Raw genomic sequence first — 57,671 nt, 5'->3', positions numbered from 1 at the left:
AGGGTGAGCGCGACGGTGAGCAGCGAGACGAACAGCGAATTGCCGAGATACACCCAGATCCCCGCCTGGTACTCGCCGAGGGCGGCGTAGTTGCCGAACCCCCAGCCGTCGGTCTGGCTGGTGCCGGCCAGCGGGCTCACGCTCGAGACGCCGGTCCAGATCAGCGGATAGAGGAAGATCACGGCGAGCGCGGTGGTGAACACCCAGTACGGGATGCCGTAGACGAGGCGCTTCGCCGTGGAGCGGTAGCGGGGAGCCGACGGAACGTGGTTCGGCGCGACGATCGTGCGCGTGAGGGTCTGTGACATGGTTCTCAGCTCTCATCCGTGCGGCGGAACGCGCGCAGCTGGAAGACGTTGATGACGATCAGGGCGAGCAGCACGATCACCGAGAGGGCCCCCGCGATGCCGAGGCTGTTCTGCCCCTGGAAGGCCACGTTGTAGATGAGTTGCACGACCGTCATCGTGCTGTTGTCGGGACCGCCCTTGGTGAGGATGTAGAACTGCTCGAACGCGAGCAGCGATCCGGTCACGCACATCACGGTGGTCAGGGCGAAGGTCGGCTTCAGCAGCGGCACGGTGATGTCGCGGAACGTCTGCCAGCGACTCGCCCCGTCGATGCGCGCGGCCTCGTAGACGTCGTCGGGGATGCCCTGCAGCCCCACGAGCATGAGCAGCATATAGAAGCCGGCGTAGCGCCAGACGATCAGGAAGATCGTCGACCAGAGCGCCCCTTCGGGGGTGCCGAGGAATGTCACGCCCCACGCCTTCATGAGGTCGGCGAACGGTCCGGCGATGGGGGAGTACAGCACGTAGAACAGCAGCGAGGCGGATGCCAGGCCGAGGGCGCTCGGGATGAGGAAGGCGGTCCGGAGGACGCCCTTCCACCGTGTGGACTCCTGAACGAGGAGCGCCAGGCCCAGACCGAGTCCGATCAGGATGACCGTGGTGATGACCGTGTAGAGCAGCGTGAATCGGATCGAGTCCCAGAAGAGACGGTGGCTGACCGCGTCGACGTAGTTCTCGGGAAGGTTGAGGCCGCGGTTTCCGCTGAGCAGCGGCCAGTCGGATGCCGACATCTGCAGCACGAGCACGAGGGGTACGACGAAGAGGAGTGCGACGAAGATCGCGGTCGGGGCGGCATACAGCCAGCCCTGCACGGGGCCGCCGAACCCGGTACGCGCCCGTCGGCGCGGTGCCGTTGCGGTGGAGGTCATCTCGTTCCCTTCCTGGGGTTTCGGTGAGGTGGGGCGGCGCCGGGCGCCGCCCCACCTCGAATGTGCGGTCGGGTCACTGCGAGAGGATCGTGGTGATCTCCTCGTTGTCGGCCGGCACGGAGTCCTCGCCGTTCAGGACCGCGTTGCGGACGAGAGCGAGCCACGGGCTGCCCGGAGCGTTGAACGCCTGTTGGAAGTTGAGCGCCACCGGGGTGTCGCCCTGTGCCGCCACCTCGTTGATCGTGACCAGGCGCGGGTCTTCGGCGGCGTACTCGTTGTCGGCGAAGTCGCTGCGGGACACCGCGTTGCCGTCCTTGGCGAGCACTTCCACCTGCGCCTCCTCCGACATCATCCAGTTGAGGAAGTTCCAGGCCTGAGCGGCCTTCTTCGAGTCCTTCGAGATGCCGATGCCGTCGCCGCCCACGAAGGTGGAGACGCCGCCGTTGACTCCCGGGATGCCGGCCACGCCGGCGTCGAACTCGAGAGACGGCAGGAGCGTCGCGGGGAACGGCATCACGCCGACCTTGCCATCACTGAAGGCCGCGGTCCAGGTCGGGCCGGCCTCATCGGTCGAGCTGGGGAGTACGGCTCCGGCCTCCTCCAGATCGGCCCAGGTGTCGTACACGGCCTGGGCCGAGTCGCCATCGAGCAGTGACTCGGCGCCGTCGTCGGTCATGACCTGGTCACCGGATGCCCAGATCGACGGGAACCACGTGAAGACCAGGCATCCGCCGCAGTTGAGGCCGGTCGCCGTGCCGTAGGTGTCTGGCTTGTTGAGCGCCTGCACGGCTTTCGCCGCATCTGCGAACTCCTCGAGCGTCGCCGGCGCCTTCTCGGGGTCGAGGCCCGCTTCGGCGAACAGCGCCTTGTTCCAGAAAAGCATCGAGAGGTCGAGGGCGAACGGCAGCACGTACTCGGCACCGTCGACCGTGCCGGCTGCGAGGTGGCCCTGGTTGATCTCGTCCTTGAAGTCGAGGCCGTCGATCTGCTCGGACAGGTCCCGGAAGAGACCCTGCTGAGCCCAGTTGGGCACGTAGACGATGTCAGCGGCGAACAGATCGGGGAGTCCGTCTGATCCGGCGGCGGCGCCGACCTTGGCGACGTAGTCGTCGTTGGGGACGACCGTGAGCTCGACCTGGTTCTCGTGGCTGGCGTTGTACGCGTCGACGAGCAGCTTGGCCTGACGCTCGATGGGCGCGCGGGTCCACAGCGTCAGGGTCGTGCCGTCGTCGGTGCCCTCGGCAGTGATGGGTGCGTCGGAGCCGGCGTCGTCGGATGCGGGTGCGCAGGCGGTGAGGCCTCCGGCCAGCAGCCCGGCGGTGAGAGCGGCGGCCGATGCGCGGAGCATGGCGCGATTTCGTGTGGTGTGCATGAGGTCTCCTCTGGGCTCGTCCTCGAGCGGTGCGGGTGGGGCGCTTCGACAGTGCAGCGCGGTTTCAAGATCGGTTCTTCGAAATCTACGAAAACCCTTTCGAAAGGTATAGCGTGGTTTCGGCGGGGGCGTCAACCCTCAGTCCGATAACCTTTCGGAAACAGGGAGTGGGATGAGCGACACATCGGGAGCACGGGCGGTGACGCTCAGCGACGTCGCCGCGCGCGCCGGCGTCTCGATCTCGACCGCATCGAAGGCGCTGAACGACCGGGGTGATGTCTCAGCGGCGACGCGGGCCAAGGTTCGGGCGATCGCAGAGGAGCTCGCCTTCACCCCGAACGCCATGGCGCGGGGTCTCCTCGCCGGGCGCACCGGCACCGTCGGTCTGCTCACGAGCGACCTCGAGGGCCGCTTCATGATCCCGATCCTGATGGGGGCCGAGGATGCCTTCGGTGCCGGCCGCATCAACGTGTTCCTGTGCGACGCGCGGGGCGACGCGATCCGCGAGCAGCATCATCTGAGAGAACTGCTGAGTCGTCGGGTCGACGGCATCATCGTCGTCGGCCGGCAGACCGATCCCCGCCCCTCACTCGGGCAGGAGATCCCGGTACCGGTCGTGTACGCCTATGCGCCGTCCGATGACCCACGCGACCTCTCGCTGACGCCGGACAACTACGCGGGAGGGCGCCTGGCGATCGAGCATCTCCTCGCGTGCGGTCGCCGGCGCATCGCCCACATCTCCGGCGAGCCCTCATACGCTGCGGCGCAGGACCGCCTCGCCGGTGCCAGGGCGGCGCTCGCCGCGGCAGGCCTCGAGCTGGTCGGCGAACCGATGCTGTCGGAGTGGACCGAGCACTGGGGGAGGGATGCCGCAGCGCTGCTGCTGCAGCGACACCCCGACATCGATGCGGTCTTCTGCGGCTCTGACCAGATCGCGCGCGGCGTGCTCGATTCGGCGCGCGACCTCGGACGCGTCGTGCCGGATGACCTCGCGGTGATCGGCTACGACAACTGGGAGGTCCTCGCGACCAACGCCAGGCCGGAGCTCACGAGCATCGACGCGAATCTCCAGCAGCTCGGCCGGCAGGCGGCCCTGCGGGTCTTCGATGCGATCGACGGCGTCGATACCGGCGAAGGGACGCACCACTTGCCGGTGCGGCTGGTGATCCGGGGATCCACGATCGCCAGACGGTAGGGCAGGTCAGGCCTGGTCGCGCCAGGAATGCCGCGGCTCGAAACCGAGCACGCTCCTCGCCTTCTCGATCGAGAGCAGCGTCTCGTGCGGTCCGACCTCGCGGGTCACCGGCACGCCGGGGAACACTTCGGCGATCAGCTCGGCGTTCGGCCGCGACATCACAGTGTCCGCTGCGGCGATGATGAACCGGTCGAAGCCGGGTGCAGCCACCTCGAGCGCGCACTGCACGGCCTGCGCGCCGTCACGCCCGTCGATGTAGCCCCAGAGGTTCCACTTGCGGCGCAGGGCATCGGCGTCGAAGTCGGGGAACTCCGCATAGTCCTCCTGGTCCATCACGTTCGAGAATCGCAGGGCCGTGATCGAGAGATCGGGGTGCCAGCGGACCAGCTCCGATGCGAGCTGCTCCTCGAGTGTCTTCACGAGCGAGTACACCGACTCGGGGCGGGCCGGATACTCCTCGTCGACGGGGATGTACGGGGGCGGCACGTCGAACGGCAGCCCGAGCACGGTCTCGCTCGAGGCGTACACGATCCGACGGATGCCGAGGCGCACCGCTGCCCAGAACACGTTGAACGTCGTCGGCATGTTGTTGTGGAACGTCGCGACATCGCTGCGGATGCCCGGGGCGGGGATCGCGCCGAGATGCACGACGGCGTCGATGCCGTCGTGACGATCGCCGACGGCGGTGAAAGCGTCGATGACCTGGCCGTAATCCGTCAGATCGACCTGCACGAAGCCGGCTCCTCGCGGGCCGGAGAGGTCCATGCCGATGACCTCGTAGCCGTTCGATCGCAGTTCGCGTGCGACGACGCGACCGAGCTTGCCGGATGAGCCAGTGAGAGCGATGCGCATGTCACCAGAGTGGCACGAAGGCGCGCGGCCGGGGCGCGGGGTCATACACTCAACGGCGTGAGTGAGTCCCGCAGCACCCCCGGCCGCACCGTCGGCGTACGCGATGTCGCGGCGCTCGCCGGCGTCTCCCGGCAGACGGTCTCGCGGGTACTGAACGACCATCCCGAGGTCGCTGCCGACACCAAGGAGCGCGTGCTCGCCGCCATGGCCGAGCTCGGCTACCGGATGAACAACGCCGCCAGAGCATTGGGCACCCGACGCTCGCGCACGCTCGGCGTGCTGGCATCGGATGCGCTGCAGTACGGGCCGTCGCGCAGCATCGCCGCCATCGAGGCTTCCGCTCGCGGGGCCGGGTACTGGGTGAGCGCCGCGTTCGCCGACGCCGGGGATGCCGGGGCGGTGGTCGCCGCCGTCGACCATCTGATCGCCCAGGGAGTCGAGGGCATCGTCGTGGTCGCCCCGCACGCTCGGACCCTCGAGGTGCTCGACGCGCTGCGCACCGGCGTGCCGGTGGTCACCCTGCACTCGGCGGGGCGCGGTGCACGCGGTCTCTCCGTCGACCAGGCGGCCGGAGCGCGACTCGCGGTCGCCGCGCTGGCGGATGCCGGACATACCCGCATCGCGCATCTCGCCGGTCCAGCGGACTGGCTCGAGGCGGAGTCGCGCGCTGACGGCTATGCCGCCGAGCTGGCCGCGCGGGGGCTGCCGATCGGACCGGTCATCGCGGGGGACTGGTCTGCGGGATCCGGCTATGCCGCCGTACCGGCGCTGCGGGATTCCGGCGTCACCGCGGTCTTCGCCGCGAACGACCAGATGGCGCTGGGGCTGCTCGGCGGCCTTCAGGAGATCGGTCTCGCCGTGCCGCGCGATCTCAGTGTGGTGGGGTTCGATGACGTGCCGGATGCCGCGTACTACTGGCCCCGGCTCACCACCGTCCGCCAGGACTTCGACGAGCTCGCGCGTCGTGCGGTCGCCGCCGTCGTCGGAGGGGCAGATGCTCCGGCATCCGACCTCGCCCCCGTCGCCCCCGAGCTGATCGTGCGCGACTCGGTGGCTCCGCCGCGCGCCTGAACCGCGTCCGTCGTCTTGACGGTCGCCGGGCTCCGTGACACACTACTGTGACCGGTCACAGTGATCGCCGACGAACCAGAGGTACCCGTGAGCAACGAAGCCCCCGTCTTCTCCACCGAGATCGACGCATCGATCCAGGCCGTGCGGGCCGATGTCGCACGTCTGCACAGCGAACTGGTCCGCTACGGCCTCGTCGTCTGGACGGGCGGCAACGTCTCCGGCCGCGTTCCCGGCGCCGACCTGTTCGTGATCAAGCCGTCCGGCGTCTCCTACGACGACCTGACGCCGGCGAACATGATCCTCTGCGACCTCGACGGCAACGTCATCCCCGGCACGCCTGGCAGCGACCGTTCACCGTCCAGCGACACCGCGGCGCACGCCTACGTGTATCGGAACATGCCGGAGGTCGGCGGCGTCGTGCACACGCACTCGACCTATGCGGTCGCCTGGGCAGCGCGCGGCGAGGAGATCCCGTGCGTGATCACGGCCATGGCCGACGAGTTCGGCGGCCCCATTCCGGTCGGCCCCTTCGCGATCATCGGCGACGATTCGATCGGCCGCGGGATCGTACAGACCCTGCATGGGCACCGCAGCCGCGCGGTGCTCATGCAGAACCACGGACCGTTCACGATCGGCGTGAACGCGAAGGATGCGGTGAAGGCGGCCGTCATGGTCGAAGACGTCGCCCGCACCGTGCACCACGCGCGCGAGGCCGGTCCCCTCATCCCGATCCCGCAGGAGGCGATCGACAGCCTCTACAACCGGTACCAGAACGTGTACGGCCAGAACTCGGACACCCGCCGATGAGCGGCCGCGACGACCTCCTCACCGGTCGCACCAGCCTCGGCATCGAACTCGGCTCGACCCGCATCAAGGCATGCCTGATCGGCGCCGACGCCACCGAGGTGCTCGCCACGGGTTCCTTCGCATGGGAGAACAGGCTCGAGGACGGCCTCTGGACCTACGCACTCGACGAGGTGTGGCAGGGGTTGCAGGCGGCGCTCGCCGACCTCGTCGCCGACGCGCACGACCGCTTCGGCGTCCGCCCCGACTCCTTCGGCGCCATCGGCATCTCGGCGATGATGCACGGCTACCTCGCCTTCGACGATGCGGGTGAGCAGCTGGTGCCGTTCCGCACCTGGCGCAACACGAACACCGGGGTCGCGGCCACCGAGCTCACCGAGCTGCTGGGCGTCAACATCCCCCTGCGCTGGTCGATCGCGCACCTGCATCAGGCCGTGGTCGACGGCGAGGCGCACGTGCCGCAGCTCGACTTCGTCACCACCCTCGCTGGTTACGTGCATTGGAAGCTCACCGGCGAGCGCGTACTCGGCGTGGGCGACGCGTCCGGCATGTTCCCGATCGATTCCGCGACGGGCGACTATGACGAGCGGATGCTCACCGCATACGACGCCCTCGTCGGCGATCGCCTGCCCGCCCCGGCCGCGCGTCTGCTCCCGGCCGTGCTCCCCGCCGGTGCCGCGGCCGGAACGCTCACACCCGATGGTGCGAGACTCCTCGATCCGACCGGCGCCCTGAAGCCCGGCATCCCGCTCTGCCCGCCCGAGGGCGATGCCGGCACCGGCATGGTCGCGACCAACTCCGTCGCTCCTCGCACGGGCAACGTCTCCGCCGGCACCAGCATCTTCGCGATGGTCGTGCTGGAGCATCCGCTCGCGAATGTCCACCACGAGCTCGACCTCGTGACGACGCCGGCCGGCGACCCGGTCGCGATGGTGCACTGCAACAACGGCGCGAGTGAGCTCGCCGCCTGGGCCGGTCTCTTCACCCGTTTCTCCGCAGCGGCCGGTCAGCCGCTCACCGACGACGCCGTGTTCGAGGCGCTGTTCCGTGAGGCGCTTCAGGGCGAGGCGGATGCCGGCGGGCTGCTCGCCTACAACCACCTGGCGGGCGAACCCATCGCCGGCCTCAGCGAGGGGCGTCCGCTGTTCGTGCGCACCCCCGACAGCGCTTTCACACTGGCGAACTTCATGCGGGCGCAGCTCTACGGCGTCTTCGGCACACTTGCTCTGGGCATGCAGGTGCTCGCGGCCGAGGGCGTGGGGCTCGACCGGATGTTCGCGCACGGAGGCATGTTCCGCACCGCCGGCGTCGCGCAGCGGTTCCTGGCGGGAGCACTCGATGCTCCCGTCGCTGTGGGTGAACTCGCCGCCGAGGGCGGAGCGTGGGGCATCGCCGTGCTGGCGTCGTACCTCGCCCACGCGGAGTCCGCTGGCCTCGGGACCTACCTCGACCAGCAGGTCTTCGCCGGCGCACCTCTCGCCGTCGTCGATCCCGACCCGTCCGACGTCGCCGGATTCGCCTCATATCTCGACCGTTACCGTGGAGGCCTCGCCATCGAGGCCGCCGCAGTCGCATCGCTCTGATCTCCACCCAGAACACTGAAGGACCATTCATGACCCGTACTCCGCTCACCACCTCCCTCGACGGCTACGAGGTCTGGTTCCTCACCGGAAGCCAGCACCTGTACGGCCCGGAGACGCTCGCCCAGGTCGCCGCGCAGTCGCAGGAGATCGCCGGCATCCTCGACGCGGCCGGCGAGGTCCCGGTGAAGATCGTCTGGAAGCCGGTGCTGACGGATTCCGCCGCCATCAAGCGGATCGCCCTCGAGGCGAACGCCGACGATTCGGTGATCGGTCTCGTGGCCTGGATGCACACCTTCAGCCCGGCGAAGATGTGGATCGCCGGCCTGGACGCGCTGCAGAAGCCGCTCACGCACCTGCACACGCAGGCCAACGTCGAGCTCCCATGGGCTGACATCGACTTCGACTTCATGAACCTGAATCAGGCGGCGCACGGCGACCGCGAGTTCGGGTACATCCAGACGCGTCTCGGCGTGCCGCGCAAGACGATCGTCGGTCACGCCAGCGACCCGCGTGTGCGACAGGAACTCGCCACCTGGCAGCGCGCCGCAGCCGGTCTCGCGGCCTCCCGCTCCTTGAAGCTCGCCCGTTTCGGCGACAACATGCGTTTCGTCGCCGTCACCGAGGGCGATAAGACCGAAGCCGAGCTGCGCTTCGGTGTCCAGGTGAACACGTGGGGCGTCAACGATCTGGCCGATGCCGTCGCGGCGGCATCCGAATCCGACATCGACGCCCTCGTTGCCGAGTACGACGAGCTGTATGAGGTCGTCCCTGAGCTGCGCAAGGGCGGCGATCGTCACCAGTCGCTGCGCGACGGCGCGGCGATCGAGCTCGGGCTGCGCTCGTTCCTCGAGGAGGGCGGTTTCGGCGCCTTCACCACATCGTTCGAAGACCTCGGCGCCCTGAAGCAACTGCCGGGACTGGCCGTGCAGCGCCTGATGGCGGAGGGCTATGGCTTCGGAGCGGAGGGCGACTGGAAGACGGCCGTGCTCGTGCGCATCGCGAACGTGATGGGAGCGGGCCTGCCCGGCGGTGCGAGCCTCATGGAGGACTACACCTACGACATGACGCCGGGGGATGAGCTCATCCTCGGCGCGCACATGCTCGAGGTCTCTCCGTCGCTCACGACGGCGAAGCCGACGCTCGAGATCCACCCGCTCGGCATCGGCGGCAAGGATGACCCGGTGCGCCTGGTCTTCACGGCCGACCCCGGCCCTGCCGTCGTCGTCGCCCTCAGCGATATGCGCGATCGGTTCCGCCTCACCGCGAACATCGTCGAGAACGTGCCGCCGCGCGCGTCGCTGCCGAAGCTGCCGGTCGGTCGCGCGGTATGGAAGCCCGCACCCGACTTCAACACCAGCGCTGCGGCCTGGCTGACGGCCGGCGCCGCCCACCACACGGTCATGTCGACCGCGGTCGGCATCGAGGCGTTCCGCGACTTCGCCGAGATGGCCGAAGTCGAGCTGCTCGTGATCGATGACGCGACGACCCTGCCGGAGTTCCAGAAGCAGGTGCGCTGGAACCAGGCTTACTACCGTCTGGCGCAGGGCTTCTGATGGTGTCGCGGTCGGGGCGTCAGCTGCGCATCGCGGCTCACGGGTACGAGGCCGTGATCGCGAGTGTCGGTGCCTCGCTGCGCACGCTCACGCTCGACGGCCGCGACCTCGTCGTGCCGTTCGAGGCAGACGAGGTGCGCCCAGGGTATCGAGGCACGACGCTTGCGCCGTGGCCGAACCGCATCGTCAACGGCCGCTACACGTTCGGCGGCGTCGAGCACCAGCTGCCGCTGACCGAACCGGCTCGGGGGCAGGCCCTGCACGGGCTGCTGTCGTGGGCGGAGTTCTCCGACCGCGTCGTCGAGGACGACCGCGTCGTGCTCGCCGCGGTCATCGAACCGCAGAGCGGATACCCGTTCCGTGTCGAGGTCGAGACCGAGTACCGCCTCGACTCCGGCGGCCTCACGCAGACGGTCACCGCGCGCAACCTCGGGGCGGATGCCGCGCCCTGGGGCACCGGACCGCATCCCTATCTCGTCGCCGGCCCCGGCCGGGTGGATGACTGGACGTTCACGCTGCCGGCATCCGAGGTGCTGACGGTGACCCCCGACCGTCTGAGTCCGGTCTCCGTGGAATCGGTGGCGGAGCATCCGGAGTGGGACTTCCGGGCACCCCGCGCGATCGGCGATGTGTTCATCGACCACGCGTTCACGGGGCTGTCGCGTTTCGACGGCGTCGCCGAGGTCCGCCTGGCGGCAACCGACGGCACCGGCGTCGCGATGACCTGGGATGACCGCTGCCCGTGGGTGCAGGTGCACACGGCCGACAACCCGGGGCAGGACGCCATCCACCGGATCGGCCTCGCCGTCGAGCCGATGACCTGCCCGCCCGATGCGTTCAACTCCGCCGTCGACCTGGTCGTGCTGGAGCCCGGAGAGACGCACTCCGCTTCCTGGACCATCCGGGCGCTATGAGCACGGCGACCCCGCCGATGGGGTGGAACAGCTGGGACTGCTACGGCACCACGGTGACCGAGGCCGAGGTGCTCGCGAACGCCGAGTTCATGGCCGCGCATCTGCTGGCTCACGGCTGGGACACGGTCGTGGTCGACATCGACTGGTCCGATCCCGCCGCGCGCTCGCACGGCTACAACGCGGATGCGCCGCTGGAGATCGACGAGTGGGGACGGCTGATCCCCGACCCCGTGCGATTCCCGAGTTCAGCGGGCGGGGCGGGCTTCGGCCCGCTTGCAGCCCGCATCCACGCGCTGGGACTCCGCTTCGGCATCCATACGATGCGGGGCATCCCGCGCCGGGCGGTCGCGCAGAATCTGCCGATCCTCGGAACGGATGCGCAGGCCGCCGATGTCGCCGACGTGACCAACGTCTGCGAGTGGAACCCCGACATGGTGGGTATCGATCACACGCACCCTGCGGCCCAGGCCTACTACGACTCGACCCTCGCACTGTATGCCGGGTGGGGTGTCGACTTCATCAAGTCCGACGACATGCTCTGGCCGTACCAGGCGGCCGACATCGAGGCATATGCGGAGGCCATCCGCCGGTCCGGCCGCGACATCGTGCTCAGCCTCTCGCCCGGGCGCGACCTGTCGCTCGAGCGACTCGATCACCTGCGTGCGCATGCGGACATGTGGCGCATCTGCGACGACCTGTGGGACTCGTGGGATGACGTCGCGGCGAACTTCGCCCGTTTCGCCCGATGGGCGCCGTTCGCCGGCGAGCACGGCTGGCCGGACGGTGACATGCTCCCGCTCGGACGCATCGGCATCCGTGCCGAACGCGGTGAGCCGCGCGACGACCGGCTGACACCGCACGAGCGCGTCTCGCTGATGACGCTGTGGATCATCGCGCGCTCGCCGCTGATGATCGGCGGCGATCTGCCGTCCACGGATCCCGCCACGATCGCACTGTTCCAGAACGCCGAGGCGCTCGCGGTGATCAGGCAGTCCTCGCGGAACCGCGAGGTGTTCCGCGAAGGGCGACTCGTGCTCTGGGCCGCCGACGGACCGGCCGGCGAGCGGTACGCGGCAGCGTTCAACCTGGGCGACGAGCCGTTCGAGTCCGTGCTGGATGCCGTGAACATCGGGTTCCCGGCATCGGGAACGGTCACCGAGCTCTGGAGTGGTCACGCGGTCGTGCTCGAGCCGGTCTCCGTGCAGAGCGACGCGGCGCGCGGTGTTGCTCCCGGCAGTGCCGCTCTGCGACTGACCCTCCAGCCGCACGGCGCCGCGCTGCTGCGGCACCGCGACTAACGCCTGAGGAAGCCGCATTCGGGAAAGGGCTTGCCCGCTGAGTGCCCGTACTGCTTGGATGTGTGTTGACGTCAACTGTTAACGTCAACACACGGAGCGACGACGCTTCGATCACAAGGGAGTGGTTATGAAGAGAACGAAGGCTGTCGCCATGGCGGTCTGCACCGCTGCGGTACTGACGGTTTCGGCTGTGGGTTCGGCGCAGGCCGCCGTTCCCACCGGCGACCCGACGACGTATACCTCCTATCCCGGCATCCACGATCCGGGGAGTGCATCGCCGAGCTACTTCCAGCCGTACTGGTTCGACGACAACGGCGCCCACATCCAGGCGCACGGCGGCGCGGTCGTCTCCGCCCAGGAACTCGGTGTCGAAGGAGGCGATGTGGTCACCGGTGAAGAGGACGGCCGCACCGTCTACTACTGGTACGGCGAGGACCGCAGCAACGGCTACTACGGCAGCCCCGGCGTGCACGCCTACAAGTCCTACGACACGCTCAACTGGACCGACGAGGGCGTCGTGCTGCGCTCGGTGTCCGACGCCGCCGAGCTCGAGTCCGAGTACTTCGACACGCTCTACGACACCGTCGACGACGCCGGACAGCCGCGGGCTGATCGCATCTCCACGCTGAACTACCACCTGAACACCAACGACGCCGCCGAGCTCACCACGATCTTCGAGCGGCCCAAGGTGCTCTTCAACGAGGCGACGGGCAAATGGGTGCTGTGGTGGCACTCCGACGGGCAGACCTCGGCCGGCGGCAGCATGTACGCCCGTTCGATGGCGGGAGTGGCGGTTTCCGACAGCCCGACGGGTCCCTTCCGCCTGACGGGTGTCTATCGGATGCCGAACCGCACCGACTACAAGGCCTGCATCTCGGCCGCAGTCCCGGGTCAGGCGCGCGACATGACGGTCTTCCAAGACGACGACGGCACCGCGTACATCGTCTACTCGTCCGAGGAGAACCGCTCGCTCTACGTCGCCGAACTCGACGCCTCGTACACGAACGTCACGCACACGACCGACGTCGACATGGCGAACGCCGGACAGTACTCCGACGACGGCCGCTACCCGTATCTGTTCGCAGACGGCACCCCTGACGCTCCCGTGCGCGGCGAGGACTTCCAGATCGTGAAGGAATGCGGGATGCTCGAGGCGCCCGCGCTCTTCCAGCACGGCGGCAAGTACTACGCCGTGACATCCGGCGCGACCGGGTGGGCGCCGAATCCGCAGACTTACCACACGGCCGACAGCATCCTCGGCACCTGGATCCGCGGCGTCGAGACCGGCGACGTCTACGAGAATGTGGCCTACAACGCGATTCCCGAAGGGGGCGACGGGCTGCTGTCCGTCGGCGACACCCGGCGCACGTCGTTCGGATCGCAGTCGACCAACGTGCTCGACCTCGGCGGCGGCCGCTTCGTCTACATGGGTGATCGCTGGAACTCCGGCGCTGCCGACTCCACATACGTGTGGCTGCCGATCACGATCGGCGAGAACGGTCGTGCCGAGATGCGCAACCCCGCCACCGAGGACCCGACCAGGTGGGCTGCGGGCTGGGACGCGTCGTACTGGGATGACAAGGGCACGGGCACCGAGATCTGGCGCGTCGTCGAAGACGGACTTCCCGAGACCGTCGAACCCGGCGAGGACTTCTCGGATGCCCTCCCGGCGACCGTCTCCGTCGACGTCGGCGGCGTGACCGCCGACGTCGACGTGGAGTGGAGCGCGAGCTCGTTCACCGAACGCGGCACGCAGATGATCATCGGAACGCTCCCGGCCGACGCGCAGTTCACGGCCGGGCGCGCCTTCTTCCGGACGATCGAGGTCGCCACCCCAGGGGTCGTGAATCTCGCGCCGGAGTCGGCGGTGTCCGCATCCAGCCGTCCGACGCTCGCGCCCACGGTCGTGGACGGCAACGTCAAGGGCAAGGGCTGGGATGACTGGGTCGGCGGCGGCGTCTACCCGAAGTCCGGCTGGCTCTCGTTCTCGTGGCCGTTGGCGCAGGACGTCGACGAGGTCGTCGTGCACACGTACAAGGACGGCGCCGGCGCGACCTGGCCGTCGACGATCGCGGCCGAGTACCTCGACGCGTCGGGCGCCTGGGTCTCGGCTGACGTGAGTGTCGAATTGGCGCAGGATGCTGCGGCAACCGCACCCGTCGCAGCGCTCGACGTCTCGGCGTTGCCGCGGACGAACGGCGTCCGCCTGCAGCTGAAGACGGCGACCAACACCTGGCAGTCCATCTCGGAGGTGCAGATCTGGGGCGCCGACGGCGTCGAGGACATCTGCTCGGCTGAGGGAACGACCGTGTCGGCGAGCTTCTCGCAGACCGAGTGGGAGACGATGCCCGCCCGGAACGCCTGTGACGGCAGCGCCGCGACCTCCTGGTCGACCTGGACCGGCGGCACCATGAAGGACTCGGCGACGTTCACCGTCGAGCCGGCGGCGGCCCGCATCGTCGACAGCGTCGGCTTCACGAACATCGAGGGCACGATCACCGCAGTGGGGGTCGAGTACCGCGATGCTGAGGGCAGCTGGCATGCGACGAGCGCGCAGAACGTCGTGCCGAGCGCCAATGGCGCACCGACGTCGATCTCGTTCGACGCGGTCGTCGCGTCGGCCGTCCGGATGACGTTCGCGACACCGGGGTCGTTCCTGAAGATCCCGGTCCTGGCGGTCGGGGCGCGGTCCTCGGACTTCGTTCCGGCGGTCTCCACGCGCTGCATCGCCGGCAAGGTGCAGCTCGTCTCCAGTGTGCACAATGCGGGCGCCGAACCGGTGGACGCCGTCGTCGAGACGCCATTCGGTCGCAGGATCGTCGAAGCGGTGGGCGCAGGGGAGAAGGGTTCTGCCGTGGCCGCGACGCGCAAGGCCTCGATCGCCGCCGACGAGGTCGTCGTCTCCGTCGGAGAGTCGACGGTGACGGCGGGTTACGCCGCGAAGAACTGCGGCTGATCCCTGTCGTGACGGGCGGAGTCGGTCAACCGGCGCCGCCCGTCACTTTCTTCTGTTGACTTTCATCGACGGTTAGTTTTAGTCTTGGAATTGCTTCGACGACGAAGCCATGGCATCCCGCAGAGAGGCGAAGATGGCACAGTTGCAGACCTCCCGACCGCGCGCATCAGTGTGGCGGAGCATGATCCAGAACAGGATGCTCCTGTTCATGTGCCTGCCGGCGATCGCGTTCTTCCTGCTCTTCAGCTACGCACCGCTCCCCGGTATCTGGATCGCGTTCACGAACTTCAATTACAACGACGGGATCTTCGGCAGCCCGTTCGTCGGACTCAAGAACTTCGAGTTCCTGCTCAAGTCCGGCCAGCTCTGGCTGCTGACCCGCAACACGATCCTGTACAACGTCGCGTTCATCGTGCTCGGCAACATCCTGCAGATCGCGATCGCCATCATGCTCAACGAGGTGCGGCTGAAGTACTTCAAGAAGATCAGCCAGGGCGTCATGTTCCTGCCCTACTTCATCTCGGTCGTCCTCGTCGGCGTCATCGCCTTCAACCTGCTCAACTACGACACCGGCGCGCTCAACGCCCTCATCGTGCAGACCGGCGGCGATCCGGTCAAGATCTACAGCACCGCCGGCGCCTGGCCGCTGATCATCATCCTGGTCCAGCTCTGGCAGAGCACCGGCTACGGCTCCATCGTGTACTTCGCAGCCATCATGGGCATCGACAAGGGGCTGATCGAGGCGGCATCCATCGACGGTGCCTCCGCCTGGCAGCGCATCCGCCACGTCATCCTGCCCAGCCTCAAGCCGACTTTCATCATCCTGCTGCTGTTCTCCCTGGGCGGGATCATGAACGGCAACTTCGGCCTGTTCTGGAACCTCGTCGGCAACAACGCCGCACTCTTCGCCACCACCGACATCATCGAGACCGCGGTCTACCGCATGGTCATGTCGCAGAACAACTTCACGACGTCCACCGCCGTGGGGCTGTACCAGTCGCTGTTCGGGTTCGCGATCGTCATGACGGCGAACTGGATCGTACGAAGGATGAACAAGGACTATGCGCTCTTCTGAACTCGCACCCGCCGTCATCTCCGACCCTGTGACCACCGAGGCGATCGTCCTCGCCGGGCGCAAGCCGCGCGGCAGGAAGCCGGCCGGCAGGCCCATCAAGCTCGAACGCGGCGACTACCTGCTGCGCGGCATCTCGTACGTCACGGTCTCGCTGTTCGCCCTGTTCTGCCTGCTGCCGTTCGTGCTGATCGTGTCGGCCTCGTTCTCCAGCGAGTCCGAGATCATGAAGACCGGCTTCGGACTGCTTCCCAAAGGCTTCACCTTCACGGCCTACGAGTACATCTTCAAAGCGCCGGGTCAGATCATCGGGTCCTACGTCGTCACGATCATCATGACCGTCACCGGCACCGCCGTGGGACTGCTCGTCATCTCGATGACCGGGTACGCCCTCTGGCGCCCTGACTTCCGGTTCCGCAACCAGATCTCCTTCTTCATCTACTTCACCACTCTGTTCTCCGCCGGTCTCGCGCCGACCTTCCTCTGGATCGGTCGCACTCTCGATCTCCGCGGCAACTATCTCGCCGTCTGGCTGCCGCTGCTGATGACGCCGTGGCTCATCATCCTGATGAAGAGCTTCATGCGCACGGTGCCCTTCGAGATCGTGGAGTCGGGCAAGATCGACGGCGCCGGCGACTTCCGCATCTTCTGGCAGCTGACGCTGCCGATGATGAAGCCCGCACTCGCGACCGTCGGGCTCTTCCTCGCCCTCGGCTACTGGAACGAGTGGTATCTGTCGTCGCTGTATCTCGGCAGCACGGTCGAGTTCAAGCCGCTCCAGTACCAGCTCTACAACGTGATCAACACGGCGAACGCGCTGCGCAACTCCGTCGCCGGTTCCAACGTCAGCATCACCGACCTGCCGAGCAACACCCTGAAGATGGCGAGCGCGGTCGTCGCGACCGGCCCGATCCTGCTCGTCTACCCGTTCGTCCAGAAGTACTTCGTCAGCGGCATCACCGTCGGCGCCGTCAAGGGCTGATCCCCGCCCCTACCCGCAGCAGTACCCGCAGCAACACCACCCGCACCAACAGATATGAGCCGAAGGAGTCTCACATGAAGAGAAGGATCATCACGTCCACGGCAGCGCTGATCGCGCTCGGCATCAGCGCGACCGCGCTGACCGCCTGTACCGGTGGCGACGGCGACCAAGAGGGGGGCGCGCCGACCGAGATCACCATGCTCGTACTCGGCGACAAGCCCACCAACGGTCGCCTCGAGGCCATGCTCGACAAGCTCAACGAGCGGCTCGTCGAGAAGGCGAACGCGAAGCTCGACCTGTTCTACGTCGAGTGGGCCGACTGGCAGACGCAGTACAACCTCCAGCTCCTCTCCGGCGACGACAACGTCGACCTCATCACCACCGCGACCGACTGGCTCTACGCGTGGGAGAACGCCAAGAAGGGCGCCTTCCTGCCGCTGAGCGAGGACATGCTCAAGGAGAACGCGCCGAAGACATGGGAGCAGGTGGATGCCGCAGGCGACTGGGAGCTCACCAAACTCGACGACGACCAGATCTACTTCATCCCCGAGGACGCCTACACGCAGTGGACCAACCACGGCTTCTTCTACCGCGGAGACTGGGCGGCTCAAGCCGGCTTCGCGAACGGCGAGATCACGAAGTTCGAGGACTTCACGACGTACTTCCAGTGGATCAAGACGAACAAGCCGGAGGCCTACCCCTGGGACGTCGCCGGCGCCAATGAGTTCGCCCTCACCGGATACCTCCAGGGGCACACCGACCTGCAGACCATCCAGCAGATCACCGCGGGCAACTACTTCCCGTTCCAGACGCCCGAGGGCGACGAGACCGATGTCACCTCCTGGTACATGGAGGGCGACGAGCTGCTCGCCGCGGCCGAGCTCGCCAAGGAATGGAACGACATCGGCGTGTGGCGTGAGGACGCGCTGAACTACGACGGCGTCACGCGTGAACTCCTCTACGCCGGACTGACCGGGACCGACCAGCACCACACGCAGACGTTCGTCGGGCAGATCGTCGACAACATGACGACCAAGCAGCCGGGCTCCGACCCCAAGCTGTTCTCCTTCGGGTCCGAGAACGGCAACTACTTCCGCGACATCAAGACGCATGGAGCGATGGCGGTCAGCGCCAATTCGTCTAACCCGGAGAAGGCGCTGCAGGTCTACGACCTCCTCCGCAACGATGAAGAGGCGTACAACCTGATCAACTTCGGCATCGAGGGCACCGACTACGTCGTGACCGACGACGGCAAGCTCGGCTACCCGGAGGGCTACGACTCGTCGACCGACGGTCTCGGCGCCAACTTCTGGGCTGGACGCATGGACGAGTTCGAGCTGCCGCGGACGTCCGAGGCGCCGAACAAGGACGAGATCTACGACGCGCTCGACGCCGATGCCAAGGACTACCCGTACTCGACGCTCGTGGTCGACAAGACGCCGATCGAATCGACGCTTGCGGCCATGAGCGGAGTGCTCTCCGAATACATCCCGCAGCTGCAGTACGGCAAGTTCGACGACCCGGCGGCGGCGATCGCCGAGATGCGTCAGAAGCTCAAGGACGTCGGCTACGAAGACGCCAGGGCCGATGTCGAAGCGCAGATCAAGGCCTGGGACGAAGCCCGAGAGGGCTGAGCAGGCACCACAGCCGGGCGGGCGGGGCTATCTCGCCCGCCCGGCTCCCGCAGAAGCTCTCACAGAAAGAGGGGGGACGACATGTCGAGCAGCATCCTCGCGCCGGATTCCACGCTGATGCGATTCCTCACGCGGATCGCGGATCTGATGATCCTGAACGTCCTGTTCGTTCTCACATCGCTCCCCATCGTCACGATCGGCGCGTCGCTCACGGCACTGAATTTCGTGGGCATGCGGATCGCCACCGACACGGACCGCACGATCGTCGGCGACTACCTCCGCTCGTTCCGCCGGAATCTCAAGCAGTCGACGCTGCTCGCGCTGATCCTCGCCGGCATCGGCAGTGCGCTCGCCGCCTGGTACTACGTCGTCACCACAGCCCCCCTCCCGTCGATCGCCGTGATCGTGCTGATGGCGATCTGGTACCTGCTCGCGTTCATGTTCGTGATGGGCGCGCTCTATGTGTTCCCCTACGTGGCTCGCTTCGAGGGCAGCATCGGCGAAGTGCTGCGCAACGCCCGCCGGATGTCGATCCGGCATCCGCTCGCGCCGCTCACCGTCGCCGCCCTTACCGCGCTCAGCGTCATCGTGACCATCTACTATCCGCAGGCCACCGCGTGGGGCCTGCTCTGGCTGATGATCGGCTTCGCCGGCATCGCCTTCCTGGGCGGCGCGCTCTTCGCCCGCGTGTTCCAGAGATACATATCGGCATCCGCACTCGTCAGCGACCAGGAAGAGGAATAGCACCCCGTGCACACGCAGACCATCGATCAGTGGCTCTTCTCGCGAGCGGACGACCCGGATGCCTCGGCGAAGCGGTACGACGACGCACCATGGCGGGCGGTCGCCGTGCCGCACGACTGGAGCGTCGAGGAGGAGTTCTCCGCCACTTTCTCCAGCGGCACCGGATATCTGCCAGGGGGCATCGGCTGGTACCGGGCGCATGTTCCCACGGCAGGGCTCGGGCTGCGCGAAGACAACGTGGTGCGCCTCGTCTTCCACGGCGTCTACAAGAACGCCGAGGTGTGGGTCAACGGCTACCACCTGGGTCGCCGCCCGTCCGGGCATGCGCGCTTCTCATTCGACGTCAGCGAGATCCTCGCCTACGCCACCGACGATGATCTGGTGATCAGCGTGCGCGTCGACCACACCGACATCTCCGATTCCCGCTGGTACAACGGTTCGGGGCTCACGCGTCGCGTCGACCTCGAGGTGCACGAGCCGGTGCACCTGCGCGAGCACGGCACGGTGGTGACCACACTGGCGGCGGATGCGGCTGAGGCGACGATCCGCATCGAGCAGACGCTCATCAACAGCACGGCAGAGCAGGTCGCCGTGCACGCGCGGCACGAGCTCACCTCCCTGACGACCGGTCGGATCCATGTCGCCGAGGTGTCCGCAGAGATCGCGCCCGGTGCGTCTTCGTCGACCTCGACGGACATGCGGATCGCGGAGCCGGAACTCTGGTCGGACGACGACCCGCGCCTGCAGCGGCTCACGACGACACTCTCGTGGACCGGCGGCGCGGCATCGGGAGAGGCGCAGTACAGCGAAGTGATCGGCATCCGCACCTTCCGCTTCGACCCCGACCACGGCTTCTCGATCAACGGCGACGCGCGCATTCTCACCGGCGTCTGCCTGCATGAGGACGCCGGCTGCCTCGGCACCGCGGTGCCGGTCGAGGTGTGGTTGCGGCGCCTCCTGGCCCTCAAGGAGATGGGTTGCAACGCCGTGCGGATGGCGCACAATCCGCATGCGCCGGAGCTGTACACGCTGTGCGACGCTCTCGGGTTCTACGTCATCGACGAGGCATTCGACGAGTGGGAGAACGCGAAGAACAAATGGTGGCAGGGGCACAACGTCTATCCGCCGCGGCACCAGGGCTACGCCTCGGACTTCCCCGAGTGGCACGGACGCGATCTGACCTCGATGGTCGAGGGCGGTCGCAACCATCCGTCGATCATCGCCTGGAGCATCGGCAATGAGATCGACTATCCGAACGACCCGTACGCGAGCCCGCTGTTCACCGAGATGACCGGCAACAACGACGCGAACAAGCCGGATGCCGAGCGGGTGTACGACCCCACCCGTCCCGACATCCGCCGCCTCACGACGATCGCCAGGAACCTCGCGCGGATCGTCCGCGAGAGCGATCGGACCCGGCCGGTGACGCTGGCCGCGGCGTTCCCTGAGCTCTCCAGTCACACCGGGCTCTTCGAACCGCTCGACGTCGTCGGATACAACTACAAGGAGCACCTCTACGAGGACGACCACCGTCGGTTCCCTGGCACGCCGTTCCTGGGCAGCGAGAACTCCCATCGATACGCCGACTGGCAGGCCGTCACCGGCAACGAGTTCATCGCCGGCCAGTTCCTCTGGACCGGCATCGACTATCTCGGCGAGGCCCATGGGTGGCCCATCCACGGGTCGGGTGCGGGTCTGCTCACCCTCGCCGGCTTCCCGAAGCACACGTGGCATCTGCGTCGCAGCTGGTGGTCGGATGAGCCGCTCGCCCATCTCGTGGTCCGGCCGTTCGCCGAGGGGGAGACGTCGTTCTGGAGCCACCCGGTCTCGCGGTCGGTCGACTTCGCTGCGGCTGGTCCCACCGAAGTCCTGTGCTTCGCCCGGGCCGACGAGGTGCGTTTGACGGTCGGCGGGCAGCAGGTCGATGTCGAGTGGGACGACGAGCACGGCTATTGGCGCGGGGTGGTGCCGGCGCTGACCGGGCCCGTCGAGGTGCAAACGCTGCGCGGCGGCACCGAGGTCGCCACCGATCGTCTCGAGAGCGCGGGCGAGCCGGCGATCCTCGAGGCCGTCGTGTGGCGGCCGCCGACGGACGCGGCAGCGCGGTGCGCCTCTGCGGGGCTGCCCGCCGGAGCCGTCGTGCAGATCGAATGCACCATCCGCGACGCGGGTGGTGCCGTCGCCCGCGGTGACGTGCTCGTGGAGGCGAGTGTCGAGGGCGGGGAACTGCTCGGGTTGGAGAACGGCGATCTCGCCGACGTCACCCCCTATTTGCTTCCGCAGCGCCGCACGCTGGACGGGCGTCTGATCGTCTTCGTGCGCGTCGACGGACCGGCATCCGTGCGGCTTCGCGCTGAGGGGCTGGAAGATGCCCGCGTGGTGATCGAGTGATGGGATACTGGCGAAGGTCGGCGCACAGCGCCCGACGTGCGCCGAGTGAGGGCGGGAACGCGGTGCACGAGCAGAGGGAGTGAGTATGGGTCTGGCGAGGCGGACATCGCGGGATATCCGCAGCGACTCGCGCGTCGACGTCCTCCATGCCGTCCTGTCTGCGGGCCAGACCACGAGGAACGGCGTGGCACAGTCCACGGGGCTGAGCCCGGCCACGGTGGCGACCATCGTCGGCGAGCTCATCGACGAGGGCATCATCGCTGAGACCCGCGGCATCGCAGGCGGCATCGGCCGACCGACCGCGGTGATCGGCATGAACGGCGACCGCGGGCGGGTGGTCGGCATCGATGTCGCCGAGACCTACGTGCGCACCGTGCTCTTCGACACCGCACTGACCCAGCTCGCCACGACGGTGACCGAACGCGACGAGCACATCCTCGACCCGGCATCCGTCGTCGAGGAGATCGGGGGCGCGCTCGATCGGATGCTGCTGCAGGAGAACGTCTCGCGGGATGCGCTGCTGGGCGTCGGGGTCGCCCTTCCCGCCCTCGTGCAGGAACCCTCCGGCGTCTCGGTGTTGGTGCCGAACTGGACCTGGCACTCCGTCGAGCTGGAGCACCTGCGCACCCGGGTCGGCCTGCCGCTCGTGATCGAGAACCCGCTGAAGGCCATGGTCGCCGCCGAACTCTGGCTCGGTCGAGGCCGCTCGGCGGCCAGCCTCGTCACCGTGAACCTCGGCACCGGCGTCGGCGCGGGCATCGTCCTCGAGGGGCGGATCCTGCGCGGTGCGACGAACTCTGCGGGGGAGTGGGGGCACTCCCTGCTCGTCCTCGACGGACGGCGCTGCCGCTGCGGACGAAACGGCTGCGTCGAGGCGTACATCGGGGCGCCCGGCATCCAGCAGACGCTCCGCGAGATCGCGCAGGACCATCCGCTGGCCGACGTCGCCCTGCAGGCCGACTTCATCGCCGCACTCGCGGCTGCCGCGAACGCCCCCGAGCCGGACCCGGCCGTCGCGGAGACGCTCGACCGGACCGCCTACTATCTCGGATCTGCACTCGCAGACCTCGTCGCGATCGTCAACCCCGAGGTCGTGACGCTCACCGGCTGGACCACTTGGGGGCTGGGCTCCCACCTGCTCGAACCGGCTCGCCGTCACCTGCGGGAGCAGTCGCCGGGGCATGCGGGCGGAGACGTGGAGCTGGTGGTGTCGACGGTGTCGGGGAACCCTGTCGCGACCGGCGTCGCCCTGATCGCACTCGAGCGCTCCCTCGTCGACGCGGGGTTGCTGACGACGCACATCCCCGTCGCCCTCTGAGCGCACGACAGACGGACAAGCCCCGCGACCCGATCGGGTCGCGGGGCTTCTCCATGATGGCGGTGGCTACCCGCGCGTCCACTGCTGCGTCGGCGAGGCGGGGTCGCAGGGTGCCAGCGCGAGGCCCCACTCGTTGGCCGGCGTCGCCAGGCAGAGTCCTGGATCTGCGCCGCTGCTGATGGTGAGGTCGGCGTTCACCAGCCACTGCTGTGCCGCGTCGCCCGAGCAGTCGGCGATGGCGAGGGGGCTACCCGCGACCAGGCCGTCGACGGCTTCGACGCAGAGGTCTCCGTAGACCGAGAGCTCGCCGGCATCCGTCGCGTGGAACGACTGGTTGCCGCCCCCGTTGCAGTGCCACAGACCCAGCTGCGTGCCGGGAGTCGTCGAGCCGCCGGGCACGTCGACGCACACGCCGTGCGCGACGCTCTTCAGGGGTTCGCCGGGGGGAGCCGGCGGCAGGCCGTTGAGCTGCTCCTTCTTGAGCAGGCCCCAGCCCCACTGGAGCTGGGCGAGCCCGGACTCGTTCGTCACCTCGAGCCCGCCGTCATCTGTCTGCTCCGTCAGCGTGTACGAATCGCCGGTGCGAAGGCCGGGCCAGTAGACGACGCCCATCCCCTGGTCGCGAGTGACCTCGGTGAGAGCACCGAGGTACGCAGTCGACACGTCGCCCTCGTGGTTGCCGTAGTTCAGGCCGGTGGTCATCGGGGATCCGGCCTCGGAGACCAGGGTGCGCCAGCCGTACTCGCCGATGCGGGGCAGCAGGTTCGCCTTCCACTCGTCCTCCGTGGTGTGGCTCGCCCAGAAGCCGTAGAAGTGCAGCGACAGCAGCGTGCCCTCCAGCTCTTCGGCTGCGCCGACGCCGGTCACGTCGTCGTTGTAGCCCGTGCCGGAGATGATCACGCGCTTGCGCGGCACGGCGGCATGGTCGTCGAGCCATCCGGATGTCAGCGACACCCACTCGTCGAGCGTGTAGCCGAACGGCTCATTCATCGGCTCGAAGTAGACCTTCGGGTTCTTGCCGTACTCGGCCACCACGGTGTCCCACATCGCGTCGAAGGCGGCAGCGTCGTCCGCTCGCCCGTCCTTCGCGTTGTCGGCCTCCCAGTAGCTGAGGATGACCTTGAAACCGCTGTCGACCGAAGCGTCGATGGCCGCCTGATACGACGCCCACCAGTCGGTGCCGACGCTCGAGGGATTGATCGGCAGGCGGACCGTGTTGGCCCTGACCTCCGCGCGGAACTCGCCGATGATGGCGGCCGACTTGTCGTATGTCGTGTCGTAGTCGTCGGAGGTGCTGAGGCCGGACGGCACGACCTCGTCGTCTGCGTAGTTGTCTCGGGGGTCGGCCCAGTTCACCCCGCGGAATTCGTTGGTGCTGTGCGGGCCTCCCTGAGCTGCGGTGGCGGGCAACGGGGCGATGCCCATCAGGAGGGCGGCGGCCGCGACGGCCGCTCCGATCTGTCTCTTCATCGGGATCCGTTCGGTTCGGGTGCGCGACTCTGCGCGGGCGTCGACGGGTATCGACACTCGGCCAGCGTTGCACGGGAGGCGGTAATACTCAAGGGTTAAAACAACGGTGAGAAAAAGTACTTGCGGTTCCGCCGTCAGGCTCTATAACGTTGCAGGAATGATCACCGCCGTCGTTGGATCTGCCTCGCCCGTCATCGATCGCCGCATCTACGGACAGTTCGCCGAACATCTGGGGCGCGGCATCTACGAGGGTCTCTGGGTGGGTGAATCCTCCGACATCCCGAATCGCAACGGCTTGCGGATCGACGCGATCCAGGCCCTGCGCGACATCAAGGTGCCGGTCGTGCGGTGGCCGGGCGGATGCTTCGCCGACGAATACCACTGGCTGCAGGGGATCGGGCCCGACCGGGGCGCGATGGTGAACACGCACTGGGGCGGCGTGGTCGACCCGAACGAGTTCGGCACCCACGAGTACTTCGAGCTGCTGAACCAGCTCGATGCCGAGGCATACATCAACGGCAATGTGGGCAGCGGCACCGTCGCCGAGATGCAGGACTGGATCGAGTACATGACGCTCGACAGCCACACGCCGATGGCCGAACTGCGCAAGAGCCACGGGCGCGCGCAGCCGTGGAAGGTGCAGTTCTTCGGCGTCGGGAACGAGAGCTGGGGATGCGGCGGCAACATGATGCCGTTGCACTACGCGAACCTGTACCGGCAGTACCAGACGTACGTGCGCGACTACGGAGACAACCGCATCACCAAGGTCGCCTGCGGCGCCAACGCCGACGACTACGAATGGACCGATGTCTTGATGGCGCGCGCTGCGGGTCACATGGACGCGCTGAGCCTGCACTACTACACGCTTCCGACCGGGAACTGGGATGTGAAGGGCGCTGCTCGTGGCTTCGACGACGCGGCGTGGTACGAGACCATCCGTCGCACCCTGTTCATAGACACCCTGCTCACTCGCCACGGCGAGATCATGGATCGCTACGACCCCGCGAAGCGCGTCGGGATCTATGTCGACGAGTGGGGGACCTGGTACGACGTCGAGCAGGGCACCAATCCCGGCTTCCTCTACCAGCAGAACACGATGCGCGACGCCGTGGTGGCAGCGCTGAACTTCCACGTCTTCCATCGGCACGCGGCGCGCGTGCGGATGACGAACATCGCGCAGATGGTCAACGTGCTGCAGGCGATGCTGCTCACCGACGGCCCGAGCCTGATCAAGACGCCGACGTACTTCGCCTTCGCGCTGTACACCGATCACCACGACGCGACACTGCTGCCGATCGAGGGTTCGCTGCCGCCGCACACCGACGTCACGGCTTCTCGCAAGGACGGCGCCGTCACGGTGAGCGCCGTGAACTACGCGCTGGATCGCCCTGCCCGGATCGAGATCGACCTGCCAGGGGCCATCGGCACCATCCGGCGCAGCGAGATCCTCGCCGGATCATCGACCGACCACAACACCTTCGAGGTGCCATCCGCCGTGGGGCTGACGGCGTTCGAAGGCGTTGCGGTGACCGGGTCGCGGCTGGTGCTGGACGTGCCGCCGTGCAGCGTCGTCACCGTTCGGGCAGACGTCGCGGGCGTATGAGGCTCCCACCTCGTGAAGGGATCATGACGATGCAACGACTCGACGACTTCTGGGCGCACGACCCGTTCATCCTCCCGTACGCGGCGGATTCGACCTACTACCTGTACACCGCGGCGCGGGACCAGCCGGCCGTCGTCGCGTACCGCAGTGCCGACCTCGACGCCTGGGATGATGAGCCGGTCGTCGTGTTCCGCGTGCCGGAGGGGTCATGGGCCTCCGCGACCGAAGCGCCGTGGGCGCCGGAAGTCCACGAATACCGCGGTCGCTTCTACCTGTTCACGACGTTGCATGACTCGTCACGGCAGCTGGACGTGCCCGGTGGAGCGCGGTTCCGAGCGTTCGCAGAGGACGGCGGCTCCGAGTACATTCCGACGGCGAGGGGCACGGTGATCGCCGTGGCCGATCATCCGGCCGGGCCGTTCGAGCTGTTGCGCGCAGACGCGCCCGTCGCGCCGGCCGAGTTCATGACGCTCGACGGCACCCTGTTCGTCGATGATGACGGTGCGGCGTGGATGGTCTACGCGCACGAATGGGTGCAGATCTTCGACGGGACGATCGAGGCCGTACCGCTCGCGCCCGACCTCACGGCGGCCTCCGGTGATCCGATTCTGCTGTTCCGCGGCTCGGAGGCGGCGCTGCTGAGAGCGCTGCCGCCGAGCGCCAGGACCCGGATGCCGTACGTCACCGACGGGCCGCAGCTGAGGCGGCTGCGCAGTGGCGCGCTCGTGATGCTGTGGGCGACCTATCATCCGCGCGACGACGGATCCGACTACGTCGAGACGATGGCCGTGTCGCGCAACGGACAGCTGACGGGACCGTGGGAGCAGCTCGAGACCCTGGTCGACGGCAACGCGGGCCACGGCATGCTGTTCGACACGTTCGACGGGCGCACGATGCTCGTGCTGCACCGCGGGATGGGCACCCCGCGTGTGCGTGCCGAACTGCACGAGGTCGTCGAGACCGAGGATCGCGTCCGTCTCGCGGACTGATGCGGATTCCACTCGGGCGATTCGAAACGTCTGTCAGCGGGCGAGCCAGTTCCGCAGCGAGCGCGTGACCCACGGCAGCACCCAATAGGTCATGATCGGGGTGAGCACGAGCGTGGTGATGAGTACGCGCAGCCAGATCGGCAGCACGTCGCCCCAACCGGGTATCGGGTTCATCAGATAGGTGAAGCCGACGTTCAGCGGGAAGAACCCCAGCCAGATCGCGACGGCCTGCTTCCAGCGCGGCGGTGCGGTGACGACCTCTGTCGCACCGGTGGCGGCATCCACCACCGTGATCGATCCGGTCGCCGGCTCATCGAACCAGCCCTCGATGCCGGTGCGACGTTTCGAGCGCTCGCTGCGGACGAAACCCTCGCCCATCGACAGCCACCACTCGCGCTCAGCGGATTGCTCCCAGGCCTCGAGGGTCTCGGTGCCCGCGAACCGGTAGAGCATGTGCCATACCTGGGAGTTCTCGCCGGCTCGCACCCACCCCGATCCGAGGAACCCGGGATACTTGCTCGCGAGATTCAGGCCCGTCTGCACCCAGGCGGTCGCCTCGGCGATGCGGGCGGGATCCACCTCTCGACGGATGGAGACGGTGATCGGCTCGCTGGGCAGCGTGCGGGATTCGCGGGACATCGTGGCCTCAGGAAAGCAGGCGTGCCCGGATCACGGGCACGCCCGAGTGCGGATGCGCCAGGGTATCGGCGCTGTGTCGATTCTACTCCGCAGTCGGGCTGGGGTTTCTTCGAACGGGGAGGGGGAAAGAGAAGACCCCCGCCGACCCGATTCGGCGGGGGTCTTGCGGTTTGTGAACCGCGGTGGGAGCGACGAGAGCGCTCACCGTGCGCGGAATCAAATGACTACCCGATCCGGTCTCAGCCCATCCGCGCACCTGCAGGTATACGGAACGAAGGTGTCCGGATGGTGAACCGGCGGTGAAGGTCTCCTCGTGCGCCTGAGTCATGAGTGGAAGCGCTTGCGTTTCGGTGTCGATTGCCGCGCTGGCACGTGATTATTTCGGGCTGAATGTTGTGGAAGCGCTTGCAGCTTGCGTCGAACCCCTGCTACGTTCGGCTCCACAGCATCCGGGCACTGCGTCGTGCCCTCCCCATCCCCAGGGAGATCTCCGTGTCGAAGAAGACCGCTCCGCGCCTGTCCGCGCTCTTGGCAGCGACCGCGCTCGCCGCCGCCGGCCTGACTGCTTTCGCTCCCGTCGCCGTGGCCGCCGACCGCACGGTCGCCCTCGTCGGTGACCTGCAGTCCGAGCTCGGCTGCACCGCCGATTGGGCACCCGACTGCGCCCAGACGGAGCTCGCGCCCACCGGCGCGGACGGCATCTACGCGGCCGAGTTCGAGGTGCCCGCCGGCACCTATGCGTACAAGGTCGCGCTCAACGACAGCTGGGATGAGGCGTACGGCCTCGACGGCGGCGGGGACGACATTCCGCTCACGGTCGACGGCCCGGCCACGCTCCGATTCGTCTTCGACGACGCGCTCAAGCGGGTCGGCCTCGAGGTGCTGGACGTCCGTGGTGACTACGCCGAGGCCGACGACGCGCTGGTCAAGGCCCCCGTCCGCCAGTCCGGTGACGGCGAGCAGTTCTACTTCGTGATGACCGACCGCTTCGCCAACGGCGACGCCGCGAACGACGCCGGCGGACTCGAGGGCGACAGTCTCGCCACGGGCTTCGATCCGACGAACAAGGGCTTCTACAACGGCGGCGACATCGCCGGACTCCACCAGAAGCTCGACTACATCGAAGGGCTCGGCACCACCGCGATCTGGCTCACCCCGAGCTTCGCGAACAAGCCGGTGCAGGGCGAAGGCGCCAATGCATCCGCCGGCTACCACGGCTACTGGATCACCGATTTCACGCGCATCGACCCGCACCTCGGGACCAACGCCGAGCTGGAGGCGCTCATCGCCGACGCGCACGCCCGCGGCATCAAGGTGTACTTCGACATCATCACCAACCACACCGCCGATGTCATCGACTACACCGAGGGCGAGTACGCGTACATCGACCAGGCGACGTCGCCCTATACCGACAAGGACGGCACGGCCTTCACCCCTGACGACTATGCCGCCACCGGCGACTTCCCCGAGCTCGACGCCGCCACGAGCTTTCCGTACACGCCTGACGTCTCGGAAGACGTCAAGGTTCCCGCCTGGCTGAACGACCCGACGCTGTACCACAACCGCGGCAACTCGACCTGGTCTGGCGAGTCGGTGACCTATGGCGACTTCGACGGCCTGGACGACCTGATGACCGAGCATCCGACGGTCGTGAACGGCTTCGTCGAGGTGTATCAGGACTGGATCGACCTGGGCATCGACGGTTTCCGCATCGATACCGCCAAGCACGTGAACTTCGAGTTCTGGGAGCAGTGGACGACCGACGTCCTCGACTACGCACACGCCCAGGGCAACGACGAGTTCTTCATGTTCGGCGAGGTCTACGACGCCGATCCGGTGAAGCTGTCACCGTACATCCGCGACACCGACATGAACTCGGTGCTCGACTTCACCTTCCAGTCCTCGGCGGTGAGCTTCGCGTCCGGCAACTCCGCCAAGGGACTGCAGGGTCTGTTCGCCGGCGACGACTACTACACGACCGCCGACTCGTCCTCGACGGCGTTGCCGACGTTCCTCGGCAACCACGACATGGGACGCGTCGGCTCGTTCCTGCAATCGACCGACGCTCCCCTGCAGCGCGATGAGCTCGCCCACGAGCTGCTCTTCCTGACGCGCGGTCAACCGGTCGTCTACTACGGCGACGAACAGGGCTTCGCCGGCATCGGCGGCGACAAGGATGCCAGGCAGTCGCTGTTCGCGACCCAGGTCGCCGAGTACGCGAACCAGAACCTGATCACCGGCGAGCAGGCCGGCTCCGTCGACCGCTTCGACACGGATGCTCCGCTGTACCAGCACATCAAGACGCTGGCGGCGCTGCGAGCCGAGCATCCCGCACTCGCCACCGGCGCGCAGATCGAGCGCTATGCGGCCTCCGGTGCCGGTGTCTACGCGTTCTCGCGGGTGGATGCCGATGACAAGGTCGAGTACCTGGTGGCCGTGAACAACGCGACCAGCGCGCAGACGGTCGACCTCGCGACCCTGACGGCGGATGCCGCGTTCCAGCCGCTGTACGGCGACGCGGAAGCGGTCGCCACCGATGCCGATGCGAAGACGACGATCTCCGTTCCCGCGCTGTCGGCCGTGGTGTGGAAGGCGGATGCGCAGGTCACCGCGCCCGCCGAGGCCGCATCGCTCACCGTCACCGTTCCCGCGGCGGGCGCCGGCATCGGCGGCCAGGTCGCCGTGCAGGCGGACACCGCCGACCGCTGGCTGCAGACGAGCTTCGCGTGGCGGGTCGCAGGCGGAGACGAGTGGCACGCACTCGGGACCGCCGAAGACACCGACCCGCGGGTGTTCCACGACCTGCGCGGTCTCGAGAACGGCACGCTCGTCGAATACCGTGCGGTCACGACGGATGCCGCGGGCGACCACGCGGCGGCATCCACCTACGCTTCCGTCGGCAACGCGGTCACTCTCGAACAGAGCGAGGAGCCGGAGTCGCCGATCGAGATGGTCACCGTTCCCGGCAGCCTGAACTCCGAGATGGGCTGCGCCGGCGACTGGGACCCCGCGTGCGAGAAGGCGAAGCTCACGCTCGGCGACGACGGCGTCTGGTCCAGCACGTTCGAGCTGCCGGCCGGCGATTACGAGTACAAGGCCGCGATCAACGGCAGCTGGGCCATCAACTACGGTGCGGACGGCGTGCTCGACGGCGCGAACATCACGTTCAGCCACACCGGCGGCGCGATCAGCTTCTACTTCGACCCGCGCACGAACATCGCGCAGTCATCGGCGGAGGGGCCGATCGTGACGCTCCCCGGCTCGTTGCAGAGTGAGCTCGGCTGCGCAGGAGACTGGGCGCCCGACTGCCTCGGCTCCCTGATGGCCGACGGCGATCGCGACGGCGTCTACGACTTCGCCACCGCCGCCCTGCCGACGGGTGCCTATGAGCTCAAGGTCGCGCACGGTCTGAGCTGGAACGAGAACTACGGCGCCGATGGTGTGCGCGACGGCGCGAACATCTCCTTCAGCGCCGCCGAGGGCAAGACCACCGCCTTCCGATACACGCTCGCGACGCACGTGCTCGAGATCACCAGCACCGACCCGCAGCTCCCCGGCACCGGCGAGCTGCGTGCGCACTGGATCGACGAGCAGACGCTGGCCTGGCCGGCGAATCTCGGCACGATCGACGGTGCGAGCTACCGGCTGCACTCGGCATCCGATGCCTCTCTCGCTGTCACGGACGGCGCGGTGACCGGCGGCGAGGCGATCGACCTCGAGGCCGCTGGAGCTCTCACCGACGCCCAGCTGGCGCGCTTCCCCGCGCTCGCCGGATACATCGCGCTGCGCGCGCCGGATGCCGCGGATGCCGCGGCGCTGCTGCGTACCCAGCTCGCCGTCGCGCAGAGCGACGCCGTCGGCACTCTCACTGCCTTCACCGGGGTGCAGATCCCCGGTGTCCTCGACGACCTGTACGCGGATGCCGTCGCCGACACCACGCTCGGCGTGAGCTTCCAGGGCAACAAGCCGACCTTCCGGCTGTGGGCGCCGACTGCTCAGCGGGTCACGCTGCTCACCTGGGACGCCGGCACCGACGCCGACGCGGTGCGCCACGAAGCGACGTGGGATGACGCATCCGGCGTCTGGCAGGTCAAGGGCAAGAAGGGTCTCGTCGGAGACGAGTTCGTCTGGGAGGTCGTCGTCTACGCGCCGAGCACCGGCGTGATCGAGACGAACCTCGTCACGGACCCGTACTCCGTCGCGCTCACCGTGAACTCCGAGCGCTCGGTCGCCATCGACCTCGACGACCAGCAGTGGCAGCCGAAGCAGTGGCAGAAGGCCGAAGCGCCTGAGGTCGAGCGCTCCGTCGACCGGGCGATCTACGAGCTGCACATCCGCGACTTCTCGATCGGCGATGCGTCTGTTCCCGAAGAGGAGCGGGGCACCTACCTCGCCTTCACCCGCGACAGTGCCGGCACCGATCAGTTGCGCGAGCTCGCGGACGCCGGCATCAACACGGTGCATCTGCTGCCGTCGTTCGACATCGCCTCGATCGAGGAGGACCGTGCGGCACAGGCGGTACCGGACTGCGACCTCTCCTCATTCGCGCCGGACAGCGACCAGCAGCAGGCGTGCGTGCAGGCAGTGGCGGATGCCGACGGCTTCAACTGGGGCTACGACCCGTATCACTACTCCGCGCCGGAGGGCTCGTACGCCGTGAACCCCGAGGGCGGGGCGCGGGTGTCGGAGTTCCGCTCGATGGTCGGCGCCCTGCACGACATGGGCCTGCAGGTCGTGCTCGACGAGGTGTACAACCACACCGCTGCGTCGGGTCAGGGCGCCAAGTCGGTGCTCGACCGGGTCGTCCCCGGCTACTACCACCGGCTGAACGCGGCCGGCGGGGTCGAGACCTCCACCTGCTGTCAGAATGTCGCCACCGAGCACGAGATCGCCCAGAAGCTGATGGTCGATTCGATCGTCATCTGGGCGCGCGACTACAAGGTCGACGGCTTCCGGTTCGATCTGATGGGGCACCACTCCACGGCGAACATGCATGCGATCCGTGATGCTCTGGACGCGCTCACCCTGAAGAAGGACGGCGTCGACGGCAAGGCGATCTACCTCTACGGCGAGGGCTGGAACTTCGGCGAGGTGTCGAACAACGCCCTCTTCGAGCAGGCAACGCAGGGGCAGCTCGGCGGTACCGGCATCGGCACGTTCAATGACCGTCTGCGCGATGCCGTGCACGGCGGCAGCCCGGTGGACTCGTCTTCGACGTTCCGTCAGGGTTTCGGCACGGGCCTGGGCACCGATCCGAACGGCGACCCGATCAACGGCAGCCAGGAGCAGGCGCTGGCCGACCTCGGGCACGAGACCGATCTCGTCAAGCTCGGCCTCGCCGGCAATCTCCGCGACTTCTCGTTCACCACGAGCGACGGTGGACTCACAGCGGGCGCCGACATCGACTATCGCGGTTCTGCGGCAGGCTACGCCGAGCAGCCGGACGAGGTGATCAACTACGTCGACGCGCACGACAACGAGACGCTCTTCGACCTGTCGGTGCTCAAGCTCCCCGTCGACACGTCGATGGCCGATCGGGTGCGGATGAACACGCTGTCGCTGGCGACGGTCACCCTGTCGCAGGCGCCCTCGTTCTGGCATGCGGGCACCGAGCTGCTGCGTTCGAAGTCACTCGATCGCAACAGCTACAACTCCGGGGACTGGTTCAACCGCATCGACTGGACCGGTCAGTCCTCGACGTTCGGTTCCGGCCTGCCCACCGCCGCCGACAACCAGGAGAAGTGGCCGGTCATGGCGCCGCTGCTGGCGAACCCCGCGCTGAGGCCGGGAGCCGCAGACATCGTGGCGGCCGAGGCATCCGCTCTCGACCTGCTCCGGGTGCGCGACGAGGTCGACCTGCTCCGTCTGGGGTCTGCAGAGCTCATCGAGCAGAAGGTGTCGTTCCCGAACGGCGGGGCAGATGCCGCGCCCGGCGTGATCGTGATGCTCATCGACGACCTGCTCGGCGATGACGTCGACCCGTCGTTGGAGGGGGCGCTGGTGGTGTTCAACGCATCGCCGGCCGCGGTGACGCAGACCGTGGACGGGTTGGCCGGGCGTTCGTTCGCGCTCACGGATGCCCAGGCGAACGGTGTGGATGCCGTCGTGAAGGCGACCACGTGGGACGCGGCGACCGGCACGGTCACCGTGCCGGCTCGGTCGGTGGCGGTTCTCGTCGACGCGGGTGCGGATGGGCCCGGTGTTCCGACCGGTCCGGGGGAGCCGGGCGGAGTCGGCGGCGGAGGCTCCATCGCCGCGGCCGGTTCCGGCAGCGGCGGCCTGGCGAGCACGGGTGCAGAGTTCAGCGGGTTCGCCGCGGCGGCGGCACTTCTCCTGCTCGTCGCCGGCGGGCTCCTGCTCGCGCGGCGTCGCACCGCCTGAATCCGGGCGACCGGACGTCGCCCACAAAGAAGCGCCGGCTCTGACCTGTGTCAGAACCGGCGCTTCTGTGCTCAGCCCCTCGGGATCACTCCGCGCGGGGCGGCGTGACCGTGATCAGCGCCGCGGTGTCGTTCTGCATCGACTTCTTCACGGTGACCACGGTGCCGTAACCGACTCCTGCATCCGCCGGGTTTCCGGTGCCGAGCACCGTGAATCCGAGGTCGAGGCCGTACACGTCGGTTGCGGGGGTGCCGTCCGGGTTCACCACTCGCGTGGAGTACGGCGCTTCATTCACCGACGGCACGACCACAGACGCGTCACGCAGGCGGTTCAGCAGCTGGCCGTCGCGCAGCTCGATGCCGGCGACCCAGCCCTGGTCGTCGGTGAAGGTGCTCACCGGCGCCTGCGGGGCGAAGGTCGTGCACGCCTCGTTGCTGAGCGCGGCGTCGACCAGGCAGTCCTTGAACGACGCGGTCGGCACCAGGCCGAATGCGGCGTTCGACGACTGCGCGCGAGTCGACACGTTCTTCAGCAGCGACGGGTCGAGCTCAGCCTCGGCGCCGGTGCGGCGCAGCGGGTCGAAGTGGCTGTCCACGAGCAGCAGGCCGCCCTTGGCGCCGTAGCTCGGCAGGTTGGTCAGGTTCGAGCTGACGTGGTTCACGTCACCGTAGGCGGTGTCGCGGTACCAGATCAGTGCGCCGGGCGCGTTGTACGGAACCTTCTCGACCTTCCAGCCTTCAGCCGAGTACACGGTGGTGTACCCGTACTTCAGGCCCTCATCGAAACCGTCGTAGTTGCGCCATTCGACCAGGTAGTACTGCGCCTTGACCTGGGTGCCGCTGTCGCGGTGCCATCCGGCTCCTGTCGTGTCGGTCCAGCTCTCGACGGTCGCGGTCCAGCCGTTGTCGCCGGACTCGACGTCGTCGGTCCACACCTCGGCGCCCGCGCTGGTGAGCGCGAAGTCATCCGAGAACCATCCGCGCTCTTCGAAGCCGGCATCTGTCGCCTCCCGAAGGCGGATCTGGATGTTCTGGCCGGCGAACGCCGACAGGTCCACGTAGTCGTGACGCCATCCACCGGAAGAACCCGTGAGACCGTACTTCTTGTTCCCGTAGTCCTTCATCCGCCCGTTCGGGTCGGAATAGCCGTCATCGGTCGAGACCAGTGCACCGGACTCGTCGTAGACCTTCTGCTCGGTCCAGGTGGTTCCGCCGTCGGCCGAGACCTCGACGAAGCCGTAGTCCCAGTCCTCTTCGATGATGTAGTCGTTCCACATCCAGAACCTGGCATCAGCCGGTACCGACTCGATCGTCCGGGTCAGACGCACATCGGCCCAACTCTGATCCGCGCCGGAGTACCACATCTCCGCACCGCTGTGCGGCTGGGCGAGAACGATCTCCTTGTCCGGAAGGTTGATCTTGATGCCGTCCTTCGTGCCCTTCTTCGGGCGCGAGGTCTGACCGACCTTGACGGTGGTGGTGTCATCGCCGGGGTTCACGACCTGAGGGTCGACCCAGCCGAGCACCCACTTGTCCCAGAGGCCCATGTGGGTCGGCATCGACTGGAAGATCGGACCCGAGTGCGATCCTGAGCTCATCAGATCCCAGAAGTCGATGTCGGAGTTGCCGTTGTTCGACGTGTCGTACAGGTCGGGCAGGCCCAGGTCGTGACCGTACTCGTGCGCGAACACACCGACGCCGGAGTCCTCGGGCTGCACGATGTAATTCGAGATCTGGAAGTCGGTTCCGGGGATGACGGCTCCGCCGGCTACGGCTGAGGAGTGCGCCCAGATCGCGTAGGTGCCTTCCTTTCCGCCGCCGCCCGACTTGTCCTCGCCCGCGTGCACCAGCACGACGTGGTCGATGACGCCGTCGGGTTCGTTGACGTTCCCGTCACCGTCGCGGTCGCCCTGGTCCTCGATGTCGTAATCGGCCCACGGGAAGTCGGGGTTGTCTGCGGCGACTGCTGCGACCGCGTCGATCGGCAGCTGTCCCGGGCCGAGCGGGTTGTCCGGGTGGCCCTGCTGGTCCTGCATGGGGCCGGCCTCATACTCGCCCTCGTCGTTGAGGTGGCACACCGTTGCGCCGTAGTAGCCCTCGGAGTGGGGCACCGAGACCCATGCCGTCGCCTCGCCGCTGAGCGAGTACGCGCCGCGGGACATCTCCTCGTACATGTTCTTCATCGTGTAGCCGGAGATGTCGAAGCCGGGCTGTCCGTCAGGTCCGGTCAGGTCGGTGCGCACGCGCTCCGTGATGCCGTCTTCTGAGAAGAGCATCCTGTTGTAGTGCTCGGACGAGAAGTCCGGCACCCACATGCTGTTGTTGTCCGCCTGTGCGGCATCCGCCGGATTCGGGATGTTGTTGTGCAGGGTGGGCCCCTGCTCGCTGCCGGGCATGCAGGTCGTGGCGCCGAACTCGGTGGGCACATAGACGTCGGAGAAGTCGTCGGTGCCGTCGAACTCGACGAGGATCGTGAGCAGCTTCGCCTGCTGTGTGGTCTTGGAGTGCTTCAACGCCTTCGGGCTCTTGCCCGTCTTGATGGATTGGGCCTCGGTCTTCGCCAGCTGCCTGGCCGCCACCGGATTGCCGTGCGCGTGCTTCTCGTCGTTCTTCTGCGCATGCTCCAGAGGAGAGCCGCCATAGGGCCCTCTGGCGTTGCCGCTGGTGATCACCGAATCATCGGAGGAGTCGAATGCCCCTTCCGCCCGCGGTGCCACGTAGTTCATGTAGTACTCGTCGGCGCCGATCACTGCCGGTGCCGGTGGGGCATCAGCATCCGGTGGGGCCGCGGTGGCCGAGCCGGATCCGAGTGTCACGAACCCGGTGGCCGCGAGTGCGAACGCCGTGCTCGTGGCGAAGGCACGTCGTCGTGCCTGAGCCGTCCATTGAGACATGTTTCTCCTTTTCGCGCGCGCCACGGCGAAAGGTCATCGCCACGGTGCGATCGGGTTGTGCGCCGATCAGGCGCACCGAACAAGATCTACCGTGCACCGCGCCGCAACGGAAGAGGTGGCGGGAGATTCGTGTGGCTTCGGTGCAGTCATCCAGATACAAGGATCTCCTAGTAAATAATCGGATGCCGGAGTAACATCGTCATTGTGCCAATGAAGGCACGGAGGGATGTCACACAATGACTCGTACTATCCCGCACTTCGTGGGCGGATCGCTTCTCACCCCTGACGGCGGACGCTTCGCCGACGTCTTCGACCCGAGCACCGGATCGGTGCAGGCGCGCGTGCCGCTCGCCTCGCCCGACGAAGTGCGACGCGTCATCGACAACGCCGAGGCGGCGCAGCCGGCATGGGCTGCGACCAACCCGCAGAAGCGCGCCCGCGTGCTGCTGCGCTTCCTCGATCTCGTGCAGAAGGACATGACGGCGATCGCCCGGCTCCTCTCCAGCGAGCACGGCAAGACGCTCGATGACGCGAAGGGCGACATCCAGCGCGGCCTCGAAGTCATCGAGTTCGCGGCCGGCGCGCCGCACCTGCTCAAGGGCGAGTACTCCACCGGCGCAGGGGCCGGTATCGACGTCTACTCGATGCGGCAGCCGCTCGGTGTCGTCGCGGGCATCACCCCGTTCAACTTCCCCGCGATGATCCCGCTGTGGAAGGCAGGCCCCGCGATCGCGGCGGGCAACGCCTTCGTGCTCAAGCCCAGCGAGCGCGACCCTTCGGTTCCGGTGCGACTGGCCGAGCTCTTCCTCGAGGCGGGCCTTCCGGCCGGCATCCTCAACGTCGTGCACGGCGACAAGGAAGCCGTCGACACGATCCTCACCGATCCGCGGATCCAGGCCGTCGGCTTCGTCGGCTCCACGCCGATCGCCGAGTACATCTACTCGACCGCTGCCGCGCACGGCAAGCGGGCGCAGTGCTTCGGCGGCGCGAAGAACCACATGATCGTGATGCCGGATGCCGATCTCGACCAGGTCGCCGACGCGCTGATGGGTTCCGGCTACGGCTCTGCGGGCGAGCGGTGCATGGCGATCTCGGTCGCTGTGCCGGTCGGCGAAGAAACGGCGGATGCGCTGGCGGCGAAGCTCACCGAGCGCGTCGCACAGTTGCGCATCGGCCCCTCGCTCGCCGAGGACGTGGACTACGGTCCGCTCGTGAACCGCGCAGCGGTCGAGCGCGTCGAGGGATACATCCAGCAGGGCATCGACGAAGGCGCCACCCTCCTCGCCGACGGTCGCGGCTTCCGCGTCGACGGTCACGAGGAAGGCTTCTACCTCGGCCCGACGCTGTTCGACCACGTCACGACCGACATGACGATCTACCGGGAGGAGATCTTCGGGCCGGTGCTCGTCATCGCCAGGGCCGCCGACTACGAAGAGGCGCTGCGGATGGCATCCGAGCACGAGTTCGGCAACGGCGTCGCGATCTTCACCCGTGACGGCGACGCCGCCCGCGACTTCGCCGCCAGGGTCAACGTGGGCATGGTCGGCATCAACGTGCCGATCCCGGTCCCGATCGCGTACTACACCTTCGGGGGCTGGAAGAGGTCTGGCTTCGGCGATCTCAACCAGCACGGCGCCGACGCCTTCCGCTTCTACACGAAGACCAAGACGGTCACCAGCCGCTGGCCGGCGGCGGGCATCCGCGATGGCGCCAGCTTCGTCATCCCCACAATGCACTGATCTCCCGGAGCCACCATGACAATCAGCACCGTCACCACCACGACCGCCGAAGAACGCGAGGCGATCCTCGACGCCGTCCGCGAGTATGTCGACGCCGAGCTCGCGCCGCACGCGAATGAGCGCGACGAGAAGCACATCTTCCCGAGGGAGTCACTGCAGCGCGGAGGCGAGTTGGGCCTCGGCGGCATCTACGTGCGCGAGGAGTTCGGCGGCACTGGCCTCAGCCGCACCGACACCGTCGCGATCTTCGAGGAGCTCGCCAAGGGAGACCCGGCGGTCGCCGCCTACATCTCGATCCACAACATGGTCGTCTGGATGATCGACACCTACGGTGATGACTCGCAGCGCGGCGAGTGGTTGCCGAAGCTCACGGCGATGACCGATTTCGGCGGCTACTGCCTCACCGAGCCCGGCGCAGGTTCGGACGCCGCGAACATCGCGACCAGCGCTGTCCGCGATGGTGACGACTACGTGCTCACGGGCGTGAAGCAGTTCATCTCGGGCGCCGGCGAAGCCGCGGTCTACGTCGTGATGGCGCGCACCGGCGAGCCGGGCGCTCGCGGAATCAGCGCGTTCCTCGTCGCCGGTGACGCCGAGGGGCTGAGCTTCGGGTCCCTCGAGAAGAAGATGGGCTGGCACGCTCAGCCCACGAGGCAGGTCATCCTCGACGGCGTGCGCGTGCCGGCGTCCGCCATGCTGGGAGAGCCGGGCAAGGGCTTCGCGATCGCGATGTCGGCGCTCAACGGCGGTCGTCTCAACATCGCCGCCTGCTCGCTGGGAGGCGCGCAGTGGGCTTTGGACCGCGCCGTGCAGTACGTGCACGAGCGGGTCGCGTTCGGGGAGCCGCTCGCCGAGAAGCAGTCGATCCTGTTCGCCATCGCCGATATGCGCACCGATCTGCAGGCGGCACGGCTCATGGTCCGCGACGGCGCTCAGGCGGTCGACGAGCACGCGCCCGACGCGACGATGCGCTGTGCGATGGCCAAGCGCTTCGCGACGGATGCCGGTTTCGATGTCGCCAATCGCGCTCTTCAACTCCACGGCGGCTACGGGTACCTTCAGGATTACGGGATCGAGAAGGTCGTCCGTGATCTGCGGGTGCACCAGATCCTGGAAGGGACGAACGAGATCATGCGCCTGATCGTCGGACGAGAGATGCTGCGGCCCGCCGGCTCCGGCTCGATGCGGAGCGCATCATGACCGCGACCGCATCGAAAGTGGTCGCCTTCCTCGGGCTCGGGCACATGGGACTGCCGATGGCCGTCAACCTGGTCAAGGCCGGCTACGAGGTGCACGGTTTCGACCTGGTTCCCGCCGCGGTCGAGGCCGCAGGAGAGGCAGGCATTCCGGTCGCAGCGAGCGGTGCGGATGCCGTCGCAAACGCCGATGTCGTGATCACGATGTTCCCCGCAGGCAGGCACGTGATCGACGCCTATCGGGGAGAGCTGCTGGCGGCAGCCCGGCCGGGAACGCTGTTCATCGAGTCCTCGACGATCGCCGTCGATGAGGCCCGCACCGCGCACGAGCTCGCGCTCGCCGCGGGGCACCGCAACGTCGATGCCCCGGTCTCGGGTGGTGTCGTCGGTGCCGAGAACGGCACGTTGGCCTTCATGGTCGGTGGCTCCGACGACGACTTCGCCGCTGCGCTGCCGCTGCTCGAGGCCATGGGCAAGCGCATCGTGCACTGCGGCGGGCCCGGACTCGGTCAGGCGGCGAAGGTGTGCAACAACATGGTCCTCGCGGTCTCTCAGATCGCCGTCGCCGAGGCGTTCGTGCTCGGCGAACGGCTGGGACTCGAACACCAGGCGCTGTTCGACGTCGTGTCGCAGGCATCCGGTCAGTGCTGGTCGATCACGACCAACTGCCCCGTGCCCGGCCCGGTGCCGACCAGCCCGGCGAACCGCGACTACCAGCCGGGTTTCGCCGGTGCGCTGATGGCCAAGGATCTCGGCCTCGCGCTGCAGGCGATCGAGCAGACGTCGACGGATGCGCAGATGGGCCGCCTCGCCCAGCAGATCTACGCGGCGTACGCTGCCGGCGACGGGGCAGGGCGCGACTTCTCCGGCATCATCACCGATATTCGCGAGGACCGCGTCTGACGCATCGCAGCACCCCCCCGGTCGTTGAGCGAGGGAGCCTGCGACCGAGACGAAACGCGTTCTCAATCACGCAACTCCCGCAATACTGAAACCCACCCACGACGAAGCGGAGGCACGATGGCCGAGTACGAGACGATCCTGGTCGAGCAGCGGGGACGCGTGGGCTGGATCATGCTCAACAGGCCGCAGGCGCTGAACGCGCTGAACGGGCGCGTGGCCGAAGAGGTCACCGCGGCCGCCGCCGACTTCGATGCCGACGAGGGCATCGGCGCGATCGTGCTGACCGGATCAGAGAAGGCCTTCGCTGCCGGTGCCGACATCAAGGAGATGGAGGGGATGTCGGCATCAGAGATGCTCGAGACCGACCACTTCGGCTCCTGGCGCGACTTCGCCGCCGTGCGCACTCCGGTGATCGCGGCAGTCTCCGGCTTCGCTCTCGGCGGCGGCTGCGAGCTCGCGATGATGTGCGACATCATCCTCGCCGCCGACACCGCGAAGTTCGGTCAACCCGAGATCAACCTCGGCGTCATCCCCGGCATGGGCGGCACGCAGCGACTGATCCGCGCCGTCGGCTACTACAAGGCGGCCGAACTCGTGCTCTCCGGGCGCTTCATGGGCGCCGAGGAGGCGGAGCGCGCCGGTCTGGTGTCGCGAGTCGTTCCGGCATCCGATCTCCTCGCCGAGGCGTCGAAGCTCGCCGAGTCGATCGCCTCGAAGTCGCTGCCCTCCGTCTACGCAGCCAAGGCGGCACTGGATGCTGCGATGGAGACGACGCTCGCCGAGGGCCTCGAGCACGAGAAGCAGGCCTTCGCCGCGCTGTTCGACACCGCGGATCAGAAGGAAGGCATGTCGGCCTTCCGCGAGAAGCGCGTGCCGGACTTCCAGAACCGCTGAGCGTGGCTCACAACTGCGCAGTCATGCACGCCGCGGGCGGGTCGGAGTCAACCGCGCAGTCCATCGAGGATCTTCGCCAGACGACGCTCGCGGGTGGCATCCTGCTTCGCCTCGGCGACGGTGCGGGCGTGCTCCTTGCGGATCGAGTACGGCAGAGCATCGAACAGCGCCCGCAGCTCCGGTTCTGCGGCCAGGGCTTCGGCGAGGGCCGGAGGGATATCGACGACCCGCTCAGCCGTGTCCACCGTGATCGTGACCTCGATCTCCTGATCGATCTCCAGCCCGAGGTCGGCCCGCGTCGCCTTGCTGAAGCCGATCATGTTCTCCCCTCCCATCCGCGACAGCCGCAACCGGGCGCTCCGGTCGCCGAAGGAGACGACGACGGGGACGGCTTTGCCGGCGCCGAGAGAGGCGACCTGCTCATCGCTGAGGAAGATCGCCGCGGCCGGTCCCCGGCCGATGAGGACGGTGTGCAGGTGCAGCGCGGTCATGACGTCAGCGTACGCCGCCGGCCCTCGACCTCGGCAGCCAGCACCGCGTTGCGTTCATCGATGATCCGTCGCATGTACGCGCGCATGAAGATCGCGTCGACGAGTCGCCCGATCGGACCGAACGGAGATCGGAACGTGATCGTGTCGCGCATCAACGTGCCCCGCGGATGCTCCTCGAAGGTGTGCTCGTGCAGAAACGCACCGAACGGCCCGCTGATCTGCCGGTCGCGGAAACCGCGAGGCGGATCGATGTCGAAGACGACCGAGCGCAGGCGGAACGCGATGCCGAAGTGCCGCGCGCGCCACGTCACCGTCGACCCCTCGCGGAAGACGCCGCCTTCCGGCGCCTCCACCATGGTCTCGCCGAACCGCGCCATCGAGCGCACGTGCAGGGCCGGGTCGAGGGATGCGGCGAAGACCTCGGCCGGGGGAGCGGCGATGATCCGCTCCAGCAGGAACTGGGCCATCTCAGAGCGGGTCGGGCTGCGGGCGAGGATCAGTGAAGTCGCCGGCGTCTCTGCGGAGGCGGGCGACGATCCCGACGAGGTCGGCCGCATCGTCGCGGCTGATGCCGGGGGCCGCGAAAACCTCGGAGTTCAGCGCCTTCGTCGCGCGTTCGACCAGCTCGCGGCCGGCATCCGTCAGGGCGAGGAGTGCGGCCCGGCCGTCATGCGGGTGGGGCTCGCGCACGATGAGTCCATCGCGCACCAGCCGATCGGACGTGCTCGTCACCGTCGTGGCGTGCACCTGCAGGCGCGCGACCACGCTCGACAGCGGAAGGCGCCCGCTGCGGCTGAAGGCGAGCAGGCGCAGCACCTCGTAACGGGCGAAGCTGAGTTCGAACGGCTTCAGCGTCGCCTCGACGCGGGCGAGCAGCAGTTGCTGCGCGCGCATCACGGAGATCACCACCGTCATGCCGTCGGCGGCATCCGTCCATCCGTGCGCGACCCATTGCCGCTTCGCCTCGGCGAGCGGATCCACGGGGAGCGGACGGAGTTGGGCCACGGCTCTACGGTAGGCCATCCTGCTGGGCGCGGCCGGGAGCGACCAACCGTGACGCTCAGTAGCATGGCAAGTGAAACTGAGTATCACGGTCTAGAATCGACACAGTCGTGAGGAGCAATCGATGAAGATCTTCGTCCTGGTCAAAGAGGTGCCGGACACCTATGGCGATCGCAAGCTGAATCTCGAGACGGGACTCGCCGAGCGGTCCGCAGGTGACGTGGTGCTGGACGAGATCACCGAGCGCGCTCTCGAGGTCGCGCTGAGCTATGCCGACAAGAATCCGGACGCCGAGGTCGTGGCACTCTCGATGGCGCCGGAATCGTCGACGGCTTCGGTGCGCAGGGCCCTCGCCATCGGCGCGGCATCTGCGGTGCACATCGCCGACGAACAGCTCGCTGGAGCCGACCTCGGACTCACCGCCGAGGTGCTGGCCGCGGCGATCCGCCGAGGCGGGGCCGACCTCGTCATCACCGGCAATCTCTCCACCGACGGCTCCGGCGGAGTCATCCCGGCGATGCTGGCCGAGCACCTCGGATTCGCGCAGGCGACCGCGCTCAGCGCCGTGGAGATCAGCGCGGACAGCATCTCCGGTACGCGGGCGGCGGATGCCGGCGCGCAACCGGTCTCCGCTCAGCTGCCAGCGGTCATCTCGGTGACGGAGGCGCTTCCGGACGCGCGGTTCCCCAACTTCAAGGGCATCATGGCGGCCAAGAAGAAGCCCCTGGAGGTGCTCTCGCTGGCCGACCTGGACGCGTCGGCAGATCCGGCGGCGGCGCCCCGCACGATCATGACCGCGATCGCCGAGAAGCCGCCACGTGCAGCCGGCGTGAAGATCACCGATGAGGGCGATGCCGGCAACCAGCTGGTGGAGTACCTCGTGCAGAACAGGCTGGTGTGACGATGAGCTACCCCGAGAACTCGATCCTCGTCCTGGTGGACGTCGACCCGGCAGGGAATGCGGCGTCGAGCACCGCCGCGCTGATCGGTGCGGCTGCGGCGGTCGGCTCACCGGTGGCGCTCGTGGTGGGCGGCGCACAGGCGGCCGTCGACGCGGCGGCCGCTGCGGGAGCATCCGTCGTACTCACCGCGCAGGGCGATGACGCCGCCCTCACTGTTCCGATCGTCGACGCACTGCAGGCGGCCGCTGAAAAGGTGCGCCCGGATGCCGTGCTCATCTCGAACTCGATCACCGGGCGTGATGTCGCCGGACGCTTCGCCGTCCGCACGAAGAGCGCCCTCTCGGCGGACGCGATCGGCGTCTCCCGCGACGAAGAAGGCATCGTCGCGCATCACTCGGTCTACGGCGGCGCGTATCTCGTCGACTCGGCGCCGACATACGGCGCAGCCGTGATCACGGTTCGTCAGGGTGCCGTCGATGCGCGGGCGGAAGCTGTCGCCGCCCCCGTCGTCGAAGCGCTCGAGGTCGCACCGTCCGGCGCGATCGCGGCCAAGGCCGGAGCCGTCGAAGCCGTCGAGGTCGCGTCGTCCCGGCCCGATCTGCGCGGTGCGACCCGGGTCGTGTCCGGAGGGCGCGGACTCGCCTCCAAGGAGAAGTTCGTGCTCGTCGAAGAGCTCGCCGATGCGCTCGGTGCGGCCGTCGGCGCCTCGCGCGCGGCGGTCGACGCCGGATACATCCCGCAGTCGCACCAGGTCGGACAGACCGGCGTCTCGGTGTCGCCGCAGCTCTATGTCGCACTCGGCATCTCCGGCGCGATCCAGCACCGCGCCGGCATGCAGACGTCGAAGACGATCGTGGCGATCAACAAGGATGCGGAGGCGCCGATCTTCGACGTCGCCGACTTCGGCATCGTCGGCGATCTGTTCACGATCGTTCCCCAGATCATCGCCGCGCTTGAGGCGCGGAAGAAGTAGACATGGCGACGCGGATGCTGCGGCGGGGACTGCCCCGCGTGATCGGCGGCGAGCCGTGGCCGCCCGCGGATGCCGTCGCCGAGGTCGCCGCCGAGACTGTGGCCGAGGCCGCGGAGGCGTCTTCCCCGGTCGTTGAGCGAGCGGAGCGAGACGAAACGCAGCACGGTTCCGAGTCTCCGGTCGGAGATGAGCGTTTCGTCTCGGTCGCTCCGCTCCCTCGCTCAACGACCGATCGCAACGCGGCGGCCCCGCTCCGCCGCGGCCTTCCCCGTGTCGTCGGTGGCGAGCCATGGCCGCCCGCCGATGCGGTCGCGACAGCGACTCCCGATTCGCTGTCGCCGCATGCAGCGGAGCGCGATTCCACGCTTCAGCCCGCGCCGAACGCCGGAGAGGCGCGTGCCGACTCGCCTGCGGCTCGCTCAACGACCGGTAGTGCGCCTGCGGCGCACTCGACGGCCGGTGGCGGGGATGCAGTCCGGGCGGCAGCATCCAGCGCCGCGGACCCCGACGGCATTCCTGTCCGGCGTGGACTCCCGCGTGCGGTCGGGGGAGACCCGTGGCCGCCCGCCGGGACGGTTCCTCTCGCCACAGCGACGGTGAGCGAGATCGACGAGGCCGCCTACGAAGGCGACGAGTCGCCGGTCGTCGTCGCTGAAGAGAGCGCGCCAGAGCAGAAGGCCGTCGCGCCGATCGTCGCCGCCGGCGAACTGGCGCCGATCCCGTTCACGCGCACGGTGTGGCACGGCAGCGCTCCGCGACATGCTCCCGCTCCGGCATCCGATCGCCGTCGCCCGACCTGGACGCAAGCAATCGCGGGTCTGCTGGGAGCCGCCGCCCTCGGCATCCTCGCCGGCGCTGCCGTCGCATTCGTGCGTGCGCTGCTGAGCATGCCGTTCATGCAGGACTTCCTCGCGGCGTTCCCCGGCGAATACGACCCCGCCATCGAGGTCGCCCCCGGCTTCGCGCCCTGGATCGGCTGGCAGCACTTCTTCAACATGTTCCTGATCGTGCTGATCATCCGCTCCGGCCTGCGCGTGCGCACCGAGAAGCGTCCGACCGTGTTCTGGGCTCCCCGTGGCAGTACCAACGGCAAGGGCAAGATCAGCCTCACCCTGTGGTTCCACCAGGCGCTGGACATCCTCTGGCTCGTGAACGGCGTGACCTTCGTCGTGCTGATCTTCGTCACCGGGCACTGGGTGCGCATCGTGCCGACCAGCTGGGAGGTGCTGCCGAACGCGCTGTCCGCAGCGCTGCAGTACGTCTCCTTCAACTGGCCGACCGAACACGGCTGGGTGAACTACAACAGCCTGCAGCAGCTCGCCTACTTCACCACCGTCTTCCTCGCCGCCCCGCTGGCCGCCGCCACCGGGTTCCGGATGTCGGGGATGTGGCCGAAGAAGGCGGAGCGCCTGTCGAAGGCGTACCCGGTGGAATGGGCGCGCGCCGTGCACTTCCCCGTGATGCTGTACTTCGTCGCGTTCATCATCGGGCACGTGGCGCTGGTATTCCTCACCGGCTTCCTGCGCAACCTGAACCACATGTTCGCGTCGTCGGATGCCGTCGGCTGGACCGGGTTCTGGGTGTTCACAGCATCCCTCGTCGTGATCATCGGCGCCTGGATCGCCGCCCGGCCCCTGGTGCTCGCACCGATCGCCAAGCTCTTCGGCAACGTCTCCGGCCGCTGAGCCCCCGAGGGGCTACGCCTTGCGGGGGCGCATCAGCCACGCGGCGGCGGCGAGTGTGAGCACCCAGCCGATCACCTCGATGAGCAGGTGATCCGTCGCGTTGGGGACGGACTGCAGCAGGTAAACCCGGATGCTGTTGATCGCCCCGTGCGCCAGAACCGCAGGCCAGACGCTGCCCGATCGCCAGCGCAGGGCGAGCAGGAGCGGCGCCCACGGCAGCATGCCCGCGAAGTAGATGACGATGTCCCAGAGCGGTCGATCGCCGATCACTGCGAGCACGGGCAGGTGCCAGACGATCCAGACCAGACCGCTGACCAGAGCCAGCGGCCAGAAACCCCACGACGCGGCGCGCGTCGCCAGCCAGCCGCGCCAGCCGAACTCCTCGCCGATGGCGAAGACGGACTGCATGAGGAGGACCGGAACGACCCACATGGTCGCCGCGGCGATCTGGTCGAGCGGGTTCAACTCCCAGATGCCCAATGCCAGTGCAACGGCGGTCTGGATCGCGGCGATCGCCGCGATGAGGCCGATACCGATACCGATCCACCGAGGCGTGCCGCGCCACCCGGTGGCGAACGTCTCTCGGAACGTCCCTGGTCGCCGGGCGAGCCACATGATGATCCCTGCGAGCAGAGGGGTCAGCTGCAGGAGCGGCGTGATCAGGTTGTTGAAGTCCGTGGGGACGAGTCGGAAGACCATCGGAACCGACAGCGAGAAGCACAGGAGGATGGCGATCGCGAAGAACCACGTGACATCGGTGACCGTCGATCGGGCAGAGCGGGCGAGCGGGGGAGACGCAACCATGGTGACCTCGGTTCGTGTGAGGAGCGGACGCGCGGACTCTGCGCGTCTAGGACTCTAGGCGAGCGCTCATACCCGCGGGAACGCGGGAAACCCGAAGCCTGACTCGGGGTATCCGGAATCCTCACGGCTCCTGGCGCACACGCAGAAACGGCTTCCCCGCGCGAGCGGGGAAGCCGTTTCTCAGGAGTCGCGAACGCGCTCAGCGCACGAAGCGGACCTCGGTGAGCGTCTCGCCGAGGAAGGGCTCGGTGTGCGAAGCGCCGTCGAGCGTGAATCCGTTGCGCGTGTAGAAGCGGTGCGCGCGGGGGTTGTCCTCCGCGACCCAGAGGTACAGCGACTCGTCGTCGGCGGCAGCGGACTCGAACAGGCGCTGGCCGATTCCCGTACCGTGCCAGGCGTCGAGCAGGTAGATGAAGTACAGCTCCCGGAAGGCCGGGGCGTCCTTGTCGCGGGCGGGGCCGGAGCCGGCGAAACCGACGATCTCACCGTCGACGAGCGCAGCGCTCATCCGGAAATCCTCGCCCTGTGCGGCCCAGTGCGTCCAGAGCTCCGCCATGCGGCGCGGGGACACCTTCTCGAGGGCGGCCTTGCTGATCAGGTGGTCGTAGGTCTCGTGCCAGCACTGGGCGTGCACGCGACCGAGGGCTTCCGCATCGACATCACGGACCGGACGGACGATGACTTCGGAGTGGGCTTCGGCGCTCATGCCGCGACTCTACGCGCGGCTCCCGCGAACAGGAAATCGAGCGGATGCCATCCAAGACGCACGCGCACCGGATGGAGGGTTCGCACAACGATGTTCGCGAAACGTGCACCGATGGCTACGATCGATCCTCGTGAACGTGATCTGGCGCACTCTCCTGGTGATCCTCGGCGCTCGTCGCCGCGTGCGGCGGGGGCAGACCCTCGACCCGACGGCGGTGGGGAGCATCCGAGCGACGACGCTACCCTCCGATATCGACATCCTCCGCCACATGAACAACGGCAGGTATCTGTCGCTGTTCGATCTCGGGCGCTGGGACCAGTTGATCCGCACCGGGCTGTTCGATGCGATGAAGAAGCAGGGCTGGTATGCGGTGGTCTCCAGCGAGACGATCACCTTCCGCAAGTCGCTGGAACTGTGGCAGCGATTCGAGATCCAGTCCCGGTTCATCGGGCACGACGAGAAGGCGCTGTTCATGGAGCACCGCGCGGTCGTCGACGGCGAGATCTACGCGCGTGCGATCGTGCGGGCGCGGATGCTTCGGCGCACCGGCGGCACCGTCAGCAACGAGGAGCTCTTCGCGGCTGTCGGCAAGCCGGAGGGCGTGCCCGAGATCGACGAATGGGTGCACGACTGGGCGGCGGCATCTGCCCTGCCCCCGGTGCGGAAGACGGCGCCGAGCGTCTGGAACTGACTCCGTCCGCCCGGCGCGGTAATGTCGGGTCGTGCTGGATATCCTGACGACGACGGGCCGGGTGCTGTGGCGGCACTGGCCCTCGATGCTGGCCTGGTATCTCGGGGGCGTCCTGGTGCACTACATCGTGGTGCAGATCGCGGGATTCATCGGCGCCTACACGGCCACTGTCGGATTCCTCGTGCTGCCGATCGCGATCCTGGCAAAGCTCATCAGCTACGTGGCCATGTTCCTCGTGCTGCGCGACGGCCTGCGAAATCTCCAGGATGTGGCACCCCTTCCGGAGTCGCCGGTCGAACGTCGTCGTACCTTCCTCTCCGCGCTGCTTGCCGGCATCCTTCCCTTCTTCGCGGTGTACTGGGCGCAGAAGCTTCTGCGGGATGACGTCATCGACTACTCCGCGCGTGCGCTCCAGGTGCGCGACGGGATCCAGTGGACCGCCATCGTGAACGGCGGCGCCCCACTGGGCGACGAGGACGCCGTGCAGAACCTGCCGTTCAACGTGTGGACGGTGGCGATCATCGTGCTCGCCTTCGCGGGCCGATGGGCGTGGTCGAAGTGGTCGGAGAAGCTCGCGGCCTGGCTCTCTCCGGTGGCGGTGTACTTCGAGGTCGTCTGGGTCTTCTTCTCGGTGATCCTTCTCGGCGATCTCTTCGAATGGATCAGGGCCTGGGTGGACAGACGCGCCGCGATGGTCTTCCTCGTGGACCTTCGCGAGCAGATCGTGGAGGCCGTGGCACCTTTGCGGTGGCTCTGGGACGGGATCGGCTGGGTGCTGTCCGAGGTGGGCCCTGTGCTGCTCGCCCCGCTCGCGTGGCTGACCATCGCTGGAGTGGTCTTCGGTCAGGCGATCGTCGCCGAGAAACTGCGGGTCGAGAACGCGCTGATCTCGCGATTCCGTGATCACGCGAAGGCCATTCCCAACCCGCTCGTCCGTAGGCTGAAGGACCTCGGCGAGGAGCTCGGCGCCAGATTCCGGCCGATCGGGCGTGCGATCCTGCTCATGTGGCGGGCGGGCCCCGTGCTCGTCGCCTCGTACGCGCTCGTCTTCGTGGCCGTGAAGGCATTGCAGTCGTACCTCGATCTCGGCGTCACCCGGCTCATCGGCCCGCACGAATTCGAGTTCTGGTCGATCGTGCTTCCCGTCGCCACCCTGGCACCGCTGCTGCTCACTGAGCCACTGCGCATCGCGGTGGTCAGCGGTGCGTATGACGCGACGCTCGGACGCCTGCGGCGGAAACAGCAGGATCGCAGTGCCGGCGAGGACATCTCACAGGAAGAGGCTGAGATCCGGTCGGTCGCAGACGCGGCGGGTCTCATGCCGAGGTCGGCGGATGCGGTCGCGGCTGCGGTCGTCTCGGCTCCGGGGCGCGATGTGATCGGGGATCAGGGGTCGATCGGGAACCTCAGGAACGTGCCGCCGACTCCCTGAGGCCAGAGGTCCACCCAGAACGGGCCCTCCAGGTCTTCGGGCACCACGAAGGGGGCGATGATCTCGTAGCTGCCGGTCTCCTCCGACGAGCAGAACTCCGGTTCCTCGGCGTTGTACTCGACCCCGATCTCCGAGCGCATCAGCGTCCACTGCCGGCCGGATGCCTGGTGCGTCAGGGTCGGACGCAGGCACGAGACGCCTTCCGTCCCGGAATCGACAGGGATGGCGGCGGCGATCACCTTCGCCCCCTCCGGCACGTCCAATCCACTCAGATCCTCGATCACACCGCTGCGCACCGGACCGAAGGTGGCTCCGGCCAGTTCTGCGCTGTCCTTCTTCTCGACCACGATCGGGTTGATGGGGCGTGCGTCGAATGCGTATATCAAGCGCCAGTTCTGGCCGCCCACGGCGATCACTGTCGCCGGCAGGAGGATCGCCACCGCGATGAGTGCGAGTCGGTTGCGACGCCACCAGGAGGGCGCCTTCGGAGGGGCCTCGGCCGGGACGGCGGGCAGGGGCGGTTCAGGGATCGTCATCGCGCCCACCCGTTCTCCTGAAGAGTCACCTCGGACTCGACCGGCAGCGCCTCCAGGTCTATCCGCATCTCGATCACGCCATCGAGCACCGGATTCCCTGTCGCCCCGAGACGCAGCGTCGCGTCCCCGCTCAGTGCATCGTCGGGGAGTTCGAAGGCCAGGCTCCCGGAACGAGGAACCCCGGTCACGAGACCTTGACGATAGAAGGTCGTGCCGCGTTCGGTCGCGCTGAACGTGCGTTCCCCGATGGTCAGGGTTGCGACCCGGAGACTCGTGCCTTCCTGCTTCACCTCAGCTGAAGCCTCGAGATCGACGATGAGCCAGGTGCCCTCGGCCGACCAGTCGTCGGCGCCGATCACCGTGCGCGCGGCGTGCACGTCGGTGACGGTCACGGCGAAGTTCCGTGCGGTGGCCTCCTCGTCGAGCGTCGCGACGGTGACGAACGGCTCTTGCGCGGAGCCAACCGGGAGCGTGATCTTGACGACCGCCCAGGCGCCGGCCAACAACCCCAGAGTCAGCAGCCAGGGCAGGACGATCGTCTTCATGGTGTTCTTCGCCGTCACGAGGCAGCCGCCTTCTCGACGGTCGCCGGCACCGTGGCGCCGACGTGGAGATCCCCCCAGAGGTCCTCGCCTCGCAGCACGTTGTCGCCGACGCGATGCGTCGCTTCCGGCAGTGCGAGAGACACGGCGTCGCCGTCGTGGAAGTCGTCTGGTCCGACCCGCCAGGCGAGCAGCAGTCGCGTGGGGACGTCGGGCTGCAGCATTCCCGAACCCTCTCCATCCTCCCGATGGGAAAGGGATGGCGTCTCGTCGAGGCCGGCGATCCGAATGGCGTCCACGGACCCCTGGTTGAGAGCACTGCTGGTCGCGGGCCGCGGCTTCTCGAACGTGTTGACGACGTCGACGGCGACGACCAGCACCTTCTCGCCCTTCTCCTCATCGGGATAGATCGCGGAGTTGCCCATCTCGTCCCAGAGCTCGACCCCGATGACGGTGATCTCGAGTCCCGATCCGGCATAGGTGTCGCCGAGGGCGAGCTCCGGAATCGGATCCGCGGGCGCGGTCGCGAGGCCGCCGAAGGCTGCGGTCGTCGCGAGGAGGACGGCCCCGGCTCCGGTGATCAACCACGAGGTCGGTACGAGGTCGATGGTACGCCGGGCCCAGCCGAGCACTTTGGCGCGTGCGTCGGCATCCGTCCGAGCGGTTGCCGCGGCGTCGGCTTGACCCGACGGCTGTGCCGATGCCTTTTTCTCCCCCACGGCAACAGCATAGAGCCGGGTGATTCCTGTCGAGGGGGAGGAGGAGTGCGTCCGGCATCCGCTTTCCTCAAGAACCTCGAATCTTCACGCGTCATACGCCCGCCGACGGGTGGTGGGCGGGGCCTGCGTCAGTAGTCTGAGCGGGAACATTCGGGGATCGTCCCGGGAGCCCGTCGATGCGGACGGGCGGAGGAGGTTGCAATGGCAGTCATCGGAATCGTGCGGGAACCGGGAGGCGAGTCTCGAGTCTCGGCCACGCCCGCGACCGTCGGCTCGCTTCGGAAGCTGGGCTACGAAGTCGTGGTGGAACGCGGAGCTGGTACCGCTGCGTCGTACCCCGACGAGGAGTTCGCGGCCGCGGGTGCGGAGCTCGTCGATCGCGCGGGTGCCTGGGGGAGCGAGATCGTGCTCGCGATCACCGCCCCGGATGCCGAGGCGATCGGCCTTCTCTCCGATGACGCGACGATCATCGCCCTGCTCTCGCCTGCGCTGCGTCCCGATCTGGTCGAGGCGCTCGCGCAGCGCGGCATCACTGCGGTCGCTCTCGACGCGGTGCCGCGCATCTCGCGGGCGCAGTCGATGGACGTGCTGAGTTCGATGGCGAACATCGCCGGATACCGAGCGGTCGTCGAAGCCGCGCACGAGTTCGGCCGCTTCTTCACCGGACAGGTCACCGCGGCGGGCAAGGTGCCGCCGGCGAAGGTTCTCGTCGCGGGTGCCGGCGTCGCCGGGCTCGCCGCGATCGGCGCGGCCAGCAGCCTCGGCGCGATCGTCCGCGCTACCGATCCGCGGCCCGAGGTCGCCGACCAGGTCTCATCGATCGGCGGCGAGTACCTGCCGGTCGACGTGGCCGTCGCGGCGTCGACCGACGGCTACGCGAAGGCCACCAGCGAGGACTACGACCGTCGCGCCGCGGAGATCTATACCGAACAGGCATCCGAGGTCGACATCATCATCACGACCGCGCTCATCCCCGGGCGGACGGCGCCGCGGCTGATCACAGCATCCGACGTCGCCCGGATGACACCGGGCAGCGTCATCGTCGATATGGCGGCAGGGCAGGGCGGCAACGTCGAGGGATCCGTCGCCGGCCAGCGCATCGTCACCGACAATGGCGTCATCATCCTCGGCTACACCGACCTGGCCTCCCGCCTCGCGACCCAGGCCTCACAGCTCTACGGCACGAACGTCGCCAATCTCGTCGCGCTGCTGACACCGGCGAAAGACGGACAGCTGAGCATCGACTTCGACGACGTCGTGCAGCGCTCGGTCACCGTCGTCCGCGACGGTGAGGTCACCTGGCCGCCACCACCCGTGCAGGTCGCGGCAGCACCGGCCGCCGTCGCCCAGGCCACCACCGCCGAGATCGCCGCGCCCACGAAGATGTCGGCGGGGAGCAAAGTCCTGCTCATCGCGCTCGGCATCGCCGCGCTCTTCGCTGTCAATGCGTTCGCTCCCGCGCCGCTGCCCCAGCACTTCACCGTGCTCATGCTGTCGGTCGTCGTCGGCTTCTATGTCATCGGCAAGGTGCACCACGCCCTGCACACGCCGCTGATGTCGGTGACGAATGCGATCTCCGGCGTCATCGTCGTCGGTGCGATGCTGCAGGTCACGTCCGCCAATCCGGTCGTGCAGGTGCTCGCGGCGATCGCGGTTCTGCTCGCGAGCATCAACATCTTCGGAGGCTTCGCCGTGACCCGCCGAATGCTTGCGATGTTCACGAAGGGCGGCCAGAAATGACCGTCGACGCCCTCGCCGGGGCCGCCTACATCGTCGCGGCCCTCCTCTTCATCCTCAGCCTGGCCGGGCTCTCCCGGCACGAGTCCGCACGATCCGGCGTGATCTACGGCATCACCGGAATGACGATCGCACTGCTCGCAACTCTCGCGCTCACGATCGCGGATGCCTGGACCACGGGCGCCGTCATCGGACTCGTGCTGCTGCTCGTCGCCCTCACGATCGGTGCGGCCATCGGGCTGTGGCGTGCGCGCGTGGTCGCGATGACCGGGATGCCCGAGCTCATCGCCCTCCTGCACAGCTTCGTCGGCCTGGCCGCTGTCCTCGTCGGCTGGAACGGCCACCTCGCGCACCCGGAGGTCGCGCCGCAGCTCGTCGGCATCCACAACGCCGAGGTCTTCATCGGCATCTTCATCGGCGGGGTGACCTTCACCGGGTCGATCGTCGCCTATCTGAAGCTCTCCGCGAAGATCTCGTCGAAGCCGCTCATGCTGCCGGGCAAGAACGTGCTGAACATCGGCGCGCTGGTCGCCTTCGTCGCACTCACCGTCTGGTTCGTGAACGACCAGCAGCTGTGGTTGCTGATCGCGGTGACCGTGCTGTCGTTCGCCCTCGGCTGGCACCTGGTCGCATCGATCGGCGGCGGCGACATGCCGGTGGTCGTCTCGATGCTGAACAGCTACTCGGGCTGGGCGGCCGCTGCCGCGGGTTTCCTGCTGAACAACGATCTCCTGATCGTCACCGGAGCTCTCGTCGGATCCTCGGGTGCGTACCTCTCCTATGTCATGTGCAAGGCGATGAACCGCTCGTTCCTCTCGGTGATCGCCGGCGGCTTCGGGATCGTCGCAGCGACATCATCGGATGCCGAGTACGGCGAGCACCGAGAGATCACCGCCGAGAGCGCGGCCGAGTTGCTCGCGAGCGCCTCGAGCGTCGTGATCACGCCCGGGTACGGGATGGCCGTCGCGCAGGCGCAGTATCCCGTCGCCGACCTGGTGCGCAGGCTCCGTGAGCGCGGCGTCGATGTGCGCTTCGGCATCCATCCCGTGGCCGGACGCCTGCCCGGGCACATGAACGTGCTCCTCGCCGAGGCGAAGGTGCCGTACGACATCGTGCTGAGCATGGACGAGATCAACGACGACTTCGCGGCGACGTCGGTGGTGCTCGTCATCGGCGCGAACGACACCGTGAACCCGGCCGCCGCCGAGGATCCGGGCAGCCCGATCGCCGGGATGCCGGTGCTGCACGTCTGGGAGGCCGAGAACGTCATCGTGTTCAAGCGTTCGATGGCCGCCGGCTACGCGGGCGTGCAGAACCCGCTGTTCTTCCGGGACAACGCCTCGATGCTGTTCGGCGACGCGAAGGAGCGGGTGGAGGACATCATCCAGGCCCTGTGACACGGGCGCGGTGCCGACGGCCGGAACGGCCACAGACCTAGGGTGGAGAGCATGGCTGAGCCGTCGTCAACTCCGTCGGATGCCGCGGCATCCGCTCCTCTCGCCGAGCGGGCGGTCCAGCTCGCCCGCCGGTGGGTGATCGAGGCGGGAGCCGCCGAGGTCGACCCTGCTGCCGAGCGTTTGGCGGGCGTGCTGCAGGACGTCAACGGCCTGCCCTTCACCCTCGGTTTCGTCGACGGTGTGATGAGGCCGGAGAGTCTCGGCGCCGCTGCAGCCCAGCTGCACCGGATCGCGCCGATCGTGCCCGAATTCCTGCCCTGGTACGTGCGCGGAGCCGTGCGGCTCGGTGGCGGCGTCGCGCAGATCCTGCCCACCCCGGTGGTGCCGATCGCGCGGAGGGTGCTCCGGGACATGGTCGGGCATCTCGTCGTCGACGCCCGTCCGGCGAAACTCGGACCGGCGATCGAGAAGATCCGGGAGTCGGGCGCGAAGCTCAACCTCAACCTGCTCGGCGAGGCCGTGCTCGGCGAAGCCGAGGCGAAGCGCCGGCTCGACGGCATCCATGACCTCATCCGCCGACCCGATGTCGACTACGTGTCCGTGAAGGTCTCCGCGATCATCAGCCACATCTCGATGTGGGCGTTCGACGAGGTCGTCGACGCCGTGGGGGAGCGGCTGCTGCCGCTGTACCTCACGGCTGCCTCCGATGGCACGTTCATCAACCTCGACATGGAGGAGTACCGCGATCTCGACCTCACCATCGCGGTGTTCACCCGGATCCTCGAGGATCCTCGGCTGCGCGGACTCGAGGCCGGCATCGTGCTGCAGGCGTATCTGCCGGACGCCCTTCCTGCGCTGCAGGAGCTGACGGCGTGGGCGCGAGACCGGGTCGAGCACGGCGGAGCCGCCATCAAGGTGCGTCTGGTGAAGGGCGCGAACCTCGCCATGGAGCGGGTCGAGGCACGCATGCACGGGTGGACGCCGGCGACCTACGACACCAAGCTCGACACCGATGCGAACTACCTGCGCTGCCTGGATTGGGCGCTCACGCCGGAGAACACCGCGGCGGTGCGACTGGGGATCGCCGGCCACAATCTGTTCGGCATCGCCTACGCGTGGCTGCTGGCCGACGAGCGCGGAGTCCGCGAGCGCATCGAGTTCGAGATGCTGCTCGGCATGGCGCAGGGGCAGGTGCAGGCCGTGTCGCGCGAGGTCGGCCCGGTGCTGCTCTACGTGCCGGTGGTCAAGCCCGCCGAGTTCGATGTGGCCATCAGCTATCTGGTGCGGCGCCTCGAGGAGAACGCCTCGTCGGCGAACTTCCTCTCCGCGGCCTTCCGGCTCGATGAGGACGAGAGTCTGTTCGTCCGGGAGCAGGACCGGTTCCTCGACGCGCTCGACCGCTCCACCGACCCGACGCTGCGCACCGGCCCGCGGCGCACCCAGAACCGCCTCGCCCCGGTGCACGAATCGGTGCGCCAGGCTCCGGCGATGCCGGCCGAGGAGACGAATCTCACCCAGGCCGTGCTCGGGATCTCCCGCGGATCCGACGAGGAGGCCTTCCTCGAGACGGCGGTCTACTCGGCGCACGAGATCGAGGCGGATGCCGGTGGTGCTCCCGGCTTCGTCAACACTCCGGACAGCGACGCGGCGCTCCCCGCCAGCCGGGACTGGGCGCGTCTCGTGCGAGAGCGGATCTCGGCATCCACGGCCGGAAAGCTGAGCGTGGAGCGCGCGAGGATCACGGCATCCGACGCCCTCGACCAGACCGTGACCCGCGTACGCGACGCCGCTGCCGGCTGGGGTGCGCGCCCGGCCGCCCAGCGGGCGGAAGTGCTGCTGCGCGCCGCTGCGGCGCTGGAAGCGCGCCGCGGTGAACTGATCGAGGTGGCCGCGTCCGAGACCGGCAAGGTGTTCGCCGAGGCCGACGTAGAGGTCAGCGAGGCCATCGATTTCGCCCGCTATTACGCGGCCAGGGCGCGGGAGCTGGATGCCGTCGCCGGTGCCGCATTCGTGCCGGCCAAGGTGACCGTGGTGACGCCGCCCTGGAACTTCCCCCTCGCCATCCCAGCCGGAGGGGTGCTCGCCGCGCTCGCCGCCGGTTCCGGCGTCGTGTTCAAGCCGGCGCATCAGGCTCGACGCTGCTCCGCCGTTCTCGCCGAGGCACTCTGGGAGGCGGGAGTACCGCGCGATGTGCTCACACTCGTCGACCTTGCCGAGCGGGAACTGGGGCGCGAGCTCATCGCTCATCCCGACGTCGATCGCGTCATCCTCACCGGTGCCTGGGAGACGGCCGCGCTGTTCCGTTCCTGGCGCCCGGACCTGCCGCTGCTCGCCGAGACCAGCGGCAAGAACGCGATGATCATCACGCCGTCCGCCGATCTCGATCTCGCGG

Annotated in this window: 44 protein-coding genes (2 of these 44 only partly in view); 29 read left to right on the top strand and 15 right to left on the bottom strand. The window is 67.9% G+C overall.

Features of this window, described 5'->3' with window-relative positions:
* The 3 genes from MRBLWH12_RS11880 to MRBLWH12_RS11870 form a co-directional block, all read right to left on the bottom strand.
* A protein-coding gene (locus tag MRBLWH12_RS11880) for a carbohydrate ABC transporter permease (RefSeq protein WP_363549099.1) crosses the window boundary here: on the bottom strand, nt 1-308 show its 5' end (the start). 583 nt of this gene lie to the left of the window's left edge; 308 of the gene's 891 nt are visible here — the first part of the coding sequence; it begins with the start codon at nt 306-308; the stop codon falls past the left edge of the window.
* A gap of 5 nt (nt 309-313) precedes the next feature.
* The gene (locus MRBLWH12_RS11875; protein WP_363549096.1) at nt 314-1,216 is read right to left on the bottom strand and encodes a carbohydrate ABC transporter permease; all 903 of its coding nucleotides are present in this window, start codon (nt 1,214-1,216) and stop codon (nt 314-316) included.
* A gap of 73 nt (nt 1,217-1,289) precedes the next feature.
* Nucleotides 1,290-2,588 (bottom strand): ABC transporter substrate-binding protein, encoded by a 1,299-nt coding sequence (locus MRBLWH12_RS11870; protein WP_363549094.1) that lies wholly within the window; start codon nt 2,586-2,588, stop codon nt 1,290-1,292.
* A 172-nt stretch (nt 2,589-2,760) separates the two neighbouring features.
* Between MRBLWH12_RS11870 and MRBLWH12_RS11865 the strand changes: the two genes are divergently transcribed.
* Nucleotides 2,761-3,783 carry a LacI family DNA-binding transcriptional regulator gene (locus MRBLWH12_RS11865; RefSeq protein WP_363549092.1) on the top strand — a complete coding sequence of 341 codons (1,023 nt, stop codon included), beginning with the start codon at nt 2,761-2,763 and terminating at the stop codon, nt 3,781-3,783.
* 6 nt (nt 3,784-3,789) lie between these two features.
* On the opposite strand, the gene MRBLWH12_RS11860 is transcribed toward MRBLWH12_RS11865, so the two are convergent.
* On the bottom strand, nt 3,790-4,635 hold the full coding sequence (locus MRBLWH12_RS11860) for an NAD-dependent epimerase/dehydratase family protein (protein WP_363549089.1): 846 nt from the start codon (nt 4,633-4,635) through the stop codon (nt 3,790-3,792).
* Nucleotides 4,636-4,692: 57 nt separating this feature from the next.
* Here MRBLWH12_RS11860 and MRBLWH12_RS11855 point away from each other — a divergent pair, with 57 nt between their 5' ends.
* The 13 genes from MRBLWH12_RS11855 to MRBLWH12_RS11795 all read left to right on the top strand — a co-directional run bounded on the left by MRBLWH12_RS11855 (nt 4,693) and on the right by MRBLWH12_RS11795 (nt 22,955).
* Nucleotides 4,693-5,706, top strand: a complete 1,014-nt coding sequence (locus MRBLWH12_RS11855; protein ID WP_363549086.1) for a LacI family DNA-binding transcriptional regulator — start codon at nt 4,693-4,695, stop codon at nt 5,704-5,706.
* A gap of 87 nt (nt 5,707-5,793) precedes the next feature.
* Nucleotides 5,794-6,513: an L-ribulose-5-phosphate 4-epimerase gene (locus MRBLWH12_RS11850; protein WP_341977425.1), complete on the top strand. Its 720-nt coding sequence runs from the start codon at nt 5,794-5,796 to the stop codon at nt 6,511-6,513.
* The gene (locus MRBLWH12_RS11845; protein WP_363549084.1) at nt 6,510-8,093 is read left to right on the top strand and encodes a xylulokinase; all 1,584 of its coding nucleotides are present in this window, start codon (nt 6,510-6,512) and stop codon (nt 8,091-8,093) included. Before MRBLWH12_RS11850 ends, MRBLWH12_RS11845 begins: the two co-directional genes overlap by 4 nt.
* 29 nt (nt 8,094-8,122) lie before the next feature.
* Nucleotides 8,123-9,646: an L-arabinose isomerase gene (gene araA, locus MRBLWH12_RS11840; protein ID WP_363549081.1), complete on the top strand. Its 1,524-nt coding sequence runs from the start codon at nt 8,123-8,125 to the stop codon at nt 9,644-9,646.
* The gene (locus tag MRBLWH12_RS11835; protein ID WP_363549079.1) at nt 9,646-10,560 is read left to right on the top strand and encodes an aldose 1-epimerase family protein; all 915 of its coding nucleotides are present in this window, start codon (nt 9,646-9,648) and stop codon (nt 10,558-10,560) included. The genes araA and MRBLWH12_RS11835 overlap by 1 nt, the downstream gene beginning before the upstream one ends.
* Nucleotides 10,557-11,858, top strand: coding sequence for a glycoside hydrolase family 27 protein (locus MRBLWH12_RS11830; RefSeq protein ID WP_363549077.1), 1,302 nt, complete (start codon nt 10,557-10,559; stop codon nt 11,856-11,858). Before MRBLWH12_RS11835 ends, MRBLWH12_RS11830 begins: the two co-directional genes overlap by 4 nt.
* Before the next feature lie 127 nt (nt 11,859-11,985).
* On the top strand, nt 11,986-14,814 hold the full coding sequence (locus tag MRBLWH12_RS11825; RefSeq protein ID WP_363549075.1) for a family 43 glycosylhydrolase: 2,829 nt from the start codon (nt 11,986-11,988) through the stop codon (nt 14,812-14,814).
* A gap of 133 nt (nt 14,815-14,947) precedes the next feature.
* A complete protein-coding gene (locus MRBLWH12_RS11820) occupies nt 14,948-15,889 on the top strand; it encodes an ABC transporter permease (protein WP_363549073.1) in 942 nt (313 codons plus the stop codon).
* Nucleotides 15,876-16,868: a carbohydrate ABC transporter permease gene (locus MRBLWH12_RS11815; protein ID WP_341977439.1), complete on the top strand. Its 993-nt coding sequence runs from the start codon at nt 15,876-15,878 to the stop codon at nt 16,866-16,868. Before MRBLWH12_RS11820 ends, MRBLWH12_RS11815 begins: the two co-directional genes overlap by 14 nt.
* A gap of 74 nt (nt 16,869-16,942) precedes the next feature.
* A complete protein-coding gene (locus MRBLWH12_RS11810; protein WP_363549070.1) occupies nt 16,943-18,502 on the top strand; it encodes an ABC transporter substrate-binding protein in 1,560 nt (519 codons plus the stop codon).
* Nucleotides 18,503-18,583: 81 nt separating this feature from the next.
* Complete coding sequence (locus MRBLWH12_RS11805; RefSeq protein ID WP_363549068.1) at nt 18,584-19,246, top strand: YesL family protein; 663 nt, start codon at nt 18,584-18,586, stop codon at nt 19,244-19,246.
* A 6-nt stretch (nt 19,247-19,252) separates the two neighbouring features.
* Nucleotides 19,253-21,637 (top strand): glycoside hydrolase family 2 TIM barrel-domain containing protein, encoded by a 2,385-nt coding sequence (locus MRBLWH12_RS11800; protein WP_363549065.1) that lies wholly within the window; start codon nt 19,253-19,255, stop codon nt 21,635-21,637.
* A gap of 85 nt (nt 21,638-21,722) precedes the next feature.
* A complete protein-coding gene (locus MRBLWH12_RS11795) occupies nt 21,723-22,955 on the top strand; it encodes an ROK family transcriptional regulator (protein ID WP_341977448.1) in 1,233 nt (410 codons plus the stop codon).
* Between the two features lie 66 nt (nt 22,956-23,021).
* Here MRBLWH12_RS11795 and MRBLWH12_RS11790 read toward each other — a convergent pair whose 3' ends face one another.
* On the bottom strand, nt 23,022-24,425 hold the full coding sequence (locus MRBLWH12_RS11790; protein WP_363549063.1) for a ricin-type beta-trefoil lectin domain protein: 1,404 nt from the start codon (nt 24,423-24,425) through the stop codon (nt 23,022-23,024).
* Nucleotides 24,426-24,582: 157 nt separating this feature from the next.
* Here MRBLWH12_RS11790 and MRBLWH12_RS11785 point away from each other — a divergent pair, with 157 nt between their 5' ends.
* Nucleotides 24,583-26,028, top strand: coding sequence for an alpha-N-arabinofuranosidase (locus MRBLWH12_RS11785; protein WP_363549061.1), 1,446 nt, complete (start codon nt 24,583-24,585; stop codon nt 26,026-26,028).
* A gap of 23 nt (nt 26,029-26,051) precedes the next feature.
* Complete coding sequence (locus MRBLWH12_RS11780; RefSeq protein WP_363549058.1) at nt 26,052-27,017, top strand: glycoside hydrolase family 43 protein; 966 nt, start codon at nt 26,052-26,054, stop codon at nt 27,015-27,017.
* Nucleotides 27,018-27,050: 33 nt separating this feature from the next.
* Here MRBLWH12_RS11780 and MRBLWH12_RS11775 read toward each other — a convergent pair whose 3' ends face one another.
* Nucleotides 27,051-27,656, bottom strand: coding sequence for an antibiotic biosynthesis monooxygenase (locus tag MRBLWH12_RS11775; RefSeq protein ID WP_341977456.1), 606 nt, complete (start codon nt 27,654-27,656; stop codon nt 27,051-27,053).
* A 492-nt stretch (nt 27,657-28,148) separates the two neighbouring features.
* Here MRBLWH12_RS11775 and pulA point away from each other — a divergent pair, with 492 nt between their 5' ends.
* On the top strand, nt 28,149-34,037 hold the full coding sequence (pulA, locus tag MRBLWH12_RS11770; RefSeq protein ID WP_363549055.1) for a pullulanase-type alpha-1,6-glucosidase: 5,889 nt from the start codon (nt 28,149-28,151) through the stop codon (nt 34,035-34,037).
* 85 nt (nt 34,038-34,122) lie between these two features.
* Here the strand turns inward: pulA and MRBLWH12_RS11765 are convergent, their stop codons facing one another.
* Nucleotides 34,123-36,930, bottom strand: coding sequence for an immune inhibitor A domain-containing protein (locus MRBLWH12_RS11765; protein WP_363549053.1), 2,808 nt, complete (start codon nt 36,928-36,930; stop codon nt 34,123-34,125).
* A 236-nt stretch (nt 36,931-37,166) separates the two neighbouring features.
* Between MRBLWH12_RS11765 and MRBLWH12_RS11760 the strand changes: the two genes are divergently transcribed.
* From MRBLWH12_RS11760 to MRBLWH12_RS11745, 4 genes are all read left to right on the top strand, one after another.
* A complete protein-coding gene (locus MRBLWH12_RS11760; RefSeq protein WP_363549050.1) occupies nt 37,167-38,669 on the top strand; it encodes a CoA-acylating methylmalonate-semialdehyde dehydrogenase in 1,503 nt (500 codons plus the stop codon).
* Nucleotides 38,670-38,684: 15 nt separating this feature from the next.
* Nucleotides 38,685-39,869, top strand: coding sequence for an acyl-CoA dehydrogenase family protein (locus MRBLWH12_RS11755; RefSeq protein WP_363549048.1), 1,185 nt, complete (start codon nt 38,685-38,687; stop codon nt 39,867-39,869).
* On the top strand, nt 39,866-40,768 hold the full coding sequence (gene mmsB / locus MRBLWH12_RS11750; RefSeq protein WP_341977466.1) for a 3-hydroxyisobutyrate dehydrogenase: 903 nt from the start codon (nt 39,866-39,868) through the stop codon (nt 40,766-40,768). The genes MRBLWH12_RS11755 and mmsB overlap by 4 nt, the downstream gene beginning before the upstream one ends.
* Before the next feature lie 117 nt (nt 40,769-40,885).
* Nucleotides 40,886-41,662, top strand: a complete 777-nt coding sequence (locus tag MRBLWH12_RS11745) for an enoyl-CoA hydratase-related protein (RefSeq protein WP_363549045.1) — start codon at nt 40,886-40,888, stop codon at nt 41,660-41,662.
* Nucleotides 41,663-41,709: 47 nt separating this feature from the next.
* On the opposite strand, the gene MRBLWH12_RS11740 is transcribed toward MRBLWH12_RS11745, so the two are convergent.
* Genes MRBLWH12_RS11740 through MRBLWH12_RS11730 form a run of 3 tightly spaced genes read right to left on the bottom strand, consistent with a single transcriptional unit; the run spans nt 41,710 to nt 43,158 of the window.
* Nucleotides 41,710-42,153 (bottom strand): YdeI/OmpD-associated family protein, encoded by a 444-nt coding sequence (locus MRBLWH12_RS11740; protein WP_363549042.1) that lies wholly within the window; start codon nt 42,151-42,153, stop codon nt 41,710-41,712.
* Complete coding sequence (locus MRBLWH12_RS11735) at nt 42,150-42,620, bottom strand: SRPBCC family protein (RefSeq protein ID WP_363549040.1); 471 nt, start codon at nt 42,618-42,620, stop codon at nt 42,150-42,152. Before MRBLWH12_RS11735 ends, MRBLWH12_RS11740 begins: the two co-directional genes overlap by 4 nt.
* Nucleotide 42,621: 1 nt before the next feature.
* Nucleotides 42,622-43,158 (bottom strand): MarR family winged helix-turn-helix transcriptional regulator, encoded by a 537-nt coding sequence (locus tag MRBLWH12_RS11730; RefSeq protein WP_341977474.1) that lies wholly within the window; start codon nt 43,156-43,158, stop codon nt 42,622-42,624.
* Nucleotides 43,159-43,279: 121 nt separating this feature from the next.
* Here MRBLWH12_RS11730 and MRBLWH12_RS11725 point away from each other — a divergent pair, with 121 nt between their 5' ends.
* From MRBLWH12_RS11725 to MRBLWH12_RS11715, 3 genes are read left to right on the top strand one after another with little or no spacing between them, the layout of a single operon-like run.
* Nucleotides 43,280-44,056: an electron transfer flavoprotein subunit beta/FixA family protein gene (locus MRBLWH12_RS11725; RefSeq protein ID WP_363549037.1), complete on the top strand. Its 777-nt coding sequence runs from the start codon at nt 43,280-43,282 to the stop codon at nt 44,054-44,056.
* A 2-nt stretch (nt 44,057-44,058) separates the two neighbouring features.
* The gene (locus tag MRBLWH12_RS11720; RefSeq protein WP_363549034.1) at nt 44,059-45,030 is read left to right on the top strand and encodes an electron transfer flavoprotein subunit alpha/FixB family protein; all 972 of its coding nucleotides are present in this window, start codon (nt 44,059-44,061) and stop codon (nt 45,028-45,030) included.
* Between the two features lie 2 nt (nt 45,031-45,032).
* On the top strand, nt 45,033-46,715 hold the full coding sequence (locus MRBLWH12_RS11715) for a cytochrome b/b6 domain-containing protein (protein WP_363549032.1): 1,683 nt from the start codon (nt 45,033-45,035) through the stop codon (nt 46,713-46,715).
* A gap of 12 nt (nt 46,716-46,727) precedes the next feature.
* Here MRBLWH12_RS11715 and MRBLWH12_RS11710 read toward each other — a convergent pair whose 3' ends face one another.
* On the bottom strand, nt 46,728-47,519 hold the full coding sequence (locus tag MRBLWH12_RS11710) for a CPBP family intramembrane glutamic endopeptidase (protein WP_341977481.1): 792 nt from the start codon (nt 47,517-47,519) through the stop codon (nt 46,728-46,730).
* A 199-nt stretch (nt 47,520-47,718) separates the two neighbouring features.
* Nucleotides 47,719-48,225 carry a GNAT family N-acetyltransferase gene (locus MRBLWH12_RS11705; protein WP_341977483.1) on the bottom strand — a complete coding sequence of 169 codons (507 nt, stop codon included), beginning with the start codon at nt 48,223-48,225 and terminating at the stop codon, nt 47,719-47,721.
* 130 nt (nt 48,226-48,355) lie between these two features.
* Here MRBLWH12_RS11705 and MRBLWH12_RS11700 point away from each other — a divergent pair, with 130 nt between their 5' ends.
* Nucleotides 48,356-48,916, top strand: a complete 561-nt coding sequence (locus MRBLWH12_RS11700) for an acyl-CoA thioesterase (RefSeq protein ID WP_341977485.1) — start codon at nt 48,356-48,358, stop codon at nt 48,914-48,916.
* Nucleotides 48,917-48,947: 31 nt separating this feature from the next.
* Entirely contained in the window at nt 48,948-50,348 is a 1,401-nt protein-coding gene (locus tag MRBLWH12_RS11695) for a hypothetical protein (protein ID WP_363549029.1), read from the top strand.
* On the opposite strand, the gene MRBLWH12_RS11690 is transcribed toward MRBLWH12_RS11695, so the two are convergent.
* From MRBLWH12_RS11690 to MRBLWH12_RS11680, 3 genes are read right to left on the bottom strand one after another with little or no spacing between them, the layout of a single operon-like run.
* Nucleotides 50,303-50,884 carry a hypothetical protein gene (locus MRBLWH12_RS11690; RefSeq protein WP_363549027.1) on the bottom strand — a complete coding sequence of 194 codons (582 nt, stop codon included), beginning with the start codon at nt 50,882-50,884 and terminating at the stop codon, nt 50,303-50,305. The two genes, MRBLWH12_RS11695 and MRBLWH12_RS11690, sit on opposite strands and share 46 nt — an antisense overlap.
* Complete coding sequence (locus MRBLWH12_RS11685; protein ID WP_363549025.1) at nt 50,881-51,447, bottom strand: hypothetical protein; 567 nt, start codon at nt 51,445-51,447, stop codon at nt 50,881-50,883. Before MRBLWH12_RS11685 ends, MRBLWH12_RS11690 begins: the two co-directional genes overlap by 4 nt.
* On the bottom strand, nt 51,444-52,145 hold the full coding sequence (locus MRBLWH12_RS11680; RefSeq protein ID WP_363549023.1) for a hypothetical protein: 702 nt from the start codon (nt 52,143-52,145) through the stop codon (nt 51,444-51,446). Before MRBLWH12_RS11680 ends, MRBLWH12_RS11685 begins: the two co-directional genes overlap by 4 nt.
* A gap of 201 nt (nt 52,146-52,346) precedes the next feature.
* On the opposite strand from MRBLWH12_RS11680, the gene MRBLWH12_RS11675 reads away from it, so the two are divergent.
* The 3 genes in view from MRBLWH12_RS11675 to MRBLWH12_RS11665 are tightly spaced (at most 51 nt apart) and all read left to right on the top strand, a layout consistent with a single transcriptional unit that may run on beyond the window.
* On the top strand, nt 52,347-53,885 hold the full coding sequence (locus MRBLWH12_RS11675) for a Re/Si-specific NAD(P)(+) transhydrogenase subunit alpha (RefSeq protein WP_363549021.1): 1,539 nt from the start codon (nt 52,347-52,349) through the stop codon (nt 53,883-53,885).
* A complete protein-coding gene (pntB, locus tag MRBLWH12_RS11670; protein WP_363549019.1) occupies nt 53,882-55,279 on the top strand; it encodes a Re/Si-specific NAD(P)(+) transhydrogenase subunit beta in 1,398 nt (465 codons plus the stop codon). The genes MRBLWH12_RS11675 and pntB overlap by 4 nt, the downstream gene beginning before the upstream one ends.
* 51 nt (nt 55,280-55,330) lie before the next feature.
* On the top strand, nt 55,331-57,671 hold the 5' portion of the coding sequence (locus tag MRBLWH12_RS11665) for a bifunctional proline dehydrogenase/L-glutamate gamma-semialdehyde dehydrogenase (protein ID WP_363549017.1). The gene runs 1,310 nt beyond the window's last position; only the first 2,341 of its 3,651 coding nucleotides appear in the window; it begins with the start codon at nt 55,331-55,333; its stop codon lies off the right edge, out of view.

Origin of the sequence: Microbacterium sp. LWH12-1.2, from assembly GCF_040675825.1 — a bacterium.
Classification (GTDB): Bacteria; Actinomycetota; Actinomycetes; order Actinomycetales; family Microbacteriaceae; genus Microbacterium.
Note: the sequence above shows the minus strand (reverse complement) of the source record. Positions and strands in the feature narration are given on the sequence as shown.

Bases quoted from the DNA above. Each gene is read 5' to 3' on its own strand.
- MRBLWH12_RS11785 (WP_363549061.1), top strand. From the start codon at position 24,583: ATGATCACCGCCGTCGTTGGATCTGCCTCGCCCGTCATCGATCGCCGC.
- MRBLWH12_RS11775 (WP_341977456.1), bottom strand. From the start codon at position 27,656: ATGTCCCGCGAATCCCGCACGCTGCCCAGCGAGCCGATCACCGTCTCC.
- MRBLWH12_RS11735 (WP_363549040.1), bottom strand. From the start codon at position 42,620: ATGGCCCAGTTCCTGCTGGAGCGGATCATCGCCGCTCCCCCGGCCGAG.
- araA (WP_363549081.1), top strand. From the start codon at position 8,123: ATGACCCGTACTCCGCTCACCACCTCCCTCGACGGCTACGAGGTCTGG.
- MRBLWH12_RS11835 (WP_363549079.1), top strand. From the start codon at position 9,646: ATGGTGTCGCGGTCGGGGCGTCAGCTGCGCATCGCGGCTCACGGGTAC.
- MRBLWH12_RS11830 (WP_363549077.1), top strand. From the start codon at position 10,557: ATGAGCACGGCGACCCCGCCGATGGGGTGGAACAGCTGGGACTGCTAC.
- MRBLWH12_RS11760 (WP_363549050.1), top strand. From the start codon at position 37,167: ATGACTCGTACTATCCCGCACTTCGTGGGCGGATCGCTTCTCACCCCT.
- MRBLWH12_RS11720 (WP_363549034.1), top strand. From the start codon at position 44,059: ATGAGCTACCCCGAGAACTCGATCCTCGTCCTGGTGGACGTCGACCCG.
- MRBLWH12_RS11745 (WP_363549045.1), top strand. From the start codon at position 40,886: ATGGCCGAGTACGAGACGATCCTGGTCGAGCAGCGGGGACGCGTGGGC.
- MRBLWH12_RS11870 (WP_363549094.1), bottom strand. From the start codon at position 2,588: ATGCACACCACACGAAATCGCGCCATGCTCCGCGCATCGGCCGCCGCT.
- MRBLWH12_RS11740 (WP_363549042.1), bottom strand. From the start codon at position 42,153: ATGACCGCGCTGCACCTGCACACCGTCCTCATCGGCCGGGGACCGGCC.
- MRBLWH12_RS11820 (WP_363549073.1), top strand. From the start codon at position 14,948: ATGGCACAGTTGCAGACCTCCCGACCGCGCGCATCAGTGTGGCGGAGC.
- MRBLWH12_RS11780 (WP_363549058.1), top strand. From the start codon at position 26,052: ATGACGATGCAACGACTCGACGACTTCTGGGCGCACGACCCGTTCATC.
- MRBLWH12_RS11815 (WP_341977439.1), top strand. From the start codon at position 15,876: ATGCGCTCTTCTGAACTCGCACCCGCCGTCATCTCCGACCCTGTGACC.
- pntB (WP_363549019.1), top strand. From the start codon at position 53,882: ATGACCGTCGACGCCCTCGCCGGGGCCGCCTACATCGTCGCGGCCCTC.
- MRBLWH12_RS11765 (WP_363549053.1), bottom strand. From the start codon at position 36,930: ATGTCTCAATGGACGGCTCAGGCACGACGACGTGCCTTCGCCACGAGC.
- MRBLWH12_RS11725 (WP_363549037.1), top strand. From the start codon at position 43,280: ATGAAGATCTTCGTCCTGGTCAAAGAGGTGCCGGACACCTATGGCGAT.
- MRBLWH12_RS11845 (WP_363549084.1), top strand. From the start codon at position 6,510: ATGAGCGGCCGCGACGACCTCCTCACCGGTCGCACCAGCCTCGGCATC.
- MRBLWH12_RS11710 (WP_341977481.1), bottom strand. From the start codon at position 47,519: ATGGTTGCGTCTCCCCCGCTCGCCCGCTCTGCCCGATCGACGGTCACC.
- MRBLWH12_RS11690 (WP_363549027.1), bottom strand. From the start codon at position 50,884: ATGACGATCCCTGAACCGCCCCTGCCCGCCGTCCCGGCCGAGGCCCCT.
- MRBLWH12_RS11860 (WP_363549089.1), bottom strand. From the start codon at position 4,635: ATGCGCATCGCTCTCACTGGCTCATCCGGCAAGCTCGGTCGCGTCGTC.
- MRBLWH12_RS11825 (WP_363549075.1), top strand. From the start codon at position 11,986: ATGAAGAGAACGAAGGCTGTCGCCATGGCGGTCTGCACCGCTGCGGTA.
- MRBLWH12_RS11705 (WP_341977483.1), bottom strand. From the start codon at position 48,225: ATGAGCGCCGAAGCCCACTCCGAAGTCATCGTCCGTCCGGTCCGTGAT.
- MRBLWH12_RS11810 (WP_363549070.1), top strand. From the start codon at position 16,943: ATGAAGAGAAGGATCATCACGTCCACGGCAGCGCTGATCGCGCTCGGC.
- MRBLWH12_RS11790 (WP_363549063.1), bottom strand. From the start codon at position 24,425: ATGAAGAGACAGATCGGAGCGGCCGTCGCGGCCGCCGCCCTCCTGATG.
- MRBLWH12_RS11715 (WP_363549032.1), top strand. From the start codon at position 45,033: ATGGCGACGCGGATGCTGCGGCGGGGACTGCCCCGCGTGATCGGCGGC.
- mmsB (WP_341977466.1), top strand. From the start codon at position 39,866: ATGACCGCGACCGCATCGAAAGTGGTCGCCTTCCTCGGGCTCGGGCAC.
- MRBLWH12_RS11875 (WP_363549096.1), bottom strand. From the start codon at position 1,216: ATGACCTCCACCGCAACGGCACCGCGCCGACGGGCGCGTACCGGGTTC.
- MRBLWH12_RS11805 (WP_363549068.1), top strand. From the start codon at position 18,584: ATGTCGAGCAGCATCCTCGCGCCGGATTCCACGCTGATGCGATTCCTC.
- MRBLWH12_RS11795 (WP_341977448.1), top strand. From the start codon at position 21,723: ATGGGTCTGGCGAGGCGGACATCGCGGGATATCCGCAGCGACTCGCGC.
- MRBLWH12_RS11675 (WP_363549021.1), top strand. From the start codon at position 52,347: ATGGCAGTCATCGGAATCGTGCGGGAACCGGGAGGCGAGTCTCGAGTC.
- MRBLWH12_RS11865 (WP_363549092.1), top strand. From the start codon at position 2,761: ATGAGCGACACATCGGGAGCACGGGCGGTGACGCTCAGCGACGTCGCC.
- MRBLWH12_RS11755 (WP_363549048.1), top strand. From the start codon at position 38,685: ATGACAATCAGCACCGTCACCACCACGACCGCCGAAGAACGCGAGGCG.